This is a genomic window from Pseudomonas sp. D4002, assembly GCF_013385665.1.
Taxonomy (GTDB): Bacteria; Pseudomonadota; Gammaproteobacteria; order Pseudomonadales; family Pseudomonadaceae; genus Aquipseudomonas.
This window is the reverse complement of record NZ_JACAPN010000037.1, coordinates 1-55,565: the sequence shown is the minus strand read 5'-3', so window position 1 is coordinate 55,565 and position 55,565 is coordinate 1. Positions and strand designations below refer to the sequence as shown.

Sequence of the window (55,565 nt, the reverse complement as noted above, 5' to 3'; positions counted from 1 at the left end):
GCATGGACGCTGCTGTCGAACATATCAAGCAACTGGCGGCTGCCGCGCGCAACGCCGGGCGCCCGATCGTGCATGTGCGCCACCTGGGCACTGTCGGCGGGTTGTTTGACCCTCAGGGCGAGCGCGGTGAGTTCATTCCTGGCCTTGAGCCACAGGCCGACGAAACCATCATCGGCAAGCTGCTGCCCAGCGCCTTCCACGGCACCGGCCTGGAGAAACACCTGCAAGACCTCGGTTCCCTGGACCTGATCGTCTGCGGCTTCATGAGCCACTCCAGCGTCAGCACCACGGTGCGTGCGGCAAAAAACCTGGGCTTTCGCTGCACCCTGGTGGAAGACGCCTGCGCCACCCGCGACCTGCCTTACAAGGGCGGCATCCTCAGCGCCGACCACGTGCAGCAGACTGAAATGGCCATCATGGCTGACAACTTCGCCACCCTCGCCTTGACCAAAGATCTGATCTGATCGACCTTCGATGAGCGGGTAGCCGCCCGCTCATCCGCAAATACCTGTCATTTGCTGCAATTGCCTCTGTACCCGGAACAACCTGTGTATCTTCCGGTCGAAGGGCCGATACCCTGGAGGAAAGGTCGGAATGAAGATATCCGATGGTTTTGATGCTCGTCGCTTGCGCCCCAAGGGCCCGAGCAACTGGCGTCTGCGCATCGGCGCCGGCTTTGCCGCGCTGTTGGCGATAGGTGGCGTACTACTGGCAATTGCTGGCGGCGCTGGTTTGGTTGGACACTCACCGGCCCTGGGCGAGCTGAATGCCAGCCCTGGCGGTTCTGCAATACTCTTGGTCATCGGCCTGCTGGTGCTGTGGTTCGGCGTATGGCTGTGGCGCCGTTGCCGTCGGCGCATGCGCCAACCGCTGTCACTGAACATCGCTTCGCACCTGATGAAAAAGCACGACTGATGGCGCACAGATAGCGTTTGTTGCGCATCAAGCCGCCGCGATTAGGTAAACTGCCCGCCCTTCGCGGAGGCTGACATGCAAGACGACGATTTTTCCCTATTCAAGAACGAGCTGCGCGGCGTCAAGCCGATCAAGCATGATCGCGCCGACACCGGCAAACCCAAGACCGATCGCGCCCAGATCGCCAAGCTGCGCCAGGCCGCGACCGTGCGCACGGACGCCACCACCGTGGACGGCCTGTCGGATCAATTCGTTATCGATGTAGGTCCCGAAGACGAGTTGATGTGGGCCCGCGACGGCGTGCAGGAAAGCCAGATGCGCAAGCTCAAGGTCGGCCAGATCCCGTTCGAGGGCAGTCTCGACCTGCACGGCATGACCGTCGAAAAAGCCCGCGAAACCCTCTGGGCGTTCCTCGCCGAAGCCACCAAATTCGAAATCCGCTGCGTGCGCGTCACCCACGGCAAGGCCGTGCGCCTGGACGGCAAGCGGCCGATGATCAAAAGCCACGTCAACACCTGGTTGCGCCAGCACTCCCAGGTGCTGGGTTTTACCTCATGCCAGCCACGTCACGGCGGCGCTGGGGCGGTGTATGTGATGCTCAAGCGCACCATGATGGAAGGCCGCGACGAGTAACAAGTGCCATCGTCAGGCTTGCAGCGATGTGTTGGCCGCCGTACCCTTGCCCTTTGCGAAAATCCCACTAGGTAGTTTCATGTCCCTGGAACAGAATTACACCGCGATCCTCGGCCAGCTCGGCGAGGACGTTTCCCGCGAGGGCCTGCTCGACACGCCAAAACGTGCCGCCAAGGCCATGCAGTATCTCTGCCGCGGTTATGAACAGACCCTTGAAGAAGTCACCAATGGTGCCTTGTTCAGCTCTGACAACAGCGAAATGGTGCTGGTCAAGGACATCGAGTTGTACTCGCTGTGCGAACACCACCTGCTGCCGTTCATCGGCAAGGCTCACGTCGCGTATATCCCGAGCGGCAAAGTGCTGGGCCTGTCGAAGGTCGCGCGTATCGTCGATATGTATGCCCGCCGCCTGCAGATCCAGGAAAACCTCAGCCGCCAGATCGCCGATGCGGTCCAGCAGGTCACCGGCGCCCTGGGCGTTGCAGTGGTGATCGAGGCCAAGCACATGTGCATGATGATGCGCGGAGTGGAGAAGCAGAATTCGTCGATGATCACGTCGGTGATGCTGGGTGAGTTCCGCGAAAACGCGGCGACCCGCAGCGAGTTTCTCAGCCTGATCAAGTAATACGCGGCACCTGGAAAAACCGGCGTTCATCGCCGGTTTTTTTTCGCCTGTGAAAAATCAGGTAAGCTGCGCCCCCTTAAGTCTAGGGCAAGAGGTTTCAGCCATGTTCGTCAAAGCACTTCGAGTGGGCCTCGGCCACGTCATCATCGCCGGCGACTTCCTGACCCGTCCGCGCAAAAAGCAGCGCCCTGCCGAACAACAGGCGCAGGTGAACGCAGCGGCCAAGGACCTGACCCTGTATCAATTCCACGCCTGCCCGTTCTGCGTGAAGACCCGCCGCACCCTGCACCGCCTGAACGTGCCGGTGGCCTTGAAGGATGCGAAGAACAACGAGCAGGACCGCCAGACCCTGCTGGAGCAAGGCGGCAAGATCAAGGTGCCATGCCTGCGCATCGAAGAGAACGGCCAGACCACCTGGATGTACGACTCCAAGGTGATCATCGATTACCTCGACAAGCGATTTGCGGCGGTCTGACAAACAGCGAGGATCCAGTGTGGGAGCGGGCTTGCTCGCGAAGGCGGAGTATCAGTCGCAGATGTATTGGCTGACACTCAGCCTTCGCGAGCAAGCCCGCTCCCACATTAGCTTGGTATTGCCAATTCAAGATCCAGCAATGCTGAGCCCAGGCACTTACCATGGGCGTCCAGCGCCAGCGACCGCGTCACCCCGCCTCGCAGGATCCCCGGCAACACGAAGTTCAGTGCCTGCACATTGGGCAGTTCATAACGCCGCACCGGTGCGGCACCCGCCTCCAGCAACGGCGCAAAAAACGCCGCCACCACCTCAGCCGTGAGTTGCTCGCAGAGCAGCGGATAGTCCTCGGCCCGATACGCGATGATCGAGATGTTCGAGGTGTCGCCCTTGTCTCCCGTTCGGGAGTGGGCCAGGGTGTGCAGCTTCATGCTTCGATCCTCGGGTTGACCGCGTGACGAGGCAGCAGCAACGATGCCACCGCCACCACCTGGCGCAGGCTCTTGCTGGCGCCACCGCCGCCGGACGGGCCGTTGGTGTAGAGAGTTTCCACTTCATTGCCGACACGCACCGCCTCGCTGCGTTCTGCGCAGCGGGCGGCGATGCGCAGGCGCACTTCCCACGGTTCAACCGTGCTGCGCGGGCCGTGCAGGGAGTCGACGCCGATCAATTCGGCACGCACGTCCTGCATGCGCACGCCGGTCAACTCCAAGCGTTTCAGGACCACATCGCGAGCCAGTTGCGCACGAGCGACCGCGCCCGGGCCACCGTAGGAAATCTGCCCCTCACCGATCCAGCCGTCCAGATAACCGACGCTGACTTTCAACGCTTCGGGACGTGGCCGTCCGCTCGCGCCGTGGGCACGCACCCGGTCCACGGCTTCTTCGGTAAACGCCACCTGGGAAAAATCCGCGCACACGTCCGGTGTGAGGTAGGCCGCCGGGTCGTGCACTTCGTAGATCAATTGTTCGGTGCACGTGGCACGGCTGACCCGCCCACCGGAACCTGCGACCTTGGTGATCAAGGCCTCGCCGTCTGCGTCAATCTCGGCCAGTGGAAAGCCCAGGCGTGCCAGATCGTCCACGTCCTTGAAACCCGGATCGGCAAAGTAGCCACCGCTGACCTGCCCCGCACATTCCAGTAAATGCCCCACCAGCGTGCCGCGCCCCAGCCGTTGCCAATCATCCGCAGCCCAGCCGAATTCGAACATCTGCGGCGCCAGGAACAGCGAAGGGTCTGCGACCCGGCCGGTGATCACCACGTCGGCCTCGGCGCGCAAGGCGTCGATAATGCCGTCGGCGCCCAAATAGGCGTTCGCGGAAATCAATCGCTCGCCCAACGAGCCAAGGGTCTGACCGTTGTCGAGCAACTGCTCCGGCTGGGCACGCAAGGTCTCAAGCACGTCGTCGCCAACCACCGCCAGCACCTTGAGGTTAAGCCCCAGTTCACTGGCAATCCGCCGCACTTCAACCGCCGCCGCCACCGGATTGGCCGCGCCCATATTGGTGATTACCCGCAGGCGTCGGCGCCCTTCGGGCCGGCCGACAAAGGGCAGCACGCGGCGCATGCGCTCACTCAACAGCGGGTCGTAACCGCCTTGTGGATCGCTGATCCGCGCCTGTTGCGCCAGGGCGATGGTGCGTTCGGCCAGGCATTCGAAGACCAGGTAATCCAGGTCGCCCTGTTCGGCCAATTCCACCGCAGGTTCGATACGGTCGCCGGAGTAGCCGGCGCCGGAACCGATGCGCAAGGTTTTCATTTCAAATCACTCCCAGGAGCAAAGCCGTCAGAGTCATCAACACCGACGCGGCAAACAGAAAGGGGATGGTGAAGCGCTGGTGATCGGCCAATTCGATCTTGCACAGGCCCACCAACAGGAAGGTCGCCGGCGTCAACGGGCTGACCGGAAAGCCGGTGGTGTGCACGCCCAGCAACGAGGCCTGGGCCACTTGCAGCGGGTCGACGCCCAAGGCCTTGCCGACTTCGGCGATCACCGGCATCACGCCGAAGTAGTAGGAATCCGGGTCAAACAGCATGCTCAGCGGCATCGACAGGAAGCCCACCACCGCAGGGATCAACTTGCCGTGGCCCGCCGGAATCTGCGCCACCGCCACTTCGGCGATGGCCTTGAGCATGCCGGTGCCTTGCATGATGCCGGTGAACACACCGGCGGCGAGCAGGATGCTGGCCATGGTCAGGGCGGTTTTTGCGTGGGCGTCGATCCGCGCGCGCTGGGCGTCGACGTTCGGGTAGTTGATGCACAGCGCCACCACCGTGCCGAGCATGAACATCACCACCGGGTCGACCCAACCGGCGATCATCACCACCATCACCAGTACCGTCAGGACCAGGTTGACCCAGAACAGCCGCGGGCGACGCAGGGCAATGTCATCGTCGCTGAGCACCCGTTGCGGCACGGCGTCCACGCTGGAACCAGCGCCCAGGCCCAGGCGTTTTTCTTCCCGGTGGCCCAGCCACCAGGCGCAGGCGAATACAAAGACCAGGCCAACGATCTGCACCGGGATCAGCGGCTGGAACAAGTCCGCCACCGGCACGTGCAGCGCAGCCGAGGAACGCAGTACCGGGCCGGTCCACGGCAGGAAGTTGACCCCGGCCGCCATCGCCGCCACACACGCGAGGATGCGTTTATCAATTCCCAGCCGCGTGTACAGCGGCAGCATCGCCGGCACCGTCACCAGGAAGGTCACCGCGCCGGAGCCGTCGAGGTGCACCAGCAGGGCCAGGGTCGCGGTACCGACGACAATCCTTGTAGGACGCGTCCCTACCGTGCGCAGGATGCGATCAATGATTGGATCCAGCATGCCGGCATCGGTCATGATCCCGAAGAACAGGATCGCGAACACAAACATCCCCACCACGGGGGCGACGTTCTTGATGCCGGTGATGATGAAGGCGCTGGTTTGCAGGCCGAAACCGCCCAGCAGCGCGGCGATGATCGGCAAGGCGATCAGGGCCACCAGTGGCGACAGGCGTTTGCTCATGACGGCAGTGAGCAGGCACAGGATGGTGATGACACCCAGGGTAGCGAGCATGGGGTAGCTCCAGAACGGCGTTTTCGGCCGGTTATTGTTTTCCCTGGAGTATTGGAATCGCGTTAGGCTTTGTAAATTGGAATATTCGGCACTCCACATTCGAAAAAACAAAACGCTCGAGCAAAATAAAAATGAAAAATTCGATCCAGCATATCCAGGCGTTTCTCGCCGTTGCCCGCACGGGCAGTTTTACCAAGGCTGCCAACGAACTGCATTTGTCGCCCTCGGCGCTGACCGTGCAGGTGCAACAACTGGAGGAATGGCTGGGCGTCGCGCTGCTCGACCGCAGCCCGCGCCACGTCAGCATCACCGCCGCCGGGCTGGATGCACGCGGGCCGATGGAGAAATTGCTGCTGGACCTGGACAACATCGTCACCGGCTCCCGTGACCTGGCAGCGCTACGACGAGGCGTGGTGACCATCGCCGCCCTGCCCTCCGTGTGCGCCGGCGCGTTGCCTCCCGCCCTGCGCCTGTTTCGCGAGCGTTTTGCCGGGATCGAGGTCCGCTTGCATGACCTGGTTGCTCACCGCATTCATGCGCAAGTGCGTTCGGGCGAGGTGGATTTCGGTATTGGTGTGCGGGCGCGGCTGAGCCACGGGTTGGCGTTTGTGCCGGTGCTGAATGATCGGTTATGTGCGTTCGTGCCGCTGGATCATCCGCTGACTCGTTTTGCAAAGTTGAGCCTGGAGCAACTGGCCGACCAGCCGATCATCCTCACCGGCCGCGACAGCAGCGTGCGGGAACAGGTGGACGCGTTGTTCGATGAAACACGCCTGACGATGCTCGCGGGGATGGAGGCCAACTACATGTCGACCGTGTTGGCGTTGGTGCGGCAGGGCTTGGGGATCAGTGTGTTGCCGGAATCGGCGGCGGACAGTCTGGAGGGGTTGAAGCGGATTACCATTGATCATCCGGGGGTGAACCGGGAGATCGGGTTGATCAGTCGCAGTGGACAGCCGTTGAGCCCAGCGGCGCAGCGCTGTTTTGAGTTGCTCAGTGAAGAATTACCTGGCGCACCGCAAAACTAAATGTGGGAGCGGGCTTGCTCGCGAAGGCGGTGGGTCAGCCAATACATGTGCTGACTGGTACACCGCCTTCGCGAGCAAGCCCGCTCCCACATTTTTGACCGCATTTCAGCCCAGCATCGGCACATGCTTGGGATGGCTGGCCACGCGCTTCAACCACGCCTGCACGCCTGGATAGGCGCTCAGGTCAAAGCCACCTTCATCCGCCACATGGGTGTAGGCATACAGCGCCACGTCGGCAATCGAGAATTGGTCGCCCACCAGATACGGTGTCAATTGCAACTGGCGCTCCATCACCTTCAGGGCTTTATAACCGCCCTTGTGCAGCTTCTTATATTCCTCCAGGCGATCTTCCGGCAGCCCCAGGTAAAACTGGATAAACCGCGCCACCGCGATGTATGGCTCGTGGCTGTACTGCTCGAAAAACTGCCACTGCAGAACCTGGGTGCGCAGGCGCGGTTCGCTGGGCAGGAACTCGCTGCCATCGGCCAGGAAGTTGAGAATCGCATTGGACTCCCACAGGCAGGTGCCGTCTTCCAGCTCCAGCACCGGGATCTTGCCGTTGGGGTTCTTGGCCAGGAACTCCGCGGTCTGGGTGTCGCCCTTCAGGATGTCGACATCGATCCACTCATAGTCGATGCCCAACAGGCTGAGCATGAGTTTGACTTTGTAGCAGTTGCCCGATTTGTAATCGCCGTAGACCTTGTACATGGAGGCTCCCCTATGCCGCTTGCGCGTGCTGTGCTTGACGGACCACCGCAGCGAGACGCTTGAGACCTTCGTCCAAGCGCGCCGGGTCGATATGGCTGAAATTGAGCCGCAGGTGACCGTGATGATTGTCCGGCTCGGAAAAGAACGGTTCACCGGGCATGAACGCGATGTCCTGGTCGAGCGCAGGTGCCAACAAGGTGCGGGTATCGAGCGGCTGTTTCAAGGTCAGCCAGAAGAATAATCCGCCCTGGGGTATTTGCCAGTCGGCCAGGTCGCTGAAATGCCGCGCCAGTGCAGCCTGGAAAGCGTCGCGCCGGCCCCGGTAAAAGCTGCGCAACTCTACCAGGTGATGCTGGTATTTCTCGGTGCCGATCCATTGCATCGCCTGCCACTGGCCAACGCGGTTGGTATGCAGGTCGGCTGACTGCTTGAGTTTGAGCAGGTGCGGGAACAGGTCCGGACTGGCGATCAGGTAGCCGACCCGCAGGCCGGGCAACAAGGTCTTGGATACGGTGCCGGTGTAGATCCAGCTGGCCTTTTTCAGCCGGCTGACGATGGGTTGCGCGCTGCCGCCGTCGAAGGTCAGTTCGCGGTAGGGTTCGTCTTCGATCAGGGTTACGCCAAACTCGTCCAGCAACGCGGCGACGGCCTCGCGCTTGGCATCGCTGTAGCGCACCGCCGAAGGGTTCTGGAACGTCGGGATCAGGTAGACGAAGGACGGGCGATGCTGCTCAAGGCTGCTGCGCAAGGCTCTGAGGTCCGGACCGTCCGCCTCAAGCTGTACGGTCAGGCAATCGGCGCCGAACAATTGGAAAATCTGCAATGCCGCAAGGTAAGTCGGGCCTTCCAGGAGGATTTTGGTGCCCTTGTCGATGTACAGCTTGGCCGCCAGGTCCAGGGTTTGCTGGGAGCCGCTGACCACCATGACCTGGCGCGCATCGCAGGCAATACCCAGCACCCGCGCCTCGGCCGCCAGCAATTCACGCAACTGTGGCTCGCCTTCGCTCATACCGTATTGGCCGATATTCAGCGGCATGCCTTCCCAATCCAGCGTGGGCAGCATCACTTCGGCCGGCAGGCCACCGGCGAAGGACATCACCTGCGGCTTTTGCGCCGCCGCGAGGATTTCACGGATCAGGGAGCTTTTAAGACGCGAAACACGTTCTGAGAAGGCCATAAGGGTCACCGGTAGCAAAGCCTGGGGAAAATACGTCAAACTGCTTGACCGAAATTACGACGACTTGGGCAGATACGTCAATATGCTTGACCTTAAAAACCAGACCAGCCAGCAAACCGCCATGGAAGCCTTCTTCTTCGGCTACCAGGCGTTCACCGCCAAGGCTGACGAAATGCTGGAGCGCCGCGGCTTGAGCCGGGTGCATCAACGCATCGTGTTTTTTATCGCGCGCTACCCGGCCTTGAGCGTCAAGGAGCTGCTGGAACTGCTCGGCGTGAGCAAACAGGCGCTGAATATGCCGTTGCGCCAACTGCAGGAGATGCACCTGGTGGACAGCGTGGCGTCCGAGACCGACAAGCGTAAGCGCCTGCTGGAGTTGACCGAGGAAGGCCGGCGTTTCGAACAATCGCTGCGGCGCGAACAGGTAAAGCTGCTGCAACGGGCGTTTGCCGAGGCAGGCGAGACGGCGGTAGAAGGCTGGCTGGCGGTAAACAAGGCACTCAGTGGCCAATCCTGAATTGCCTTTCATCCCCTTTCGCACACAAAATAGAAAACATTATTTGCTTTATTTGTATACAAAAGCATAATTCGCTTCGTGCGAGTTCCTGACCTATTGGTCAACAAAACCCGCTGGTACCTCAAAGCGCTGCTGCCCACTCATGTGTCCGGCGCTGGAAATAACAATAAAACTCTTGAGGAGTACTTGCTGTGGAAAGCCGCAAATCCGAAGCCCCTACGCTCGACCTCTCGCCAACCCACAACGGTTGGCTGGAACGCCTGTTCAAACTCCGCTTGCATGGCACCACAGTGAAGACCGAGCTGATCGCTGGCCTCACGACCTTTATCACCATGGCCTACATCATCTTCGTCAACCCCAACATCATGGCCGACGCCGGCATCGATCACGGCGCGGCGTTTGTCGCCACCTGCATCGCCGCCGCGCTGGGTTGCCTGCTGATGGGCCTGTACGCCAACTGGCCAGTAGGCCTGGCGCCGGGCATGGGCCTGAACGCGTTTTTCACCTACACCGTGGTCGGGACCATGGGCTACAACTGGGAGACGGCACTGGGTGCGGTGTTTATCTCCGGTGTGTTGTTCATGATCCTGACGCTCTCACGCATTCGCGAGTGGCTGCTCAACAGCATTCCGGTGAGCCTGCGCCATGCCATGGGCGCCGGCGTCGGATTGTTTCTCGGGGTGATCGGCCTGAAAACCGCCGGCATCATCGTGCAAAGCCCGGCCACCCTGATCAAGCTCGGCTCCCTGCATGAACCCGCCCCATTGCTGGCGGCCATCTGCTTCCTGTTGATTGCGATCCTCAGCTACCACCGGGTATTCGGCGCGATCCTGATCAGCATCATCGCCGTGACCCTCGCCGGTTGGGGCCTGGGCCTGGTGGAGTACCACGGCATCCTGGCCACCCCGCCAAGCCTGGCGCCGACCTGGATGGCCATGGACGTGATGGGCGTGTTCAACGTCAGCATGATCAGCGTGGTGTTCGCCTTCCTGTTTGTGCACATGTTCGACACCGCCGGCACCTTGATGGGCGTGGCCCAGCGTGCAGGCCTGGTGAATGCCGACGGCAAGATCGAAAACCTCTCCCGCGCCCTGAAAGCCGACAGCGCCTCCAGCGTGTTCGGCGCCATGGTCGGCGTGCCGCCAGTCACCAGTTACGTGGAAAGCGCCGCCGGGGTTGCCGCTGGTGGCCGCACCGGGCTGACGGCGGTTACGGTTGGCGTGTTGTTTATCGCAGCGATGTTTTTTGCCCCGCTGGCTGGCATGATTCCGGCCTATGCCACCGCCGGCGCGTTGATCTATGTGGCGATGCTGATGATGAGCGGCATGGCCCATATCAATTGGGACGACGCCACCGACAGCATTCCGGCGATCGTCACGGCGATCATGATGCCCCTGACCTTCTCGGTGGCCGACGGCATCGCCCTGGGTTTCATCACCTACGTGGCGCTGAAGGCCGGCACGGGTAAACACAAGGAAATTTCCATCAGCCTGTGGGTGCTTTGCGCGATCTTCATCGCCAAGTTCGCGTTCCTGTAGGCCAACCCGCTTGACCCTGCCTCACCCCGTCGGGTGGGGCTTTTGTACGAATGGAGGAATGCAATGAGTCTGGAAACCTGGCTGCTGTTCAGCGGCGCTGCGCTGGTGGTGATCCTGATCCCCGGCCCCCTGTCCTTGTTGATGATCAGCAACAGCCTGAACTACGGCCTGCGCCGTTCGTACCCGGCCTTTCTCGGCGGGGTGATTGCTTCGATCTGCCTGCTGAGCGCCTCGGCGCTGGGTTTGGGTGCGTTGTTGCTGGCATCGGAACAGCTGTTCAGCGCCCTGAAGATCGTCGGCGCGCTGTACCTGTTCTACCTCGCCTGGCAGAGCTGGCAGCAATCCCGGCAACCGGCCCACGTCGCCGACGTACCGCAAGTGGCCGCCACCCCGCGTTTTCGTGCGCTGTTTGGCCGGGCCTTTGTGCTGGGCGCCAGCAACCCGAAGGACATCCTGTTTTTCGCCGCCTTCCTGCCGCAATTCCTCAGTGCCCAGCAGGCCTTTTTGCCGCAGTTGCTGATCATGATCGCCACCTGGACCGTGCTCGACCTGCTGTGCAAACTGGCCTACGGCCTCGGCGCCCATGGCGCCGCGCGCTACCTGCGCAGCGGCAGGGGCCAGAGCTGGTTCAACCGGATCAGCGCGGGCTTGTTCACAGGCGCCGGCGCTGCGTCGCTATTGAGCCGCTGAAGATCCAGCCCCGATCGCACTGAAGATCGGGGCCGCCTTTATGGTGCAATCAGCAGGCGAAAAAAAGCCCGCAGTGTGAGCGGGCGAAAAACCAACGAAGAGCTTTGGGGGTGTGAAGCGCGGTGACGACTCAGCTACCGCGATAGGTGGAGTAGCTGTAAGGCGAAATCAGCAAAGGCACGTGGTAGTGATCCTGTTCGGCGCTGATGCCGAAGCGCAGCACCACCACATCGAGAAATGCAGGTTCGGGCAGTTGCACACCGCGGGCGCGGTAGTAATCACCGGCGTTGAACTGCAACTGATAGACACCGCTGCGGTAGTCATCGCCTTGCAGCAGGGGTGCATCGCAGCGGCCGTCGCTGTTGGTCAGGGTGCTGGCGACCAGCTCAAGCTGTGCGCCCTCGACACGGTACAACTCAACCTTGATTGCGCTGCCAGGGCAGCCATGCGCGGCGTCCAATACGTGTGTGGTCAAACGTCCCATAGCGTCTGCGCGCCTCCCGAAGTCAGTAAAAAGTGAAAGACCGCACCTTTTCAGGTCACTGAAAAAGTCGGCGATGGCTGATTAAGACACTTTTCAAAAAAATTGTACACAATAAATTCAACAAGCCTTCTTTCCGTTGCTGACGCCGATACTGTAGGAGCGAGCTTGCTCGCGAAGATCGTTAACGATAACGCAGCGCTTCAGGGTTAACGAGGCGCTCTCAGGTTTTTCGCGAGCAAGCTCGCTCCTACAGTGAATGAGGTTTTTTTCAATTTAGCTGACCAGTCAGGCAGGTTTCTTGCAGTGCTATTCTGCAAAGACCCTGCGGAAAAAATGCAGAAATACAGGCTTACAAAGTGCACACTAAGTTGTATACAATCAGTCATCGTTGTGACGCCACCCAGTCTTTCCGCTGCCCGGCCGCCACACACACCGCTACCACGAACAAGAAGGAAGACTGCAGTGAGCGCTGACTACCCACGCGACCTGATCGGTTACGGCAGTAACCCTCCTCACCCACACTGGCCGGGCAAGGCCCGTATCGCCCTGTCGTTCGTACTCAACTACGAAGAAGGGGGTGAGCGCAACATCCTGCACGGCGACAAAGAGTCGGAAGCCTTCCTGTCCGAGATGGTCTCGGCGCAACCGCTGCAAGGCGAGCGCAACATGAGCATGGAGTCGCTGTACGAATACGGCAGCCGTGCCGGCGTGTGGCGCATCCTCAAGTTGTTCAAGGAATTCGATATCCCGCTGACCATCTTCGCCGTGGCCATGGCCGCCCAGCGCCACCCGGATGTGATCCGCGCGATGGTCGCCGCCGGCCACGAGATCTGCAGCCACGGCTACCGCTGGATCGACTACCAATACATGGATGAGGCCCAGGAACGCGAGCACATGCTCGAAGCGATCCGCATCCTCACCGAACTCACCGGCGAGCGCCCACTGGGCTGGTACACCGGGCGCACCGGCCCCAACACCCGGCGGCTGGTGATGGAGGAAGGCGGCTTCCTCTATGACTGCGACACCTATGACGACGACCTGCCCTACTGGGAACCCAACAACCCGACCGGCAAGCCGCACCTGGTGATCCCCTACACCCTGGACACCAATGACATGCGCTTCACCCAGGTCCAGGGTTTCAACAAGGGCGACGACTTTTTCGAATACCTGAAAGACGCCTTCGACGTGCTGTATGCCGAAGGCGCGGACGCACCGAAAATGCTCTCCATCGGCTTGCACTGCCGCCTGATCGGCCGCCCGGCACGCCTGGCCGCCCTCAAGCGGTTTATCGAATACGCCAAGGGCCATGACCAGGTGTGGTTCACCCGCCGCGTCGACATCGCCCGTCACTGGCATGACGTACACCCTTTCCAGGGAGCCGCCAAATGACCGCGTTCCAAACCCTGAAACCGTCGAGCCTGAGCCGCGACGAATTCGTCGCAGCCTTCGCCGACATCTACGAACATTCGCCATGGGTGGCCGAAAAGGCCTTCGACCTGGGCCAGGACGCTTCGATCGACGAGATCGAAACCCTGCACCAGCGCATGAGCGACATCCTGTTGAGCGCCGATCACACCAGTCAACTGGCCCTGATCAACGCTCACCCGGACCTGGCGGGCAAAGCGGCCGTCCAGGGCCAGTTGACCGAAGCCAGCACTAATGAACAGGCTGGCGCCGGTATTCACCAATGCTCGAGCGACGAGTTTTCGCGCTTCACCGAGCTGAACGATGGCTACAAGGCCAAGTTCAAGTTTCCCTTCATCATGGCGGTAAAAGGCAGCAACCGGCACCAGATCCTCGCCGCGTTTGAAACGCGCATTCACAACTCGGTGGAAGCCGAGTTCAAATGCGCGCTGGCCGAGATCAATAAAATCGCGTTGTTCCGATTACTGACCCTTTAGCAGACCTGGCCCGAGCGGTTCATGAACGCCCAGGGCCTGGCGAGCATCCCAAGCCACTTACTTTAAGGCAGACAAGAAGAATGAAAGCGCAACCCGTACCTTTCGAAAAGTTCGTCAACCTGGCCGACGCCCGCCTGGGCACCAAGATCATCTCTGTCACCGATGACTGGTTCGCCGACGCCAACCGCCTGTTCCAGCCGACCCCGGCCGTGTGGAAGGAGGGCGTTTTCGATGACAACGGCAAGTGGATGGACGGCTGGGAGTCGCGCCGCAAGCGCTTCGAAGGCTACGACAGCGCAGTTATCCGCCTGGGCATACCGGGTTCGATCAAAGGCGTGGACATCGACACTTCATTCTTCACCGGCAACTTCCCGCCATCGGCGTCCCTGGAAGCCTGCTTCCTCGCGAGCGGCGAGCCGGATGACAACACCCAATGGGTTGAAGTGCTGTCGGCTGTAGAGCTGCAAGGCAACAGCCATCACTTCCACGAGATCAACAACGACCAGGCCTTCAGCCACCTGCGTTTCAACATCTACCCGGATGGTGGCGTGGCCCGTCTGCGTGTGTACGGCATTCCGTTCCGCGACTGGTCGGCGGTGGGCGACAACGAACAGGTGGACCTGGCTGCTGCATTGAACGGCGGCCGTGCACTGGCCTGCTCCGATGAACACTTCGGGCGCATGAGCAACATCCTCAACCCGGGCCGTGGCATCAACATGGGCGATGGCTGGGAAACCGCACGTCGTCGTACGCCGGGCAATGACTGGGTGATCGTCGCACTGGGCCACCCGGGCGAGATCGAGAAGATCGTGGTCGACACCCTGCACTTCAAGGGCAACTACCCGGACACTTGCTCGATCCAGGGCGCATTCGTGAAGGGCGGCACCGACAGCCAGATCGAAACCCAATCGCTGTTCTGGCGCGAACTGCTGCCGGCGCAGAAACTGGAAATGCACGCTGAACACACGTTTGCCGAGCAGATCAAGGCGCTGGGCCCGATCACCCACATTCGTCTGAATGTGTTCCCGGATGGTGGTGTGAGCCGCCTGCGGGTTCTCGGTAAGGTCTCGAAGTAACACCCGATCGTTCCCACGCTCTGCGTGGGAATGCATACCGTGACGCTCTGCGTCACAAGAGCGGACGCAGAGCGTCCAGGGCGGCGTTCCCACGCAGAGCGTGGGAACGATCCATACACAAGATTAAGAAGACAGCCATGCGCACACTGATGATCGAACCCCTGACCAAAGAAGCCTTCGCCCCTTTCGGAGACGTTATCGAAACCGATGGCAGCGATCACTTCATGATCAACAACGGGTCGACCATGCGCTTTCATAAACTGGCGACGGTTGAAACCGCCACGCCAGAAGATAACGCGATCATCAGCATCTTCCGCGCCGACGCGCAGGACATGCCGCTGACAGTGTGCATGCTGGAACGACACCCGCTGGGCAGCCAGGCTTTCATCCCGCTGCTCGGCAACCCCTTTCTGATCGTGGTCGCGCCACTTGGCGATGAACCTGTATCGGGCTTGGTCCGCGCCTTCGTTACCAACGGCAGGCAGGGCATTAATTACCATCGCGGCGTCTGGCACCACCCGGTGCTGACGATCGAAAAGCGGGATGACTTCCTGGTGGTTGATCGCAGTGGCACAGGCAATAACTGCGATGAGCATTTTTTCAAAGAGGATGAGCGGTTGATCCTCGCCCCCCACCAATAAGAGAAGGTCTGATCACTCGACGACAGAGTGACAGGCGAGAGGTAAAGACTGTGGAAGCACATTTGATGGAATGGCTGAACCTGAGCGTGCGCTGGGTTCACATGATCACTGGCGTCGCCTGGATCGGCGCTTCGTTCTACTTCGTCTGGCTGGAAAACAACCTCAACCGCGTCAACCCCAAGGACGGCCTCGCCGGTGACTTGTGGGCGATCCACGGTGGCGGTATCTACCACCTGGAAAAATACAAACTGGCCCCGCCGACCATGCCGGACAACCTGCACTGGTTCAAATGGGAAGCCTACTTCACCTGGATGTCCGGCATCGCGCTGCTGTGCGTGGTGTTCTACGCCAACCCGACCTTGTACCTGCTGGCCCCGGGCAGCAGCCTCAGCGGTCCGGAAGGTGTGTTGCTGGGCCTCGGCTCGCTGTTGGCCGGCTGGTTCATCTACTCCTTTCTGTGCGACTCGGCACTGGGCAAGCGCCCCGCCCTGCTCGGCCTGATCCTGTTCGTGCTGTTGATTGCCGCCGCGTACGGCTTCAGCAAGGTGTTCAGCGGTCGTGGTGCGTACCTGCATGTGGGCGCCGTGATCGGCACCATCATGGTGGGCAACGTGTTCCGCATCATCATGCCGGCCCAGCGTGCGCTGGTGGCGGCCATCGCCGAAAACCGCACGCCCGACCCGGCACTGCCGGCCAAGGGTTTGCTGCGTTCGCGTCATAACAACTACTTCACCTTGCCGGTGCTGTTCATCATGATCAGCAACCACTTCCCGAGCACCTACGGCAGCCAATACAACTGGCTGATCCTGGCGGGCATCGCGGTAGCGGCCGTGTTGGTGCGTCACTACTTCAACACCCGTCACAACAGCCAGAAATATGCCTGGACCTTGCCGGTGGGCGCGCTGGCGATGATTTGCCTGGCCTACGTGACCGGCCCAAAACCGGTGGCGACTGCACCGGATGTGGCCAAGGCTCCTGCGGCCATCGAATACCAGCCGCTGCCGGAAACGGCGTTGGGTGGCGGGCTTAAACCGGCTGCTCCAGCGGCACCTGCACCGGCGCCTGCCGAAGCAGCACCGGCCCAGGCATCGATTGATTTTGACAAGGTCCACGGGGTGATCCAGGAGCGCTGCGCGGTGTGCCATTCGGCCAAACCGACAAGCCCGCTGTTCAGCACCGCACCGGCCGGGGTGATGTTTGATACGCCGCAGCAGATCCAGCAAATGGCCCCGCGCATCCAGGCACAGGCCGTGGCCAGCCAGATCATGCCGCTGGGCAATATCACCCAGATGACCCAGCAGGAACGGGACTTGATTGGCACCTGGATCACTCAGGGGGCGCGTACCAACTGACTGATTAACGCAGGACTAGTGTGGGAGCGGGCTTGCTCGCGAATGCGGTGTGTCATTCAACACTTCAGGTGACTGAACCACCGCGTTCGCGAGCAAGCCCGCTCCCACATGGGATCTGCGGTGTGCTTTGACGAATGAGTTCCACCCGGCAATTGAATGCCGAACAACACAACAATAAAAAGATCCGAGGTGTTGCATGTCCCAGCTAGAAACGCAGACTCCTGCCGCGCCCGCCATGGTGCGGCTGCCCCTCTTGCAACTGATTCTGGTAGGCCTGCAACACGTCTTGCTGATGTACGGTGGCGCCGTCGCCGTGCCTTTGATCATCGGCCAGGCCGCGGGCCTGAGCCGTGAAGAAATCGCCTTCCTGATCAACGCCGACCTGCTGGTGGCGGGCATCGCAACCATGGTCCAGTCCTTCGGCATCGGCCCGGTAGGCATTCGTATGCCGGTGATGATGGGCGCCAGTTTCGCCGCTGTCGGCAGCATGGTGGCCATGGCCGGCATGCCCGGCATCGGTCTGCAGGGGATCTTCGGTGCGACCATCGCCGCCGGTTTTTTCGGCATGGTGATCGCGCCGTTCATGTCCAAGGTCGTGCGCTTCTTTCCACCGCTGGTGACCGGTACCGTGATCACCGCCATTGGTCTTTCGCTGTTTCCCGTCGCGGTCAATTGGGCCGGCGGTGGCGCAGCGGCGTCCACGTTTGGCTCACCGATTTACCTAGCGATTGCCGCGCTGGTGCTGGCCACCATCCTGCTGATCAACCGTTTCATGCGCGGCTTCTGGGTGAATATCTCGGTGCTGATCGGCATGGCCCTCGGCTACGGGCTGTGCGGGATGATCGGCATGGTCGACCTCAGCGGCCTGGCGCGCGCCCCGTGGGTGCAAGTGGTGACGCCACTGCATTTCGGCATGCCCAAGTTCGAGTTGGCACCGATCCTGTCGATGTGCCTGGTGGTGGTGATCATCTTCGTCGAGTCCACCGGGATGTTCCTCGCCCTGGGCAAGATCACCGGCCAGGAAGTCACGCCGAAAATGCTCCGCCGTGGCCTGTTGTGTGACGCCGGCGCATCGTTTTTTGCCGGGTTCTTCAACACCTTCACCCACTCCTCGTTCGCGCAGAACATCGGCCTGGTGCAGATGACCGGCGTGCGCTGCCGTTCGGTGACGATCGTGGCCGGCGCGTTCCTGATTGTGCTGAGCCTGCTGCCCAAGGCCGCCTTTTTGGTAGCGTCGATTCCACCCGCAGTGCTGGGCGGCGCGGCGATTGCCATGTTCGGCATGGTGGCAGCCACCGGGATCAAGATCCTCCAGGAAGCCGACATTGCCGACCGCCGTAACCAATTGCTGGTGGCGGTGAGTATCGGCATGGGATTGATCCCGGTGGTACGTCCCGAATTCTTTGCACAGCTGCCGCTATGGATGAGCCCGATCACTCACAGCGGCATCGCCATGGCCACGATCAGCGCGCTGTCGCTGAACCTGTTATTCAACATCCTGGGTGGCGCCGAACGTGCTGCCCCAAGCGCTCACGCACACCCACATTGATTCCTGCGTCACAACAAAAACAATAACGATCAGGGAACACACCATGTACGCCATTCACCCGGGGCCGGCCACGCGCCGTGCCCCATTCTCGCCCCGCGCGCTCTTTAACGGCGCACTTGAGCACAGGCCTGGGAGTCAGTATTCTCGGCGCCCGCTCAAATCGACTCAAAAAAAAACAGCGAATGTAAAAGCTGACTGCAAGGCCAACTTATCCCGGCCCCACGTCCGCAGCCAACGTGTGCAAAAACTCTCCGAATTCGACTGTGTTCATCACAGCCGACGGGGATTTTTTGGCTTTTTAAACACCTTGGCGCAGCTCTTGCTAAAAGCATCAAAGCTGACCGAACAGACGATTTTTGCGGCAAGCCAAAAGACGCCACACCAGAGCGTCCGCTTAGAAAAAAAACCAGAAACCTTTACCTCGGGAGCAACCGAATGAAACGTACCGTGAACAGCCTGATGCTGGCAGGATCCCTGCTGGCCGGGGGCCAGGCCATGGCCGGTGATCTGCTGCAGTGGCAGAACAACAGCCTGACTTATCTGTGGGGCAAGAACTTCACTGTTAACCCGCAGATCCAGCAAACCGTGACCTTCGAACACGCCGATGCGTGGAAGTACGGCGACAACTTCTTCTTCCTCGACCGCATCTTTTACAACGGCAAGGAAGACGGCAATGTCGGCCCGAGTACTTACTACGGTGAGTTCAGCCCACGCTTGTCGTTCGGCAAGATTTTCGACAAGGACTTGTCGTTCGGTCCGATCAAGGACGTGTTGCTGGCGTTCACTTACGAGTTCGGCGAAGGCGACAACGAGTCGTACTTGCTCGGCCCGGGCTTCGACCTTGCAATCCCTGGTTTCGACTACTTCCAGCTGAACTTCTACCAGCGCCAGACCGAAGGCAATCGCCCGGGTGACGGCGTATGGCAGATCACACCGGTGTGGTCGTACACGATCCCGGTGGGCAACTCCAATGTGCTGATCGACGGCTTCATGGACTGGGTGGTGGATAACGACAAGAACGCCCGCGGCACTTACCACGCCAACCTGCACTTCAACCCGCAGATCAAATATGACCTGGGCAAGGCGTTGCATTGGGGCGAGAAGCAGTTGTATGTCGGTATCGAATACGACTACTGGAAGAACAAGTACGGGATCCAGGACAGCGGCGCGTTCGAGACCAACCAGGACACTGCGAGCCTGTTGGTGAAGTACCACTTCTAACCACACCGCCTATCCCCTGTGGAATCGGGTTTATGTGGGAGCGGGCTTGCTCGCGAATACGGTGGGTCAGTCAATACATCTGGCGACTGACACACCGCATTCGCGAGCAAGCCCGCTCCCACACAAGCCCGCTCCCACATTCAGTCCGGTGTCAGGCCTAGAAACCGCTGCAACTCTTCGCGCTTGGCCAGCGCATCCCGCCTTCCCAATTCGATCAATTCGCTGCAATACCCCGCCTCGAACAGCAGGTAGCTGAGCACACCCGCGCCACTGGTTTTGGTCGCCCCCGGCCCGCGCAGAAACAGGCGCAATGCCGCCGGCAATTCCTGGCGGTGACGTGCCGCGATTTCGTCGATTGGCTGACTGGGAGCGATCACCAATACTTCCACTGGCGCCAAACCTTGTATCGCCGCGTTGGCCGGCAACACGTGGCTGAACTGGTTCAGGCGCTCGAGCAATTCGATATCGCTTTCCAGGCTATCGATGAACGTGCTGTTGAGCATGTGCCCGCCGATCTGCGCCAACGTCGGCTCCTGGCCGGTGAAGGTGCGCGCCGGGTTCGATGGATCGTTGCCACGCGGGTTGCCACTGACCCCCACCACCAGCACGCGGCTGGCGCCCAGGTGCAACGCAGGACTGATCGGCGCCGACTGGCGCACCGCCCCGTCACCAAAATATTCCTGGCCGAGTTTGACCGGCGCAAACAGCAACGGAATCGCCGAGCTGGCCAGCAAATGTTCAACGGTCAATTGGGTGGGAATGCCGATGCGCCGATGCCGCAACCAGGCATCGATGGTGCCGCCGCCCTGATAGAAGGTCACGGCTTGCCCGGACTCGTACCCGAACGCGGTCACCGCCACAGCATGAAGGTGTTTCTCGCGGATCGACTGCGCGATGCCTTCCAGGTGCAGTTTGTCGCGCAACAAGTCCCGCAGCGGCGAACTGTTGAGCAGCGCCACTGGCACCTGCGCCCCCATCCCCAGCAGGCTGTGGATAAGGAATCGACTGGCCTGGCTGATCACCCCGGGCCAGTCGCTGCGCAGCACCAGGTGGCTGCGAAAGCCCTGCCAGAAGGCGGTCAGGCGCTGGATGGCGGCGGTAAAGTCCATGGCGCCACTGGCCAGGCTCACTGCATTGATCGCCCCGGCCGAGGTGCCGACGATCACCGGAAACGGATTGGCCGCGCCCGGCGGCAACAGCTCGGCTATCGCCGCCAGTACCCCCACCTGATAGGCGGCCCGCGCCCCGCCGCCGGAAAGAATCAAGCCTGTGACCGGTTCAGCTGGGCGCATTGCATCACTCCATGGTGCTTGGGGACTTCAGATCAACGGCGGCGTTTTTCATACAGTTTAGGTTCACCTGGCGGCCGGCTCTTGAAGCGGCGGTGCGTCCACAGGTATTGCTCGGGGCATTCGCGCACGGAGGCTTCGACCCACTGGTTGATGCGCAGGCAATCGATCTCGTCGGTTTCACCGGGGAAGTCGGTCAGCGGCGGATGGATCACCAGGCGATAACCGCTGCCGTCGGCCAGGCGTTCCTGGGTGAACGGCACCACCAGTGCCTTGCCCAGGCGGGCGAACTTGCTGGTGGCGGTCACGGTGGCGGCCTGAATGCCGAACAATGGCACGAAGATACTTTGCTTGGCGCCGTAGTCCTGGTCCGGTGCGTACCAGATCGCACGACCGGCCCGCAGCAGCTTGAGCATGCCGCGCACGTCTTCGCGCTCTACGGCCAGGGAGTCGAGGTTGTGCCGCTCGCGGCCACGGCGCTGGACGAAATCGAACAAGGGGTTGCCGTGCTCGCGGTACATGCCGTCGATGGTGTGCTTCTGCCCGAGCAAGGCGGCGCCGATTTCCAGGGTGGTGAAATGCAGGGCCATGAGGATCACGCCCTTGCCTTCCAGTTGCGCCTGCTTGAGGTGCTCCAGCCCTTCGACATGGGCCAGGCGCGCCAGGCGCGGCTTGGACCACCACCAGCTCATGGCCATCTCGAAGAACGCGATGCCGGTGGAGGCAAAGTTTTCCTTGAGCAAATGTTTACGCTCTTTAGCGGACTTTTCCGGGAAGCACAGTTCCAGGTTTCGTGCGGCGATACGTCGACGTTCACCGGCCACCCGGTACATTCCCGCCCCCAAGGCACGGCCAATCCCCAGTAAAGCCCGGTACGGCAACTGCACAATCAGCCACAGCAAACCCAGCCCCAGCCATAACAGCCAGAAGCGCGGATGAAAAAATACAGCTCGAAAACGCGGGCGATCCATTCAAGATTCCGGTAAAGACAACGGCCGCGCATTCTACAACGGTTCGACCCGGCTTGCGGCTAGCGGATGTTCTCGTTATAAGTCTCGACACTTTTCGTGACAAGCCGCTTTGCCGACCATGAGCCAAACCGAACCGCTAGACCAAGATCCCGTGTTCCAGTTGAAAGGCAGCATGCTCGCCATTACCGTGCTGGAACTGGCCCGCAACGACCTTGATGCCCTGGACCGCCAGCTCGCCGCCAAGGTCGCCCTGGCGCCGAACTTCTTCAACAATGCACCGCTGGTGCTGGCCCTGGACAAGCTCCCGGCCGGCCAGGGCGCGGTCGACCTGCCCGGGCTGATGCGTGTGTGCCGCCAGCATGGCCTGCGCACCCTGGCGATCCGTGCCAGCCGGATCGAAGACATTGCTGCGGCAATCGCTATTGAACTGCCAGTACTGCCGCCGTCGGGTGCCCGCGAGCGTCCGCTCGACCCGTTGGTCGGCGAAGAGAAGAAAAAACCGGAGAAACCGCCGGAGCCGACGATCAAGCCGACAAAGATCATCACCTCTCCCGTACGGGGCGGGCAGCAGATTTACGCCCAGGGTGGCGACCTTGTCGTCATCGCCCCGGTCAGCCCGGGGGCGGAACTTCTCGCCGATGGAAACATCCATGTATACGGCCCCATGCGTGGTCGTGCCCTGGCCGGCATAAAAGGTGACACCAAGGCCCGTATTTTTTGCCAGCAGTTGACCGCTGAGCTAGTGTCCATCGCAGGCCAGTACAAGGTTTCGGAAGATTTGCGCCGCGATCCGCTGTGGGGGGCCGGGGTACAAGTCAGCCTGTCGGGCGATGTGTTGAACATCGTTCGTCTTTAACGGATACTGCCGCATTTTCCAAGCATCTCTGGACTCTGATAGCACAGCGAAAACGGCAAAACTTGTGTAGGAATAATTTTAAGGTGGGGTTTGCCCAGGCAAACCGTGCTTTCTCCTACAAGAGCTGCCCGCCTGCAGCGAGTGACAAGAGATGTTTTTCAGGGACTAAAAAGTCCTTTTTCCTTAGGGGTGAAACACCTTGGCCAAGATTCTCGTGGTTACATCCGGCAAGGGTGGTGTGGGTAAGACCACCACCAGCGCCGCTATCGGTACCGGCCTCGCTCTGCGCGGCCACAAGACAGTTATCGTCGACTTCGACGTCGGCTTGCGTAACCTCGACCTGATCATGGGCTGTGAACGCCGCGTGGTTTACGACTTCGTCAACGTCGTCAATGGCGAAGCCAACCTGCAACAGGCACTGATCAAGGACAAGCGCCTTGAGAACCTGTATGTACTGGCCGCCAGCCAGACCCGCGACAAAGACGCGCTGACCAAGGAAGGCGTGGGCAAGGTCCTCGCCGAACTGAAGGAAACCTTCGAATACGTGGTGTGCGATTCCCCGGCGGGTATCGAGACCGGTGCTCACCTGGCGATGTACTTCGCCGACGAAGCCATCGTCGTGACCAACCCTGAAGTCTCCTCGGTACGTGACTCGGACCGCATGCTCGGCCTGCTGGCCAGCAAGTCCCAGCGCGCCGAGAAAGGTGAAGATCCGATCAAGGAACACCTGCTGCTGACCCGCTACAACCCTGAGCGCGTCAGCAATGGCGAAATGCTCGGCGTTGAAGACGTGAAGGAAATCCTCGCCGTGACCCTGCTGGGTGTGATCCCGGAATCCCAGGCCGTCCTGAAGGCATCCAACCAAGGTGTGCCGGTGATTCTTGACGACCAGAGCGACGCCGGCCAGGCGTACAGCGATGCGGTAGATCGCTTGCTGGGCAAGACCGTGGAACATCGCTTCCTCGATGTTAAGAAGAAGGGATTCTTCGAGCGTATCTTTGGAGGCAACTAAACAATGAAATTTCTCGACTTCTTTCGCGCCAACAAAAAGCCAAGTACCGCGTCGGTAGCGAAAGAGCGTCTACAGATCATCGTGGCGCACGAACGCGGCCAACGCAGCACCCCGGATTACCTGCCAGCCCTGCAGAAGGAACTGGTGGAAGTGATCCGCAAGTACGTCAACATCGGTAACGATGACGTGCATGTCGCCCTGGAAAATGACGGCAGCTGCTCGATTCTGGAACTCAATATCACCCTGCCTGATCGTTGATCGAAAAGGCGGTCGCCACGGCGGCTCGGTTACCTGGCTCCCCTCACGGGGCCGGGTGAGCGAGCCGCCGTTGGCGTTTGTTACGAGGCTGTTTTAATGCCGTTGTCCAATGTCCATATCCTTCATCAGGACGCTGCTGTCCTGGTGGTGAACAAGCCTACCCTGCTGCTCTCGGTGCCCGGTCGCGCCGACGACAACAAGGACTGCCTGATCACCCGCCTGCAGGAAAACGGCTACCCCGAAGCCCGCATCGTCCATCGCCTGGACTGGGAAACGTCCGGGATCATCCTGCTGGCCCGTGACGCGGATACCCACCGTGAACTGTCCCGTCAGTTTCACGACCGGGAAACCGAAAAGGCCTACACCGCACTCTGTTGGGGCCAACCGGAACTGGACAGCGGCAGCATCGACTTGCCCTTGCGCTACGACCCGCCGACCAAGCCACGGCACGTGGTGGACCACGAGTTCGGCAAGAACGCGCTGACCTTCTGGAAAGTCCTGGAGCGTTGCGGCGACTGGTGCCGGGTTGAGCTGACACCGATCACCGGCCGCTCCCATCAACTGCGCGTGCATATGCTGTCCATCGGGCATCCGTTGCTGGGCGATGGCTTGTATGCCCACGAACAGGCCTTGGCTGCCTGGCCACGTCTGTGCCTGCACGCCAGCATGCTGAGCTTCACCCATCCCCAGAGCGGCGAGCGTCTGCGCTTCGAGTGCCCCGCGCCGTTTTAAGCTGTAAACGCAATTAAAATGTGGGAGCGGGCTTGCTCGCGAATGCGGTGGATCAGTTAGCTCATTCGGCGACTGACACACCGCATTCGCGAGCAAGCCCGCTCCCACATTTGTTCTGTGCACTTATCCCGTCGGACGGTAAACTCGCGCCATTGCTGTCTGGAGCTACTTATGCGCGAAGAGTTGAACCAAGGCCTGATCGACTTCCTCAAGGCCTCCCCTACCCCGTTCCATGCCACCGCCGCCCTTGCACAGCGCCTGGAAGCGGCCGGTTTCCAGCGTCTTGACGAGCGCGAGACCTGGACCACCGAGGCCAACGGGCGCTACTACGTGACCCGCAACGACTCCTCGATCATCGCCTTCAAGCTCGGCCGCCACTCGCCCCTGCAAGGCGGCATCCGCCTGGTCGGCGCCCACACCGACAGCCCGTGCCTGCGGGTCAAGCCACAGCCTGAACTGCAACGCCAGGGCTTCTGGCAACTGGGTGTGGAAGTGTACGGCGGCGCGCTGCTGGCGCCGTGGTTCGACCGCGATCTGTCCCTGGCCGGCCGCGTCACTTTCCGCCGCGACGGCAAGGTCGAAAGCCAGCTGATCGACTTCAAGCTGCCCATCGCGATCATCCCCAACCTGGCCATTCACCTGAACCGTGAAGCCAACCAGGGTTGGGCGATCAATGCCCAGACCGAACTGCCGCCGATCCTTGCGCAGTTCGCCGGTGACGAGCGCGTAGACTTCCGCGCAGTGCTGACCGAGCAACTGGCTCGTGAACACGGGTTGAACGCCGATGTGGTGCTCGACTATGAGCTGAGCTTCTACGACACCCAGAGCGCGGCCGTGATCGGCCTCAATGGCGACTTTATCGCCGGTGCCCGCCTCGACAACCTGCTGTCGTGCTACGCCGGCCTGCAAGCCCTGCTCACCGCCGAAACCGATGAAACCTGCGTGCTGGTCTGCAACGACCACGAAGAAGTCGGCTCGTGCTCCGCCTGCGGTGCCGACGGCCCGATGCTGGAGCAGACCCTGCGTCGCCTGCTGCCCGAGGGTGATGAGTTCGTACGCACTATCCAGAAGTCGCTGCTGGTGTCTGCCGATAACGCCCACGGCGTGCACCCCAACTACGCCGAGAAGCACGACGCCAACCACGGCCCGAAACTCAATGCCGGCCCGGTGATCAAGGTCAACAGCAACCAGCGCTACGCCACCAACAGCGAAACCGCCGGGTTCTTCCGCCACCTGTGCATGGCCGAAGAAGTGCCGGTGCAAAGCTTTGTGGTTCGCAGCGACATGGGTTGCGGCTCGACCATCGGCCCGATCACCGCCAGCCACCTGGGCGTGCGCACCGTGGATATCGGCTTGCCGACGTTTGCGATGCACTCGATTCGCGAGCTGTGCGGCAGCCACGACCTGGCGCACCTGGTGAAGGTGTTGAGTGCGTTTTACGCGAGTCGTGATTTGCCGTAATTGCAGGATGAACACAAATCAAATGTGGGAGCGGGCTTGCTCGCGAATGCAGAGGGTCAGTCAATACATCGGGTGACTGATCCACCGCTTTCGCGAGCAAGCCCGCTCCCACATTTTGATCTTCATTGTTTGATAGGTCGGGCTCAGTTCAACACTTCACTCAGCGGAATGAAGTTGACCCGGTCACCGATCTCCAGCGTCGTCCCCTCCAGCACTTCTACCAAACCTTCGGCCCACGCCGCGCTACGCAGCACACCCGAGCTCTGGTTGCGGTAGATGATCGCCTTGCCCTGCTCCAGCCGCCCGCGCAAATACTCGCGGCGATTCCCCGGCTTGGGCCAGACAAATCCCACGGGCACTTCAATGCGCAGCGGCTGCACGTCTTCCACGCCCTGGCGGCGCAACAGGTAAGGCCGCGCCAGCAAGGCAAAGGTCACCAGCGTCGACGCAGGATTGCCCGGCAAACCGATCACCGGTACACCACGGAAATGCCCGAACGTCAGCGGCTTGCCCGGCTTGATCGCCAGCTTCCACAGCGCCAGCTCCCCTTCTTCCCGCAGCGCAATCCCGAGAAAATCCGCCTCCCCCACCGACACACCGCCGGTGGACAGAATCAGGTCTACCGAGCCCAATGCGCCCAGGCGTTCGCGGGTTTGTTCCAGGTCATCCGGCAGGATCCCGGCGTCCACCACTTCGCAGCCCAGGCGCTCCAGCCAGCTGCACAGCACCCGGCGATTACTGTTGTAGATCTGCCCGGGCCCCAGCGGCAGGCCCGGCTCGATCAACTCGTCGCCGGTGGACAGCACAGCCACGCGGGCGCGTCGTACCACCTCCAGCCGATCACGACCCAGCGAAGCCGCCAGGCCCAACTCGATCGGGCCCAGGCGTGTACCTGCTGGCAACACCCACTCGCCCACCGTGGCTTCCTGGCCTTGGGGACGGATGTTTTGATCCACCTGCAACGCTTCGATGAAGCTCACCCGCTGATCGGCATGGACCACGGCGTTTTCCTGCATCTCGACGCAGTCCGCGCCCTCCGGTACCGGGGCTCCGGTGAAGATCCGCGCGCAGGTACCGGCAGCCAAGGGCTCGGGTGCCGTGCCCGCAAAAATGCGCTGGCTGACTACCAGTGGCTCACCGGTCCAGTCCGCCAGGCGCAGGGCGTATCCGTCCATGGCGCTGTTGGGCCAGGGCGGCAAGTCCAGCGTGGAGATCAACGCCTGGGCCAGCACCCGACCATCACACTCGGCCAGCGGCAACGTTTCCGGCTCGCGGATCGGCGCTGCCTCGGCCATCGCCAGCAATTGTTCGAGAGCGTCTTCCACCGGCATCAACGCGCCGGTCTTGCCCGGCTTACCCACGGGATTCACAGGGCTCGGCCTGCTTCAAATGCGGGACGAAGTTGCACGGGCGGTGACGGTTATCCAGTTGCTCGGCGAGAATCCCGTCCCAACCGGTGCGCACCGCGTTGGTGGAGCCCGGCAGGCAGCACACCAGTGTGCCGTTGGCCAGGCCGGCCAGGGCACGGGATTGCACGGTGGAGGTGCCGATATCGGCCACGGAGATTTGTCGGAACAGTTCGCCGAAACCATCCACCTGTTTATCCAGCAGGCAGCTCACCGCTTCCGGGGTGCTGTCGCGGCCGGTGAAGCCGGTGCCGCCGGTGATCAACACCACCTGCACCACGTCTTCGGCAATCCAGTGCGCCACTTGCGCACGGATTTTGTACAGATCATCTTTAAGCAAAACTCGCTCGGCCAGCAGGTGACCGGCGGCGGTCAGGCGGTCGACGAAGACCTGGCCCGAGGTGTCGGTTTCCAGGGTGCGGGTGTCGCTGACCGTCAATACAGCGATATTCAGGGGTACAAAGGGCGCATCAGCCTTGGCTTTCATGGCTCGGTCCGGTTGTCGAAGGAACAGCCCGATGTTATATCACAGCCCCCCATTTCACTGCCCGCAGGAGCCGTCATGCCAAGCCATTCTTCCCCACTGCCCTGCTCGATCCTTTTGCTGGCCGGCGGTCGTGGCCAGCGCATGGGCGGCCTCGACAAGGGCCTGCTGGACTGGCACGGGCAGCCGCTGATCGCGCACCTGCATCGCCTGGTGCGGCCGTTGACCGACGACCTGATCATCTCCTGCAATCGCAACCAGGCGCAGTACGCGGCCTACGCCGACCGATTGGTCGGCGATGACAGCCCCGACTTTCCCGGGCCACTGGCCGGCATTCGCGCAGGACTGGCGGTGGCGCAGCATGGGCATCTGCTGGTATTGCCGTGCGATGTGCCGCAGATCGATGCACGATTGCTCGCCGACCTGCGCAGCACGGCGCAGCAAAACCCGTTGCTGCCGGTGATGGTGCGCCACGGCGATTTCTGGGAACCGCTGCTCTGCGTGATCCCCACTTCGCTGCGCGAGCCCTTCGAACGGGCCTGGGCAGCCGGCGAGCGCAGCCCGCGCCAGATCATGCAGGCGCTGGAGGCCAAGGCCCTGGATTGCCCCGCCGACGATCCGCGCCTGGCCAACCTCAATACACCGGAGTTGTTGCACCGCCCGCCCAGCGTGTCAGAATGAGCGTCGAACAAGGAACTTTGCCGACGTTACACACGTCACAAGGTCAGTACTCAACAAAGCATTCTCTCGGAGACAAACTCATGACTCAACGGACCATCGCCGCTCTCATGCTTGCACTGGGCCTCGCTACCCTTGCCGGTTGCGCCTCGCCGACAGTGATCACCCTGAATGACGGTCGCGAAATCCAGGCCGTCGACACTCCTAAATTCGACAAGTCCACCGGCTTCTACGAATTCGAACAGCTGGATGGCAAGCGCACCCAGATCAACAAGGATCAGGTTCGCACCGTTAAAGACCTGTAAGTCTTAACGCCAGATACAAAAAAGCCCGCGTAATGCGGGCTTTTTCGTTGCTGGGGTTTACCAGTCCAGGCTGATCTCGCTGCGAAAGTCGCGCTCAAGGCCGGTGACCGGGTCGATGAAACGCACCCCCTGGGCCAGCAGCTTGAGCGGGTTGGCGTAGTCGTCCTCGGCATCCTTGATAACGTCGGGGTAGAACGGATCGTTGCAGATACTCGCGCCCAGGGCCGTCATGTGCACCCGCAACTGATGCTTCTTGCCGGTCACCGGAAACAGGCCATAGCGCCACAGGTCGCCATTCTTTTCCCGCACCTCGACCGCCGTCTCGGTGTTGCTCGCCCCCGCGCCTTCCTGCATGCGAAAGAACGGCTCGCCATCCACCAGCCGGCTTTTGTGCACCAGCGGAAAGGTCAGCCCAGGCAATGCAGGGGCAATGGCTTCGTAGAACTTGTCGATCTTGCGCGTGGGAAACAGCTGTTGATACGCCGAGCGCGTCTGGGGGTTGGCCGAAAACAACACCAGCCCTGCGGTATGCCGATCAATGCGATGCAGCGGCACCAGCGCCGGGTTGTCGAGGCGACGGATCAGGCGTCGCAACAGGGTCTGCTCGACGTACTCACCGGCAGGCGTGACCGGCAGGAAATGCGGCTTGTCGGCTACCACCAGGTGTTCATCGGCGTACAGGATCGTCTCCTGCACCGGGATTACTTTCTCGTTCGGTACTTCGCGAAAGTAGTAGATGCACAGGCCTTCGCGGTAGGCGAGGTCCTGATTGATGGGGGTGCCATTGATGTCCAGCACCCTGCCCCGGGCGATGCGGTCCAGCCATTGCTCACGGCTGATGGCCTGGAAGTGCTCACACAGGCAATCCAGCACGGTGGCCCAGGCGCCTGGCGGCAGGTACAAGGTGCTGGCTTGTTGCTGGGCAGCGGAAAAAACGGACATGGCAGGCTCAAGACGTGGACATACAGGCGCGCATTATCCCGCATGCAGCCGGATCAGGCCCAGCACAGATTCAGGCCTTGGCCAATTCCGCGCGCAACACCGGTGACGCACTGGCCGCCTCGGTGAATTCCTTGAGCCAGCGCAGCACATCCACCGCTTCCCAGCGGCCCGGGTCGTAAAGCGCATACAGCAAGCCCTGGTAACCCACCACATCCAGCTGCTTGTGATAACCCGCGCGCTGGAACAGCGCCTCGATCTCGGCAAAGCAGGTGTTGAAATGCACTTTGTTAAACGGCGTCTTGCCTTCCGTGACCAGGCCATCGAGGCGCAGCTCGTTCACCGCGTCGCGCACGACGTCGGCGGACATGCGATTGACGCTGCTTTTCAGTTGTTCAACATTCACCACGGGCGTTCCCTCTCATTCAATCGCTGTACAAACATACAGTAACCGAATAATCGGGAACTCGCCATCGCCGAGTGCTAGCTAAGAAAGTTCACTACCTGCGCTTCGTCGAACGGCCACTCCAGCTCCGCGCCCGTGTCCACCCGGCGCAGCACCGGAATCCGCAGGCCGTAGGCCTCGAACAAGGCTTCGGAATCGGCGATATCCACCAACTCCACCAGCAGGCCGTGTTCGACCAACGGCATGATTTCGGCTTCGGCAAACTCACACAGATGGCAGCCCAGGGTGCCGAACAACTGACATTCAGGAAGCATGGCAAAGGGTCCGAGAAGAATCAGGTGCCTATTCTAACAGCGTCGGGACACTGCAAAAGCCTGACCCAGATCAGCATGGCGTATAACTGATTCAGCGACTCTCGCGACTTTTTTCCCGTAATACCTGCAATGGAGCTGCATGTGTTTGCCAACCTGCTGATTATCCTGGCCTCCTCCCTGGTGGTGATTGCGCTGTTTCGTCGCCTGCAACTGCCGCCGGTGCTGGGCTATCTGTGTGTTGGCCTGGCCGTGGGCCCCACCGCCCTCGACTGGGTCAATGACAGCGAAGAGTTGCCAGACCTTGCCGAACTGGGTGTGGTGTTCCTGCTGTTTTCCCTGGGCCTGGAGTTTTCTCTCAACAAAATGCTCAGCCTGCGCCGGGTGGTGTTTGGCTTGGGCAGCCTGCAGGTACTGTGCTGCGGGTTGCTGCTGGGCGGTTTGCTGGCACTGTTCGGCCTGTCGCCGACCACCGCGCTGTTGCTCGGTGCTGGACTGGCACTGTCGTCCACCGCCATCGTCAGCAAGGAGCTGACCAGCCTCGGCGAAATCTTCAGCAGCCATGGCCAGAATGCGATTGGGGTATTGCTGTTCCAGGATGTAGTGGCCGTATTGCTGCTGACCCTCGTGCCAGTGTTCGCCGGTAACAGCGAGCAAGCCTGGTACTGGGCATTGCCACTGACCCTGGGCAAAACCGTGGTGCTGTTCCTTGGCCTGCTGTTGGCCAGCCGCTGGTTGCTGCCGCGTTTGTTCCGTGAGGTGGCGGCGTCCCATTCGGCCGAATTGTTCGTGCTGCTGGCACTGGTGATCGTACTGCTCACCGCCTGGCTGACCCACTTGCTGGGCCTGTCCCCGGCACTCGGTGCGTTTCTCGCCGGCATGCTGCTGGGGGAAAGCCATTACCGCCATCAGATCGAAGCCGATATCCGACCGTTTCGCGACATCCTGCTGGGACTGTTTTTTGTCAGCATCGGCATGCTGATCGACCTGCAACTGTTCGTCAGTCATAGCCTGTTGATTCTCGGCCTGACCCTCACGCTGATGTTGATCAAAGGCTGTGTGGTCGCGCTATTGGTGCAACTGCGCGGCAGCGACGGTGAAACCGCCTGGCGCAGCGGCCTGGCGCTGGCCCAGGGCGGCGAGTTCTGTTTCGCCTTGATGGCGCAAATGCAGCAAAGCCGCCTGCTGCCCGCCGACATCAGCGGCCTGCTGCTGGCTGCCACCTTCTGCTCGATGCTATTGACTCCGCTGTTGCTCAGGGCTGCACCCGCGATTGCCCTGCGCCTGCACCGCAAGCCCAACCAGCAAGTACAGCTTGAAGAGATTACGGCCCTGAATGCCGAGCTGCGCGACCACGCGGTGATCTGCGGCTACGGCCGGGTTGGCCAGTCCATCGGGCGCTTCCTGCACCGTGAACAACAGGCGTTCATTGCCCTTGATGACGACCCGGAGCGAGTCCAGGAAGCGTCTACCGAAGACAGCGCCGTGCATTACGGCGACTGCCGCCGTGGCGCCCTGCTCAGCGCGGTCGGCCTGGAACGTGCGCGCCTGGTGGTGATCGCGGTGGACAACAGCGACGTCGCCCTGGCCGTGCTCAACGAAGCGCGGCGGATCAACCTGACCGTGCCGATCCTGGTACGCACCCGCGACGACAGTCAGCTGGCCGAACTGAAAGCCGCCGGCGCCACTGAAGTGGTGCCCGAGTTGCTGGAGTCGAGCCTGATGCTCGCCTCCCATGCGTTGATCCTGCTGGGGTTGTCGGAGCAGCAGGTGCAAGGCCGTGTCGATGAAGTGCGCCAGAGCCGGTACCGGCTGTTACATGGCTGCAACCAGAACGAAGGGGACGCGCCCCTCAATCCTGACTGACCGCGCCAATCTTGTGGATCGACAAATCCGCGCCGTAATACTCCTCTTCCTGACTCAAGCGCAGCCCGTAAACGCGCTTGATCACCCCATACACCAGGAAGCCGCCGGCCAGGGCTACCACTACCCCCAGCGCGGTGCCGATCAACTGGCTGATCAGGCTCACGCCGCCCAGGCCGCCCAGGGCGGTCTGGCCGAAGATCCCGCAGGCAATCCCGCCCCACACGCCGCACAGCCCGTGCAACGGCCATACACCCAGCACATCGTCGATTTTCCAGCGATCCTGGGCGGCAATGAAGAACCAGACGAACAAGCCGCCCGCCACCACGCCGGTCACCAACGCGCCCACCGGGTGCATCAGGTCGGAACCGGCACAGATCGCCACCAACCCGGCCAATGGACCGTTGTGCAAGAAGCCTGGGTCGTTACGGCCGATCACCAATGCCGCTACCGTGCCACCGACCATCGCCATCAACGAATTGACCGCCACCAGCCCGCTGACCCCGGACAGGGTTTGCGCACTCATGACGTTGAAGCCGAACCAGCCGACGATCAAGATCCACGAGCCCAACGCGAGGAATGGAATGCTCGACGGCGCGAACGCCACCAGGCGCCCTTCCCGATAACGCCCCTGCCTTGGCCCCAGCAACAGCACCGCCGCCAGCGCCAGCCAGCCGCCCATGGCGTGCACCACGACGCTGCCGGCAAAGTCATGGAAGCTGGCGCCGAAGGTGGCCAGCAACCAGGCTTGCAGGCCGTAGTTGCCGTTCCACACCATGCCTTCGAAAAACGGGTAGATGAAGGCTACGATCAACGCAGTGGCACACAGTTGCGGAACAAACCGTGCACGCTCGGCGATTCCCCCGGAAATGATCGCCGGGATCGCCGCCGCGAAGGTCAGCAGGAAGAAGAACTTCACCAGGCCGTAGCCGTGGTCGGCGCTGATCACCGCCGCCGGTTGCATGAAGGTCACGCCGTAGGAGATCCAATAGCCTATAAAGAAATAGGCCAGTGTGGAAATCGCGAAGTCGCTGAGGATTTTCGACAGGGCATTGACCTGGTTCTTCTGGCGCACCGTGCCGACTTCCAGGAAGGCAAAGCCGGCGTGCATGGCCAGGACCATGACCGCACCAATCAGAATGAACAGCGTGTTGGAGCTGTGGACGAGGGTGTCCACCGCGCTTTGCAAATTTTCCATGGAGGATGGCAGGCCTGCACATGCAGGAAAAAGCACCAAAGCAGTTCATGATTTTCATGATGCGCACTAAATTGGCACCAGCGGTCCGACCCTCGTTTCAGGCCGTGAACCGCTTTGGCGCAGCGATCATTGAAAAAGGCAGAATCCGACAGGGTTTTTCCGCGAGTTTTAGTTATTTAGGGTAAGGTTTTTCAGGGTTTGAGCCCCAACCGCCCGGATTCAGCGCAAGGCCCCGGGCCCGCGCACCAAGGCAAAGCAAAAGCTGTACCAGACAATTGCAGTGAACCTTCACCGACACCGGTGACTCGAAACCAGAAGTAAACAGACCAGCCACTCACGGAGATAACCATGGCCAGAAAAACGGCAAAGACTGCTCAAGAAATACTGATGGCGGATTTTCAAACCCTGGTCAGCGATACCGAGAAGCTGCTGGACGACACGGCGATCCTCGCCGGTGACCAGGCTGACGAGCTGCGCAGCAAGATTCACGAAAGCCTGCTCAAGGCCCGTGAAACCCTGCAACTGACCGAAGACTCCCTGCGCGAACGCGGTCAGGCGGCGGTCACGGCCACTGAAGACTATGTGCAGGCCAACCCCTGGCAGTCCGTCGGCATTGCGGCCGGCGTGGGCTTTTTGATCGGCCTGCTGGCTACAAGGCGCTAATCATGTCTATCGGCGAATCCGGCTCGTCCACGGGCCCAAGTTCTACTTCACGGCGCCTGGGCGCGGCTGTCCTGGGTTTGCTGCACAGCCATGTCGAGCTGTTCGGCATCGAGTTGCAGGAGCAGAAAGCCCGCACCGTCAGCCTGTTGCTGTTCGCCGGCCTGGCGCTGGTGTTTGCCTTGCTGTTGCTGGTGGGTTTGTCGGCGCTGGTGATGATTCTGGTGTGGGATACCTACCGCCTGACCGGGATTATCAGCCTGTGTGTGTTCTACATACTGGCCGCAGCATTCTGCGGGTTGCGCCTGAAGGCGGCGGTGTTCGATGAATCCACGCCGTTCCACGCCACCCTCGAAGAGCTGGCCAACGACCGGGAGCGCCTGCTGCCATGAGCATGACTGAATTGCCGCAAAACACTTCCCGGCGAGAAATGCGCAAGGCGTTGATCCGCCTGCGCATGGAAATGCACCGCCAGGAAATCCGTCACGAGTCCCAGCAACTGATGCTGCCGCTGCAAAAGGTCCGCAACATGGGCCAGAGCTGGCAGGACGGTTTTGGCATCAAGCACGCGCCGCTGTGGGGCGTGGGCGTGGTGACGCTGCTGGGGTTTCTCACCGGCAAAGGCGCCAAGGGTGGCGGAATCGGCACCATGACCCGCCTGGTGCGGCTGGGTGCCGGCCTGATCCCGCTGATCAAACTGGCCATGCAAGGTGCTTCGCGCAAAAGTTGAGCGTGCTGGCTGCATTCTTGCAAACAGATCAGGCCCGGCCCTCTCCATTGAGGGCCGGGCCTTTTTTTATTTCCGGTCTTTTAAGGAGGCCCCGTGATCGACGGGCAACCGCTCGCCTGCTTCCAGCCATTCATCGACACCGCCACCGGCCGCATCGCCGGCGTAGAAGCCCTGGGCCGCCTACGCCAGGCGAATGGCCAACTACGCTCGGTGGGTCCGCTGTTCGCCGACCCGCGCACGCCCTCGGTGGCCTTGCGCCGCCTGGACCGGCAGATCCGTGACAATGCCCTGAGCCGCCTGCATGAAGCCCCGCAGGAGTGGTTCCTCAGCCTGAATATCTCGCCACGCTGGATCACCCGCCTGCGCCCGGGCCAGGCACTGCCGAGCCTGAAGCAATTGCAACTGCATAACGTCGACCCGCGCCGCATCGTGTTCGAGATCACTGAACTGGGCGGCGATATCCTGCGCCTGGCCGAAGTCGTCGAGCGCTACCGCGAGGCCGGCGCGCGGATTGCCATTGATGACTTCGGCGCCGGCTATTCGCAGCTGGACCGGGTGCTGGCCTTGCAGCCGGACATTCTCAAGCTGGACATGCGCCTGTTCCAGGCCGCGGCCCGCGGTGGCCCGAGCGGTGAGGTGGTACGGGCACTGGCGCAAATGGCGGAAAAAACCGGCTGCTGGATCATCGCCGAAGGGGTGGAAACCGAGGGCCAACTGAATTTCGCCCTGGAATGCGGTTCGCGTTATGTCCAGGGCTACCTGTTCGCCCAGGCCCAACTGGACTGGTTCGACACCGACGCATTCGTGCCGCGCTTCGCCCAGTTGCGCACCGGCTATGTCCAACAGAAGCTCGCCGAACGTGGCCGGATCATGCAACTGCGCCAGCAACTGGCGGAGCTGATGCAGATCCTGCAAACCTGGGCCCACACCCGCGCACCGCTGAGCCACCTGCCGCAATTGCCGGCGTTTCCCTGGCTGCTGCGTTTTTACCAGTGCGACCGGCATGGCACGCAACTGACACCCAACTTCGAATGGCACCAGGGCGCCTGGCAAGCCGACAGCCGCTACCTGGGCCACAACTGGTCATGGCGTCCGTATTTTTATCATCTGCTGGCCGAGGGTTGGGAGGAGCGGCGGCTGACCCTGTCCTCAACCTATCGCGATGCCACGACCAACCAGTACTGCCTGACTGCCGGACAATTCTTTGATAATGGTCAGCGCTTGCTGTTAATCGATATCGACGCCGCCGGCCTGTAGTTTTTCGCTTGCGAAGGCCTGGCTGAACCGGGAAGCTGGGAGCCGTCATTCACCGCACGGAGAGTACCCGCCTTGGATTGGCCCACCCTGCTTACCCGCGAACGCCTTGGAAAACCCCTGCACAGCCCGGAAGAACTGGGGCGCAGTCCGTTTCACAAAGACCATGACCGCATCATCTTTTCCGGTGCGTTTCGCCGCCTGGGCCGCAAGACGCAAGTGCACCCGGTGACCAGCAACGATCACATCCACACCCGGCTGACCCACTCCCTGGAAGTCAGTTGCGTGGGACGATCCCTGGGCATGCGCGTAGGCGAGACCATCCGCAGTGCCCTGCCCGACTGGTGCGACCCGAGCGACCTGGGCATGGTGGTGCAGTCAGCCTGCCTGGCCCATGACATCGGCAACCCACCCTTCGGCCATTCCGGCGAGGACGCGATCCGGCACTGGTTCCAGCAAGCTTCGGGCCGTGGCTGGCTGGATGACATGAGCAGCGCCGAACGCAATGACTTCCTCAATTTCGAAGGCAATGCCCAGGGCTTCCGGGTACTCACGCAACTGGAATACCACCAGTTTGATGGTGGCACCCGCCTGACCTACGCCACCTTGGGCACCTACCTGAAATACCCCTGGACCGCCCGCCACGCCGACTCCCTGGGCTACAAGAAACACAAGTTCGGCTGCTACCAGAGCGAACTGCCGATCCTGGAGCAGATCGCCCAGAAGCTCGGCTTGCCGCAGTTGGAAGAACAACGCTGGGCCCGGCACCCGCTGGTGTACCTGATGGAGGCGGCTGACGATATCTGCTACGCGTTGATCGACCTCGAGGACGGCCTGGAAATGGAGCTGCTGGAATACGCCGAGGTCGAGTCACTGCTGCTGGACCTGGTGGGCGACGACTTGCCGCAAACCTATCGGCAACTCGGCCCGCTGGATTCCCGGCGACGCAAGCTGGCGATCCTGCGAGGCAAGGCCATCGAACACCTGACCAACGCCGCGGCCCGGGCGTTCGTCGAACAACAGGACGCGCTGCTGGCCGGCACCCTGCCGGGGGACCTGGTGGAACATATGCACGGCCCGGCCAAGCGCTGCGTGCTGGATGCCAAGGACATGGCCCGCAAGAAGATCTTCCAGGACAAGCGCAAGACCCTGCATGAGATCGGCGCCTACACCACCCTGGAAATCCTCTTGAATGCCTTCTGCGGCGCGGCCCTGGAACAACATGGCGGTCGCACCCCGTCGTTCAAGAACCGACGCATCCTCGACCTGTTGGGCAATAGCGCCCCGGATCCCTCCTGGTCATTGCACGCGTCCTTCCTGCGCATGATCGACTTTATCGCCGGCATGACTGACAGCTACGCCAGCGAGATGGCCCGCGAGATGACCGGCCGCTCCAGCCCGCAATAAATCGGAGCCCTGGCTGATGGCCAGGGCGACTTTTCAAAGAATCGCCCTACGCACGGAACAGAGCGGCCTGATCGAAGTTCTTCCCCGCCGCGATGAATAATCGCGCGCCCTGACCGCAGTCTTTCGACCTGCTCCTGCGCCCGATAGCTGGCGGGCCCATTAACTTCTTACTACACGCCCTGGTGGAGCGTCTTCAGGGCTCTTGTCCATTCCATGGAAAAAACCATGCTCGAACAACTTCGCATCCTGTTGGTGGAGGATCACCCCTTTCAATTGCTGGCCACCCAATGCCTGCTACGAAACTATGGCTACCACGACCTGGCACTGGCCGAGAATGCAGAACAGGCAATGCGGCTGATGACACAAACCGACGTGCCATTCGATATTCTGCTCTGTGATCAATGTTTGCCCGACTTGCCTGGGCTGGAGTTGATTGAAATTGCCAACCGCAGAGGCTTTATAAGGTCCGCGATATTGCTCAGCGGCCTGCCCGTCAATGAACTGGAACACCTGATGGCCCAGGCATCCCGACGCAACTTTCCATTACTTGGCTATTTGTCGAAGCCGTTAAGCCACCTTGAGCTGAATGAACTCATACGCCAATCACGCCTTACTCGCTCAACAGAAAAGTAGGAAGTTAAACACCCGGGCAATCCGAAAACGCCTCTTTATAACGCTGCCCTCTCACGACCAGTTACTTTTAAATTCCACCCACGCAAAACTCTTACACCCAAACAACAAACACCTCACAGAGCGTAATCCCTTGCTTTTTTTGATGTAGGATTATTCTTGTTTTACGTTTGTTCCACATCAAGTTCATCCTCCTTCATTGCCATGTGAGCTAATGTGCCGACTTTATTTGCGCCTGTATGGAATTTGATCATGAACTCAGTTTTTATTATTGACGACCACCCCGTCATCCGACTTGCCATTCGGATGTTGTTAGAACACGAAGGCTATAAAGTAGTGGGAGAAGCCGATAACGGTTGTGATGCGATACAAATGGTCAAGGAGTGTCAGCCTGACCTGATTATCCTTGATATCGGCATTCCGAAACTCGATGGCCTGGAAGTGCTGTGCCGGTTCAACGCAATGAGTACGCCGACCAAGACGTTGATACTCACTGCCCAGACCCCCAAGCTCTTTGCTACCCGGTGCATGCGCTCCGGCGCGGATGGCTATGTGTGCAAGGAAGGTGACTTGAGCGAACTGCTCAGTGCCATCAGGGCGGTCTTGTCAGGTTACAACTACTTCCCGAGCCAGGCTCTTAACGGCAGCACTAACGAAACGGATAACAATGAAGAGCTTGAACTGTTCAAAGTCGTCAACGATCGCGAACTCATGGTATTACAACTTTTTGCCCAAGGCCGGACAAACAAGGAAATCGCCAAGGGCATGTTTCTCAGCAACAAAACCGTCAGCACTTACAAAAAAAGGCTCATGCAAAAACTGAAAGCCAAATCCTTGGTAGAACTTATCGAGATGGCAAAACGTAACGCGCTAGTGTGAGAAATCGGATGCCCAGGCGATTAAAGGACTATCTAATCATATTGAGTATCGGGGTGTGCCTCAGCACTTCCGTGCCTGCCGAACAAACTGTTCCCGAGCAATATGCCCTGCTGGGGCGTGCCGGTGCCGTTCAACTGGACACCCCCCTGAACAAGACACAACGCCAGTGGCTGCAGAACAAACGGGAACTGATACTGGGCACCTCTGCACCCGACTATCCGCCCTTCGACATCACCTCCAGCGGGCGTGATTATGAAGGGCTGACTGCCGATTACGCCGGGCTGCTGGCCAGGACACTGGCGATACCGCTCACCGTGTTGCGCTACTCCTCCCGTGAAGCCGCGATCCAGGCGCTGGCAAACGGCGAAATCGATTTTCTGGGGTCTGCCAACGGTTTTGAAGCGGCGAATCCCGACATCGTGCTGTCACTGCCCTACGCAGTGGATCAGCCGGTACTGGTGACCCGTGAAGGTGAGAACCGCGACCTTGGCGACGGCCTGGCCGGCCTGCGCCTGAGTCTTGTCTACCATTACCTGCCCATGGACGAAGTGCAGGCGCTGTACCCCAAGGCGACCATCCACGCCTACCCGTCCTATCAAAATGCCTTGAATGCCGTGGCATTCGACCAGGCTGACGTATTCCTGGGCGACACCATTTCCACTCACTACATGATCAACAAGGGCTACCTGAAAAATATCCGCATGGCCAACTTCGGCAAGCACGAGGCCCACGGGTTCAGCTTCGCCTTGCGCAAGGATCAACCCATTCTCCTGAGTATCATCGACTCAGTGCTCGATGGCGTATCAACCTATGAACGTGACAGCATCGCCAAGCGCTGGAGTGCGGGCAGCGACATTCTGCTGACCGACCGCAAGCTGCAACTGAGCCTGCGCGAAGAGCGCTGGCTCAAGGACAACCCCGTGGTGAAGGTGGTGGTCAATGAAACCCTCGCCCCCCTGACGTTCTTCGATACCGACGGCAAGTTCCGGGGCGTCACCGCCGACGTGCTGGAGCTGATCCGCCTGCGAACCGGCCTGCGCTTCGAGATTCAACACGTGCGTGACGTCGCCAACATGATGCAACTGGTGCAGACCGGCGCAGCCGACATCATCGGCGCAATTACCCCCAGTACCGGGCGCGAGTCCCAGTTGAACTTCAGCCGCCCCTACCTGGAAAACTCCTACGTATTACTGACCCGTAAAGAGCCGGGCGCGCCCACAAGCCTTCGAGAACTGGCCGGCAAGCGCCTGGCGATTACCCAGGGCAATCAGCTGGAAAAATTCCTGCAGCAGGCATTTGCCCAGATAAACCTGGTGGAAACCGGGGATACCTTCAAGGCATCGGAATTGCTGGCACAGGGGCAAGTCGACGGCGCAGTGAACCCTTTGGTGATCGCCAACTACCTGCTTTCTTCTCCGGCATTCCAGGACAAACTGCAGATCAGTTCCAGCATCGGCACGTTGCCTGCGACGTTTGCCCTGGCGACGTCCCGACACGCCACGGAGCTGAGTTCGATCCTGGACAAGGCACTGCTGAGTATCGCCCCGGATGAGATGGCCGCGATCAACAGCCGCTGGCGCGGCTACAACGCAGCGTCCGATGGCTACTGGCGCAATTACCATCGCCTGATTGCCCAGATCATCATCGGCACCGGGCTACTGCTGTTGATTTCCCTGGCCTGGAACGGCTACCTGCAGCGCCAGATCAAGCACCGAAAACTGGCCGAGCGCGCCCTTAACGACCAGTTCGAGTTCATGCGGGCGCTGGTCAATGAAACGCCCCATCCGATCTACGTACGCGACCACAACGGCTATCTGCAGACCTGCAACGACAGCTACCTGCAGACGTTCGACATCAAGCGTGAAGACGTCATCGGCAAAAGCATCACGCAGATGAGCATGGCCCTTGAGACGGAGGCGGCGCAGTACCATGCCGACTACCAGCGGGTAGTGGCCGAGGGTAAACCGTTGATCCTTGATCGCACCCTGTACGTGCACGGGAAAAAACTCACGATCTACCACTGGATCCTCCCCTACCGCGACTCCGTGGGCGAGGTCCAGGGCATCATTGGCGGCTGGATCGATATCAGCGAACGGCGCCAGTTGTTCGACGAACTGCGCGCCGCCAAGGAACGCGCCGACGAGGCCAATCGCGCGAAAAGCACGTTCCTGGCCACCATGAGCCACGAAATCCGCACGCCGATGAACGCCGTCATTGGCATGCTGGAATTGACACTCAAGCGCGCCGATCAGGGTCATCTTGATCGCCCTGCGATCGAGGTCGCCTACAACTCGGCCAAGGACCTGCTGGAGTTGATCGGCGACATTCTGGACATTGCACGTATCGAATCCGGTCGGTTGAGCCTGGCCCCGGAGCGGGTCAACCTGCGCGAAGTCATCGAGTCGGTGGTCCGCGTGTTCGATGGCCTGGCGCGCCAGAAAACCCTGAGCCTGGTGCTGGAGTTCACCCCCGATGTCGAGGATACCGACGTACTGATCGACCCTCTGCGGTTCAAGCAGGTGCTCTCGAACCTGGTGAGCAATGCGATCAAGTTCACTGAACGCGGGCAGGTGAAGATCAAGGTGCAGCTGAAGGCGACCGGGCAACCTCAACAGATCGAGATGAAACTGGTAGTGGAGGACACCGGCATCGGGATCAATCGCGAAGACCAGCTACGCCTGTTCGAGCCCTTCGCCCAGGCCGACAACTCCGGGCACCTGGCCAGGAGCGGCGCCGGCCTGGGCCTGGTGATCTGTCGCAGCCTGTGCGCCATGATGGGCGGGCAATTGAGCCTGAGCAGCGTGCCCATGGTAGGCACCCAGGTCCACGTCAGCCTGAAGATGACCAGCCTGCCGCCGGTCAAGGCCGTAGACAAGCTCGAACCGGCCGCAGCCACGCCGGCGCCAGTACTCAACGTGCTGGTGGTGGATGACCATCCGGCCAACCGCTTGCTGATGTGCCAGCAACTGGGTTTCCTGGGGCATCAGTTCACCGCGGCCCATCATGGTGCTGCGGGGTTCCAGGCCTGGCGCCAGGAACACTTCGACCTGGTCATTGCCGACTGCAATATGCCGATCATGAACGGCTACGAATTGAGTCACTCCATTCGCGAGTATGAGGAGCGCGAACAGAAAACCCCGTGCGTGATACTCGGCTTCACCGCCAACGCGCAGCCCGAGGAGAAACAACGCTGCTTTGACGCCGGCATGAATGACTGCCTGTTCAAACCCATCAGTCTTACTGCGCTGGAACAGCACCTGGCGCAGGTCGATCCGCTGCCCACCCGCAACGTGTTTACCCTGCAAAGCCTGGACGCGATGACGGGCGGTGACCCACAGTTGAGCCGGCGTTTGCTCGAGGAGTTGCTCAGCAGCAGCCGGAATGATCGGGTCGAGCTGATGGCCATGCTGGCACGGCAAGCCGCGCCCGGCGACCTGATCGACCAGGCCCACAAGATCAAGGGCGCCGCCCGGATCATCCAGGCCGATACCTTGTCCGGACAATGCGAAGCGTTGGAGCAGGCGTGTGGCGAACGCGAGACACCACACGTTATCGAGGCGGGCATCAAGGCAATAGAGAAATCCATGCTTGAGCTGGAGAGGATGCTGCAGATGCAACTGGACGTGCTGGACTGTCGATAGCCTGCAGGAGCGAACCTGCTCGCTCCTGCAGGAGACTCACCCCATCAACAATCGGTCAACCGCAGGAAAATCGCCGCCAACTGCTCGATGCCGGCCTGATCCTGCGGGGTAAACCGCGACAGCGATGGGCTGTCCAGGTCGAGCACACCAATCAAGCGCCCGTCCTTGACCAACGGGACGACCAACTCGCTGTTGGACGCACTGTCACAGGCGATATGCCCCGGGAATGCATGCACGTCTTCCACCCGCTGGGTTTGCCGCGAGGCCGCTGCCGCGCCGCACACACCGCGACCAAACGGAATGCGCACACAGGCGATCTGCCCCTGGAACGGCCCGAGCACCAGCTCTTCATTGCGGTTGAGGTAGAAGCCTGCCCAGTTCAAATCATCCAGCTGGTTGAACAGGAACGCAGAAAACTGCGCGGCATTGGCAATGAAATCCCGCTCATCCGCCAACAGCGATTCCAGCTGCGCATGCAGCATGGCGTAGCCATCGAGGCCGGTTCCAGCCTGTTGCAAATCAATCATGGTTGACGCTCCAACAACTTGAGGCCCACCCAGTAGCGGGCGAACTGATAGGCACAACGGCCGTTGCGATTACCGCGCCCGGTGGCCCAGCGCACGGCGAGGATGTCCAACTCTTCATCGCGTTGCCACTGCAGACCGGCCTTACTCGCCAACTCACCGATCCAGTGCTCGACCACATCCAGGAAGTGCTCCTGATTGAACGGGTAAAACGACAGCCACAAACCGAAACGGTCAGACAGGGCAATCTTGTCCTCCACCGCTTCGTTGGGATGCAGCTCGCCGTCTATGGTCTTCCAGTTCTCGTTATCGCTCTGGTTCTCGGGCACCAGGTGACGACGGTTGGAGGTGGCATACAACAGGACGTTTTCCGGCGCCTGCTCCAGGGAGCCGTCGAGTACGCTCTTGAGCACACGATAATCGCTCTCGCCGGCTTCGAAAGACAGGTCATCGCAGAACAACACAAAGCGTTGTGGCAATTTGATCAGTTGCTCGACCACCCGCGGCAAGTCCGCCAGGTGATCGCGCTCGATCTCGATCAGGCGCAGCCCGGCCTTGGCGTGCTGGGCCAGCAAGGCGCGCACCATGGACGATTTACCGGTGCCGCGCGAGCCCCAGAGCAGCGCATGGTTGGCCGGCAGGCCGTCGAGAAACTGTTGGGTGTTACGGGCCAATTGTTCGCGCTGTTTATCCACGCCGATCAGGTCGGACAGGCGCATATCCAGGCTGACTTCCAGTGGCAATAAAAAGCCGCTGCGACCTTCACGCTGCCAACGGGCAGCCAGGCAATGGTTCCAGTCAACGGCTTCGCGCGGGGCAGGCAACAAGGGCTCCAGGCGAGCCAATACCGCGTCGGCACGCTCAAGAAAGGCATTCAATCGAGAATCCACGACTATTCCTCTGGCAAGTTCTTGTAAAAGATGGCGTATTGGCAACCCTGAGGCAGACCGTGCAGGGCTGCACCGAATAAAATCGATTCATGCCGGGCAAGTTTGAGCCTGTGGATGTTCAGCTATGCTTGCCGGGCGAAAGGAAACGTAAAGTGGTACAGCACCCGATGGATATCAAGTTCGCCCACCGCTTGTCTTATAAACAAGCCAGACTGACAGTGCTGGTCGGATTCGTCTTGGGAACCTTGCTCAGCCTGATACAGATTGGGATTGATTATGCCAGCGAAGACGCTTCCATCAACCGGGAAATACGTGCGCTGATTGAAATCAGCCATAACCCGGCTTCGCGCATCGCCTACAACATCGACGCCGAGCTGGCCCAGGAACTGACGCTGGGCCTGCTGCACTCCCCCGCCATCACCCATGCACAACTGATCGACAACAACGGTTTGGTGCTGGCCGATGTCCATCGCCCGCGCAAGGAAAGCACCTACCGGCCCATCAGCGACTTCCTGTTTGGCGCCAACCGCCAATTCGAAGATCGGCTCTACCTCGCCCACATGCCCAACGATTCCCTCGGTGTACTGCGTCTTGACGTAGACACCTACGCGTTCGGCAGCCGCTTCCTGCACCGCGCCGAGATCACCCTGCTCAACGGCTTCGCCCGCAGCCTGATCCTCACCGGCATTCTGTTGGCGCTTTTCTACGTGATGCTGACCAAGCCGCTGGTGCGCATTATCCGCGAGCTGAGCTCACGCAAGCACGAGCGCCTGGACTGCCCGCCGGGGCACGAGCACGACGAGATCGGCGTACTGGTCAACGTCGCCAACCAACAGTTTGAAAACATGGAGACTGAAATCCAGCAACGCCGGCATGCTGAAAATCGCCTGACCGAATACCTCGGCCAACTGGAAGACATCGTCTCCGCCCGCACCACCGAGCTCAAGGCGATCAATCATCGGCTGACGCTCTCGAACGACGAGCTGGAAGCGGCGAAGATGACGGCCCTGGGCATGGCCCAGGCACGGGCGGCGTTCCTGGCCAACATGAGCCATGAAATCCGTACACCGCTGAACGGCCTGCTGGGGATGATCGCCCTCTCCCTCGACAGCCCGCTGAACGCCGAGCAACGCCAGCAACTGTCGATCGCCCATGACTCCGGCAAAGTACTGGTGGAGCTACTCAACGATATCCTCGACCTGTCGAAGTTCGACGCCGGCCAACTGGAACTGGAAAGCATCCCGTTCGACCTCGGTTCACTGGTGGAAGACACCGCCAACCTGCTCTCGCAAAACGCCGCGCCCAGCGTGGAGCTGACGTGCCTGATCGACCCGCAGTTTCCCGCCCAGGTGCTGGGCGACCCGACGCGGGTACGGCAGATTGTCAGCAATTTGCTGTCCAACGCCCTGAAGTTCACGCGTTTCGGCCGGGTGGATGTACGCCTCAGTGCCCAGGCCGGCCGGGTCAGGATCGAGGTGTGCGACACCGGTATCGGGATCGCCCAGGATGCCCAGGTCAAGATTTTCCAGCCGTTCACCCAAGCCGGTGCGGGCATCACCCGCCAGTTCGGCGGGACAGGCCTGGGCCTGGCGCTGACCCACAACCTGTGCGAAGCCATGAAGGGCCGCCTGAGCATCAGCTCGGAAGCTGGCTTTGGCAGCCAGTTCTGTGCCGACCTGCCCTTGCCGACCCACTTGCCGGCGGTGCGCCTGGCGCCTTTGGCTGGAGATGTAATCGCCATCACCAGCACCAGCAGCGGGCTGGCAGAACTCCTCACCAGCCTGCTGCCGAGTTGGGGCCTGGCTCCGCGCTGTTATTCCATCGACGATGACTTGAGCGGGCAGAATCCCGACCTGCTGATCACCGACTGCCCCGAATGCCTGTTCCGCCTGCGCCCGATGATCACCGCCCCGATCCTGGTGGTAACCGCCTACGGCAACTTCATGCCCAGCGAAGAAGTCGCGGCCCTGGCCCCCTTGCAGCAACAGGCCCGCCCCCTGAGCCGCACCGCGCTGTACCAGGTCCTGCAACGCAACTTGCGCACCGATCCGGACCTGGTCCTGGACCTGATCCAGCTGGAAACCGGCCCCCTCGCCCACCGGGCGCGCATCCTGCTGGTGGAGGACAACCCGGTCAATCAACTGGTGGCCAAGGGCATGCTCGGCAAGCTCGGGTGCGAGGTAATCGTCGCCGCCCACGGTGGTGAAGCCCTCAAGCTGCTGGAAGAGCAAGGCTTCGACATGGTGTTGATGGACTGCAATATGCCGGTGATGGATGGCTATGAGGCCAGTCGGCAGATCCGCCGCAGCGGGCGCTGGCCGGACTTGCCGATCGTCGCCTTGACGGCCAACGCCATGTCCGAGGAACGCGAGCGCTGCCGGGCTGCGGGCATGAACGATTACCTGGCCAAGCCGTTTCGCCGGGAAGAACTCAAGGCCTTGCTCGATCTGTGGGTGCCGACTACGACAAGTCTTTGATCTGGCGCAACAGCTGATCCAGACCGTCACGCAAGGCATCGGCCTGGTTCAGATCAACGCCGCTGTCACACAACAGGCGGGCCTTCAGCGGCTGCACCCGGTCGCGCAGGTGCCGGCCTTCATCGGTCAGGCTCAGGTGCACTTCACGCTCATCCAGCGCACTGCGCTGACGCCGCACCAGGGCAAGCTGCTCCAGGCGCTTGAGCAGTGGCGTCAGCGTGCCGGAATCCAGCAGCAGGCGCTCGCCCAGGGCCTTGACCGTAGGCTGCGACACCGCTGCAGCCTGCCATTCCCACAGCACCAGCATCACCAGGTATTGCGGATAGGTCAGGCCCAACTGATCGAGCATCGGCTTGTAGGCCCGGGTGACCGCGCGGGAGGCGGCGTAGAGCTTGAAGCACAGTTGGTCGTCGAGGGCCAGGGACAGGTCGGTCATTTGAGCAGGGCTTCGATCTCTTGGGTCAGGTCCTGGGGCTTGGTGGTCGGGGCGAAGCGCTTGACCACCTGGCCGTCGCGACCGATCAGGAACTTGGTGAAGTTCCACTTGATGCCCTTGGAGCCCAGCAATCCCGGGGCCTGCTTTTTAAGCTGTACGAACAATGGGTGGGCATCGCTGCCGTTGACGTCAATCTTCTTGAACAGCGGGAAACTGACACCAAAGTTCAGCTCGCAAAACTCCGAAATGGCGCCTTCGTTGCCCGGCTCCTGCTTGCCGAACTGGTTGCAGGGAAAGCCCAATACCACCAGGCCCTGGTCCTTGTAATGCTGCCAGAGTTCTTCAAGCCCCTTGTATTGCGGGGTGAAGCCGCACTTGCTGGCAGTGTTGACCACCAGAATCGCCTTGCCGGCGAAATCGGCCAAGGTCTTTTGCTCACCCTTGATGGTGGTGCAAGGGATGCTCAGCAGGTTGTCGCTCATGGCAGTGCCTCTACAAAGATAAGAAGGACTGAACGATAGTAGGCAATTCAATTGTGTGCAATTTAATTGGCGGGACTTATGCCTTGATATAACGGCCCCTGCGGGCACGAAGCCCGCAGGAGCCTGACGGCTCAGCGCGGTACCAGGTCCAGGCACACCGAGTTGATGCAGTAACGCAAACCGGTCGGTGGCGGTCCGTCCGGGAACACATGGCCCAGGTGCGCATCGCACTTGGCGCAGGTGACTTCGGTGCGGATCATGCCGTGGCTGACGTCCCGGATCTCGACCATGGCCTGCTCGGCGATCGGCTCGTAGAAGCTGGGCCAGCCGCAGCCGGAGTCAAACTTGGCCCTGGAATCGAACAGCGGCTCATTGCAGCAGATGCAGTGGTAGACGCCGTCGGTCTTGGTGCCGTTGTACTTGCCGCTGAACGGTCGCTCGGTGCCTTTGAGGCGGCACACGTTGTACTGCTCCGGGTCGAGCATGGCTTTCCATTCTTCAACGGTTTTCTGCAACTTTTCCATCGGTACACCTCGGCAACTGAAAAAGCCTGATCTGTGTCTTTTCCATGGATCAGGCGGCACGTATGATTGCGCCTCTTCAAAGCGCCAGTCTGGCACCCGCGTTACCGGCATTCAAACGTATTTATGGGTCAGGCCAACGCAGGATTCTCAGCACGGTACTCTTCACACCGTCTGGATCGTTCATTTTCAGGATCACATCGCCATGCAGGTCAGCAAATCGAACAAGCTCGCCAACGTCTGCTACGACATTCGCGGCCCGGTGCTCAAGCACGCCAAACGCCTGGAAGAGGAAGGCCATCGCATCCTCAAGCTGAACATTGGCAACCCGGCACCCTTTGGTTTCGAAGCGCCGGACGAAATCCTCCAGGACGTGATCCGCAACCTGCCTACCGCACAAGGCTACAGCGACTCCAAAGGCCTGTTCAGCGCGCGCAAGGCCGTCATGCAGTACTACCAGCAGAAGCAGGTTGAAGGTGTCGGCATCGAAGACATCTACCTGGGCAACGGCGTGTCCGAGCTGATCGTCATGTCCATGCAGGCCCTGCTCAACAACGGCGACGAAGTGCTGGTTCCGGCTCCCGACTACCCGCTGTGGACCGCCGCCGTAACCCTGGCCGGTGGCCATCCGGTGCATTACCTGTGTGACGAAGGTGCCGACTGGTTCCCGGACCTGGCCGACATCAAGGCCAAGATCACCCCGAACACCAAGGCCCTGGTGATCATCAACCCGAACAACCCCACCGGCGCCGTCTACTCCAGGGAAGTGTTGCTGGGCATGCTCGAACTCGCGCGCCAGCACAACCTGGTGGTGTTTTCCGATGAGATCTACGACAAGATCCTCTACGACGACGCCGTGCACATCTGCACCGCCTCCCTGGCGCCGGACCTGTTGTGCCTGACCTTCAACGGGCTGTCTAAATCCTACCGGGTGGCGGGCTTCCGTTCCGGCTGGATCGCCATTTCCGGCCCCAAGCACAATGCCCAGAGCTACATCGAGGGCATCGACATGCTGGCCAACATGCGCCTGTGTGCCAACGTGCCGAGCCAGCACGCCATCCAGACCGCACTGGGCGGCTACCAGAGCATCAACGACCTGGTGCTGCCACAAGGCCGCCTGCTGGAGCAGCGCAACCGCACCTGGGAACTGCTGAACGCGATTCCCGGCGTCAGTTGCGTCAAGCCGATGGGGGCGCTGTATGCGTTCCCGCGGATCGACCCGAAAGTGTGCCCGATCCTCAACGACGAGAAGTTCGTGCTCGACCTGCTGCTGTCGGAAAAGCTGCTGGTGGTCCAGGGTACGGCGTTCAACTGGCCGTGGCCGGATCACTTCCGGGTGGTCACCCTGCCGCGGGTGGATGACCTGGAGATGGCCATTGGTCGCATCGGCAACTTCCTGAAGTCCTATCGCCAGTAATGGGCATTGCGCTGTACGGCCCCCCCGTGGTCGTACAGCGATTATCTGGCAACACTTCTCTGCCCCGCGTGGGCGGTATCGCCTTTTACACCTGCCGGCTCCACCCTTGCTCGGGCATCACCCTATAATTACAGGGCTGCAAGGTAATGGGGCGAGGCTGCCGAGCCACACCAGGCCTCGGAAATTCCCTTCAAGGCTCTACATTCAGGCTGTAGGACACAGTTTGAAATAGTCCCCCGGTTGAATAGCCCCATGCCGCACCTTATATACCCCGCAGTACGCGACATATTAAGCATGAGGAGAATTCTACAACCATGATGCGCATTCTGCTGTTCTTGGCCACTAACCTGGCGGTCGTGCTGATTGCCAGCATCACGCTGAGCCTTTTCGGCTTCAATGGGATCATGGCGGCCAACGGGGTTGATCTGAACCTCAATCAGCTGCTGATCTTCTGTGCGGTCTTTGGTTTTGCCGGGTCGATTTTCTCGCTGTTCATCTCCAAGTGGATGGCGAAGATGAGCACCAGCACCCAGATCATTACCCAGCCACGCACCCGTCATGAGCAATGGCTGCTGCAGACCGTCGAGCAACTGTCCCGCGAAGCCGGGATCAAGATGCCTGAAGTCGGGATCTTCCCGGCCTATGAAGCGAACGCCTTTGCTACCGGCTGGAACAAGAACGACGCCCTTGTGGCCGTCAGCCAGGGCTTGCTGGAGCGGTTCTCGCCCGACGAAATCAAGGCGGTGCTGGCCCACGAGATCGGCCACGTGGCCAACGGTGACATGGTCACCCTGGCGCTGGTCCAGGGCGTGGTGAACACCTTCGTGATGTTCTTCGCGCGGATCATCGGCAACTTCGTCGACAAGGTGATCTTCAAGAACGAACAGGGCCAGGGCATGGCCTACTACGTGGCGACCATCTTCGCCGAACTGGTACTGGGCTTCCTCGCCAGCTCGATCGTGATGTGGTTCTCGCGCAAACGGGAATTCCGCGCAGACGAAGCCGGCGCACGCCTGGCCGGTACCGGCGCGATGATCAGCGCCCTGCAGCACCTGCGCTCCGAACAGGGCTTGCCGGTGCACATGCCGAACACCCTGACCGCCTTTGGCATCAACGGTGGCATCAAGCAGGGCATGGCTCGCCTGTTCATGAGCCACCCGCCACTGGAAGAGCGAATTGACGCACTGCGTCGTCGCGGCTGATAGAGACAAGAAGAAGGGGCGATTCAATCGCCCCTTTTTTGTGGGCGCTCTTCAGCGCCTGGCCAACCGGTACACCCGCTCGTCCAGGCGCGTGACGCCGTCCTGAACAAACTTCCAGCTGTCCCCCAGTATGTCCTGCTCCTGAAGCACATCCAGGCTCCACCGGCCGCCCAGGAGCAATTGCACTTCCTCATCGCTCACCGCGAACGGCGGGCCGGCCTTCTGCGATTGTTCATAGTCGAGGGTGATCAACAGGCCATGACTGCCTCCCGCCAGAATCCCATTCAAGTGCGCCGCATACTGCTCGCGCATCAACGGTGGCAGGGCAATCAGCGCCGCCCGGTCGTAAAGCGCTGTGCAACCAACCACGGCCCCGGCATCCAGGGCGAAGAAATCCCCGCACCACAGCTCGATGGAACCCGCCTGGAAAACTTTGAAAGCGCCGCGCTGGCTGACCTGCGGCATCAGCTCCTGCTCGCTGAAAAACTCTTCAACGGCCTTTTCCGACAACTCGACCCCGATCACCCGATGCCCGATGCTCGCCAGCCACACCAGGTCCAGGCTCTTGCCGCACAACGGCACCAGCACCTGCGCCCCGTTCGCCACGCCCAGACCGGGCCAGTGGCGCAGCAGGTAAGGATTCACCTCGGGCAAGTGGAAACCCGTCTGATTGCGCGCCCAACGCTCATGCCAAAATCCAGGTTCCATGATTTATCCTAAAAATTGATCAAATAGCGCTAAAACTTATATTAGATTTAGATCAATGATCTGATTGAAGATGGTCCCATCTTAACCCTCAGGACCCTACTCATGCTGCCCAGCCTGTTTATCTCCCACGGTTCGCCCATGCTTGCCCTGCAACCCGGTGCCAGTGGCCCGGCACTCAAGCGCCTGGCAGCCGAGCTGCCACGCCCCAAGGCCATTGTGGTGGTCTCGGCGCACTGGGAAAGCCAGGGGCTGCTCGTGACTGGCAGCGCCGCACCAGAGACCTGGCACGACTTTGGCGGCTTCCCACGGGAACTGTTCGCGGTGCAGTACCCGGCACCCGGTGACCCGCAGTTGGCCGCCCAAATCGTGCAGTTGCTCAAGGCTGACGGCCTGGAAGCGCGCATTGATGATCAGCGCCCCTTCGACCACGGCACTTGGGTGCCCCTGTCGCTGATGTACCCGGCGGCCGATATCCCGGTGGTGCAGGTATCGCTGCCAAGCCGCATGGGCCCTGCCCTGCAAACCCGTGTCGGCCACGCACTGGCGAGCCTGCGGGAACAGGGCGTGCTGCTGATCGGCTCCGGCAGCATTACCCACAACCTCGGCGAACTGGACTGGCATGCCGGGCCGGAGAGCATCGAGCCTTGGGCGCGGGATTTTCGCGATTGGATGGTCAGCAAACTGGCAGCCAACGATGAAGCCGCGCTGCACGACTATCGTCGCCAGGCACCTCATGCCGTGCGCAGCCACCCCAGCGACGAGCATTTGCTGCCGCTGTATTTCGCCCGGGGCGCCGGCGGTGAATTCAGCGCAGCCCACCAAGGCTTTACCATGGGTGCGCTGGGCATGGACATCTACCGTTTCGCCTGATTGCAGGCAAAAAAAATCCCCGAACCAGTCGGGGATTTTTTATGTTCGATCAATCAGCCCAAGGGCGGATCAATCTTCGCGGTAGCGACGCAGCTTCAACTGCTTACCGGCAACGCGGGTGTCCTTCAGCTTGGTCAGGAGTTTCTCCAGGCCATCTTCCGGCAGCTCCACCAGGGAGAAGCTGTCACGCACCTGGATGCGACCGATCGCTTCACGTGCCAGGCCACCCTCGTTGAGGATAGCGCCCAGCAGGTTCTTGGCAGCGATGCCATCACGCGCGCCCAGCGCGGTACGGCAGCGAGCACGGCCTTCAGCCAATGGAACCGGAGCACGACGCTCACGATCACCACGGTCCGGACGGTCGCCAGTACGCTCTGGACGATCACCGCGCGGAGCGTTGTTCGGCACCAGTGGACGTTCTTTCTCGATGGCAGCCAGGGTCAGGGCCTGACCGTTGGTCGCCTTGCGCAGCAGGGCTGCAGCCAGGGCACGCGGGGTGCAACCGATATCGGCAGTCAGGCGGTCCAGCAGGTCGCCGTGGGTCGATTCAGCATCAGCCACCAGTGGCGACAGGCTGTTGGTCAGTTTCTTGATGCGCGCATCGAGAACGGCCTGGGCATCCGGCAGGCGGACTTCGGCAACTTTCTGACCGGTTACACGCTCGATCACTTGCAGCATGCGGCGCTCACGTGGAGTCACCAGCAACAATGCACGACCTTCGCGACCAGCACGGCCGGTACGGCCGATACGGTGAACGTAGGACTCTGGATCGTAAGGCATGTCAACGTTGAACACGTGGGTGATACGTGGAACGTCGAGGCCACGGGCAGCAACGTCGGTCGCCACAACGATGTCCAGACGGCCATCCTTGAGGGAGTCGATCACGCGCTCACGCTGGTTCTGGGCAATGTCACCGTTCAGCGCAGCGGCTTTGTAGCCTTTGGCTTCCAGGGCGCTGGCCAGGTCCAGGGTCGCTTGCTTGGTGCGCACGAACATGATCAGGGCGTCGAAGTCTTCGACTTCCAGCAGGCTCAATACAGCCGAGGTCTTCTGGTCAGCGTGAACCAACAGGTGAGCCTGTTCGATCGCGGTAACGGTCTGAGTCTTGGTCTGGATCTTCACGTGTTGCGGATCGCGCAGATGGCGTTCGGCAATGGCACGGATCGACTGTGGCAGGGTAGCCGAGAACAGTACGGTCTGACGGGTTGCTGGCAGTGCCTTGAAGATGACTTCCAGGTCGTCCATGAAGCCCAGCTTGAGCATTTCGTCAGCTTCGTCCAGAACCAGGTGGTTCACGGTCGACAGCACTTTTTCGTCGCGACGCAGGTGGTCGCACAGACGGCCCGGAGTGGCGACAACGATCTGTGCGCCGTTACGGATTGCTTTCAGTTGTGGGCCCATAGGCGCGCCGCCGTAAACGGCCACAACGGTAACGCCCGGCATTTGCTTGGCGTAGGTTTCGAAAGCGGTTGCTACTTGCAGCGCCAACTCACGGGTTGGCGCCAGGATCAGGGCTTGCGGCTCGCGCTTGGCAGGATCGATGCAGTGCAGGATTGGCAGGGCGAACGCGGCGGTTTTACCGGTACCGGTTTGCGCTTGGCCAATCATGTCTTGGCCGGCCATGATGATCGGGATCGATTGCTGCTGAATAGCCGAAGGTTCTTCGTAGCCAGTCGCGATGACGGCAGCAAGAATGTTCGGGTTAAGATTAAAAGCGGCGAAGCCGCCGGTTTCCTGGGTCATGGGTCTGCCTCTAAGTGCATCCGCAAAGACCCATGCTCCAAAGCTGCGCATGCCGTGTTGAGACTCAAGAGTCGCCCTGGCTGCTTTGTCGGCGGGGATTTGCGAAAACGAATGAATGAAAAAGATTCGTCAAGGAAGAGTCCGCTGTGCGGACGTGCAGCCGAAGCTGACTTCGGGGAATTGCGCTACCTAAACGCGGCCCGGTTAAAGGCCGGCGCGCACTATACCGGAAATCGCTGAAAAAGGGAGCTTTTTTTATCGCAAACCGCAGGTAAACGCCTCTGCATCAAAGGCTTTGCGCATCCAGGCAGCAGGGTCTATTTTTCAAAGGCCCGGCCCTGTTGGTCATGACGCTTAAACGGTTCACCCTTAACAGCGGGCCCTTCGGTCCGAAACCTCCCTTTGCGCCCGAGGGCACACCCCATGAACCAAGCCAGCAGCAGCCGCGTCAGCCGTGAACAGCAGGGTCATATCCTGTTGCTGGGCCTGGATCGCGTGGCCAAGCGCAATGCGTTCGACCTGGAATTGCTCAATGATTTGAGCCTGGCGTATGGCGAATTTGATCGCAATGAGGAAGCGCGGGTGGCCATTGTCTTCGGGCATGGCGATCACTTTACCGCCGGATTGGACCTGGCCAATGTGGGGCCCACGATGGCACAAGGCTGGCAACCGCCGTTGGGTGGTTGTGATCCGTGGGGCGTTTTCGCGGGGCCCCGGGTCAGTAAGCCGGTGATTGTTGCGGCTCAGGGGTACTGCCTGACCATTGGTATCGAGTTGATGTTGGCGGCGGATATCAATCTGTGTGCCAGCAATACCCGGTTTGCGCAGATGGAAGTGCAGCGCGGGATTTTTCCTTTTGGGGGCGCGACGTTGCGCTTTCATCAGATCGCGGGGTGGGGGAATGCCATGCGCTGGTTGCTCACGGGGGATGAGTTTGATGCCCATGAAGCGCTGCGGTTGGGGTTGGTGCAGGAGGTGATGGCCAGCGAGGATTTGTTGCCCCGGGCGGTGGCGCTGGCAAACCGCATTGCCCAGCAGGCGCCGCTGGGGGTGCAGGCCACGCTGATGTCGGCGCGCCAGGCACGGATCGAGGGGGAGACCGCGGCGGCGGCCGGGTTGCCCGTTTTGGTGGAGAAACTGCTGAATAGTGAGGATGCCAAGGAAGGTGTACGGGCGATGGTCGAGAAGCGGCCTGGGGTTTTTAAAGGCTGTTGATTGTGGAGGGGGCTTGGGGCGGGGTACATATCCGTTATTTAGGTAACGGCCACTATTGGTTCCGCTCTTACAGCGGCTCACTTTTGAACAGCGCAAAAGTAAGCAAAACGCTCTTGCCCCACCACTCGGC

General features: G+C 60.9%; 59 protein-coding genes (1 of these 59 running past the window's edge). 38 read left to right on the top strand and 21 right to left on the bottom strand.

Translation table 11 applies throughout. The features are described 5' to 3' along the window. The 5 genes from HX824_RS24515 to HX824_RS24495 all read left to right on the top strand — a co-directional run. Positions 1-464: the 3' portion of a cysteine hydrolase family protein gene (locus tag HX824_RS24515; RefSeq protein ID WP_003213131.1), read on the top strand. 127 nt of this gene lie to the left of the window's left edge; 464 of the gene's 591 nt are visible here — the last part of the coding sequence; its start codon lies off the left edge, out of view; the stop codon is at positions 462-464. A 130-nt stretch (positions 465-594) separates the two neighbouring features. Further along, positions 595-915: a hypothetical protein gene (locus HX824_RS24510; protein WP_003213133.1), complete on the top strand. Its 321-nt coding sequence runs from the start codon at positions 595-597 to the stop codon at positions 913-915. A gap of 75 nt (positions 916-990) precedes the next feature. Next, a complete protein-coding gene (locus tag HX824_RS24505) occupies positions 991-1,548 on the top strand; it encodes a Smr/MutS family protein (RefSeq protein ID WP_003213135.1) in 558 nt (185 codons plus the stop codon). 79 nt (positions 1,549-1,627) lie between these two features. Then, on the top strand, positions 1,628-2,173 hold the full coding sequence (gene folE, locus HX824_RS24500; RefSeq protein ID WP_003204506.1) for a GTP cyclohydrolase I FolE: 546 nt from the start codon (positions 1,628-1,630) through the stop codon (positions 2,171-2,173). A gap of 103 nt (positions 2,174-2,276) precedes the next feature. After that, positions 2,277-2,648, top strand: coding sequence for a glutathione S-transferase N-terminal domain-containing protein (locus HX824_RS24495; RefSeq protein WP_063031984.1), 372 nt, complete (start codon positions 2,277-2,279; stop codon positions 2,646-2,648). Positions 2,649-2,755: 107 nt separating this feature from the next. Here the strand turns inward: HX824_RS24495 and HX824_RS24490 are convergent, their stop codons facing one another. From HX824_RS24490 to HX824_RS24480, 3 genes are read right to left on the bottom strand one after another with little or no spacing between them, the layout of a single operon-like run. Beyond that, positions 2,756-3,076, bottom strand: a complete 321-nt coding sequence (locus HX824_RS24490) for a hypothetical protein (protein WP_003213139.1) — start codon at positions 3,074-3,076, stop codon at positions 2,756-2,758. Continuing rightward, complete coding sequence (locus HX824_RS24485; protein ID WP_008432202.1) at positions 3,073-4,404, bottom strand: acyclic terpene utilization AtuA family protein; 1,332 nt, start codon at positions 4,402-4,404, stop codon at positions 3,073-3,075. Before HX824_RS24485 ends, HX824_RS24490 begins: the two co-directional genes overlap by 4 nt. Before the next feature lies 1 nt (position 4,405). Continuing rightward, positions 4,406-5,698, bottom strand: a complete 1,293-nt coding sequence (locus tag HX824_RS24480) for a CitMHS family transporter (protein WP_003213142.1) — start codon at positions 5,696-5,698, stop codon at positions 4,406-4,408. A 131-nt stretch (positions 5,699-5,829) separates the two neighbouring features. Between HX824_RS24480 and HX824_RS24475 the strand changes: the two genes are divergently transcribed. Next, on the top strand, positions 5,830-6,726 hold the full coding sequence (locus tag HX824_RS24475) for a LysR family transcriptional regulator (RefSeq protein ID WP_003213144.1): 897 nt from the start codon (positions 5,830-5,832) through the stop codon (positions 6,724-6,726). A gap of 105 nt (positions 6,727-6,831) precedes the next feature. On the opposite strand, the gene HX824_RS24470 is transcribed toward HX824_RS24475, so the two are convergent. Further along, the gene (locus HX824_RS24470) at positions 6,832-7,434 is read right to left on the bottom strand and encodes a glutathione S-transferase family protein (RefSeq protein WP_008432197.1); all 603 of its coding nucleotides are present in this window, start codon (positions 7,432-7,434) and stop codon (positions 6,832-6,834) included. A 10-nt stretch (positions 7,435-7,444) separates the two neighbouring features. Beyond that, positions 7,445-8,611, bottom strand: a complete 1,167-nt coding sequence (locus HX824_RS24465) for a PLP-dependent aminotransferase family protein (RefSeq protein WP_003212839.1) — start codon at positions 8,609-8,611, stop codon at positions 7,445-7,447. Between the two features lie 82 nt (positions 8,612-8,693). On the opposite strand from HX824_RS24465, the gene HX824_RS24460 reads away from it, so the two are divergent. The 3 genes from HX824_RS24460 (at position 8,694) to HX824_RS24450 (ending at position 11,356) form a co-directional block, all read left to right on the top strand. Continuing rightward, entirely contained in the window at positions 8,694-9,128 is a 435-nt protein-coding gene (locus HX824_RS24460) for a MarR family winged helix-turn-helix transcriptional regulator (RefSeq protein WP_003212841.1), read from the top strand. Positions 9,129-9,319: 191 nt separating this feature from the next. Next, on the top strand, positions 9,320-10,666 hold the full coding sequence (locus tag HX824_RS24455) for an NCS2 family permease (protein WP_003212843.1): 1,347 nt from the start codon (positions 9,320-9,322) through the stop codon (positions 10,664-10,666). Between the two features lie 63 nt (positions 10,667-10,729). Further along, the gene (locus HX824_RS24450) at positions 10,730-11,356 is read left to right on the top strand and encodes a LysE family translocator (RefSeq protein WP_008432192.1); all 627 of its coding nucleotides are present in this window, start codon (positions 10,730-10,732) and stop codon (positions 11,354-11,356) included. Between the two features lie 130 nt (positions 11,357-11,486). Here the strand turns inward: HX824_RS24450 and uraH are convergent, their stop codons facing one another. Beyond that, on the bottom strand, positions 11,487-11,840 hold the full coding sequence (uraH, locus tag HX824_RS24445) for a hydroxyisourate hydrolase (RefSeq protein ID WP_134326010.1): 354 nt from the start codon (positions 11,838-11,840) through the stop codon (positions 11,487-11,489). 462 nt (positions 11,841-12,302) lie between these two features. On the opposite strand from uraH, the gene puuE reads away from it, so the two are divergent. The 8 genes from puuE to HX824_RS24405 all read left to right on the top strand — a co-directional run bounded on the left by puuE (position 12,303) and on the right by HX824_RS24405 (position 19,580). Further along, positions 12,303-13,229 (top strand): allantoinase PuuE, encoded by a 927-nt coding sequence (puuE, locus tag HX824_RS24440; RefSeq protein WP_008432189.1) that lies wholly within the window; start codon positions 12,303-12,305, stop codon positions 13,227-13,229. Further along, entirely contained in the window at positions 13,226-13,741 is a 516-nt protein-coding gene (gene uraD / locus HX824_RS24435) for a 2-oxo-4-hydroxy-4-carboxy-5-ureidoimidazoline decarboxylase (RefSeq protein ID WP_008432188.1), read from the top strand. Before puuE ends, uraD begins: the two co-directional genes overlap by 4 nt. Positions 13,742-13,821: 80 nt before the next feature. Then, on the top strand, positions 13,822-14,817 hold the full coding sequence (gene alc, locus HX824_RS24430; protein ID WP_177055225.1) for an allantoicase: 996 nt from the start codon (positions 13,822-13,824) through the stop codon (positions 14,815-14,817). Positions 14,818-14,954: 137 nt separating this feature from the next. Next, complete coding sequence (locus HX824_RS24425; RefSeq protein ID WP_003209110.1) at positions 14,955-15,458, top strand: ureidoglycolate lyase; 504 nt, start codon at positions 14,955-14,957, stop codon at positions 15,456-15,458. A 50-nt stretch (positions 15,459-15,508) separates the two neighbouring features. Further along, positions 15,509-16,810: a urate hydroxylase PuuD gene (locus tag HX824_RS24420; RefSeq protein ID WP_087694785.1), complete on the top strand. Its 1,302-nt coding sequence runs from the start codon at positions 15,509-15,511 to the stop codon at positions 16,808-16,810. 196 nt (positions 16,811-17,006) lie between these two features. Then, positions 17,007-18,359 (top strand): nucleobase:cation symporter-2 family protein, encoded by a 1,353-nt coding sequence (locus HX824_RS24415; RefSeq protein WP_087694784.1) that lies wholly within the window; start codon positions 17,007-17,009, stop codon positions 18,357-18,359. A gap of 43 nt (positions 18,360-18,402) precedes the next feature. Beyond that, entirely contained in the window at positions 18,403-18,798 is a 396-nt protein-coding gene (locus HX824_RS24410; protein ID WP_134326009.1) for a hypothetical protein, read from the top strand. After that, the gene (locus HX824_RS24405; RefSeq protein WP_003209104.1) at positions 18,795-19,580 is read left to right on the top strand and encodes an outer membrane protein OmpK; all 786 of its coding nucleotides are present in this window, start codon (positions 18,795-18,797) and stop codon (positions 19,578-19,580) included. Before HX824_RS24410 ends, HX824_RS24405 begins: the two co-directional genes overlap by 4 nt. Positions 19,581-19,720: 140 nt before the next feature. On the opposite strand, the gene HX824_RS24400 is transcribed toward HX824_RS24405, so the two are convergent. Beyond that, positions 19,721-20,872 carry a patatin-like phospholipase family protein gene (locus HX824_RS24400; protein ID WP_087694783.1) on the bottom strand — a complete coding sequence of 384 codons (1,152 nt, stop codon included), beginning with the start codon at positions 20,870-20,872 and terminating at the stop codon, positions 19,721-19,723. A 32-nt stretch (positions 20,873-20,904) separates the two neighbouring features. After that, entirely contained in the window at positions 20,905-21,840 is a 936-nt protein-coding gene (locus HX824_RS24395; RefSeq protein WP_003209101.1) for a lipid A biosynthesis lauroyl acyltransferase, read from the bottom strand. Positions 21,841-21,958: 118 nt separating this feature from the next. On the opposite strand from HX824_RS24395, the gene minC reads away from it, so the two are divergent. The 5 genes from minC (at position 21,959) to HX824_RS24370 (ending at position 26,159) form a co-directional block, all read left to right on the top strand. Next, positions 21,959-22,696: a septum site-determining protein MinC gene (gene minC, locus HX824_RS24390; RefSeq protein ID WP_003209099.1), complete on the top strand. Its 738-nt coding sequence runs from the start codon at positions 21,959-21,961 to the stop codon at positions 22,694-22,696. 199 nt (positions 22,697-22,895) lie between these two features. Further along, positions 22,896-23,708 carry a septum site-determining protein MinD gene (gene minD / locus HX824_RS24385; RefSeq protein ID WP_003209098.1) on the top strand — a complete coding sequence of 271 codons (813 nt, stop codon included), beginning with the start codon at positions 22,896-22,898 and terminating at the stop codon, positions 23,706-23,708. A gap of 3 nt (positions 23,709-23,711) precedes the next feature. Continuing rightward, positions 23,712-23,966 carry a cell division topological specificity factor MinE gene (minE, locus tag HX824_RS24380; protein WP_003175252.1) on the top strand — a complete coding sequence of 85 codons (255 nt, stop codon included), beginning with the start codon at positions 23,712-23,714 and terminating at the stop codon, positions 23,964-23,966. 96 nt (positions 23,967-24,062) lie between these two features. After that, positions 24,063-24,698: an RluA family pseudouridine synthase gene (locus HX824_RS24375; RefSeq protein ID WP_008432172.1), complete on the top strand. Its 636-nt coding sequence runs from the start codon at positions 24,063-24,065 to the stop codon at positions 24,696-24,698. A 171-nt stretch (positions 24,699-24,869) separates the two neighbouring features. Then, entirely contained in the window at positions 24,870-26,159 is a 1,290-nt protein-coding gene (locus tag HX824_RS24370) for a M18 family aminopeptidase (protein WP_003209095.1), read from the top strand. A gap of 143 nt (positions 26,160-26,302) precedes the next feature. Here HX824_RS24370 and glp read toward each other — a convergent pair whose 3' ends face one another. Continuing rightward, positions 26,303-27,529: a gephyrin-like molybdotransferase Glp gene (glp, locus tag HX824_RS24365; protein ID WP_177055223.1), complete on the bottom strand. Its 1,227-nt coding sequence runs from the start codon at positions 27,527-27,529 to the stop codon at positions 26,303-26,305. Continuing rightward, positions 27,513-28,052, bottom strand: coding sequence for a molybdenum cofactor biosynthesis protein B (moaB, locus tag HX824_RS24360; RefSeq protein ID WP_003209092.1), 540 nt, complete (start codon positions 28,050-28,052; stop codon positions 27,513-27,515). Before moaB ends, glp begins: the two co-directional genes overlap by 17 nt. A 75-nt stretch (positions 28,053-28,127) precedes the next feature. On the opposite strand from moaB, the gene mobA reads away from it, so the two are divergent. Further along, positions 28,128-28,730: a molybdenum cofactor guanylyltransferase MobA gene (gene mobA / locus HX824_RS24355; protein ID WP_177055221.1), complete on the top strand. Its 603-nt coding sequence runs from the start codon at positions 28,128-28,130 to the stop codon at positions 28,728-28,730. A gap of 80 nt (positions 28,731-28,810) precedes the next feature. Beyond that, positions 28,811-29,032, top strand: a complete 222-nt coding sequence (locus HX824_RS24350) for a YgdI/YgdR family lipoprotein (protein ID WP_003209090.1) — start codon at positions 28,811-28,813, stop codon at positions 29,030-29,032. Positions 29,033-29,089: 57 nt separating this feature from the next. Here the strand turns inward: HX824_RS24350 and HX824_RS24345 are convergent, their stop codons facing one another. From HX824_RS24345 to HX824_RS24335, 3 genes are all read right to left on the bottom strand, one after another. After that, positions 29,090-29,974 carry a pseudouridine synthase gene (locus HX824_RS24345; RefSeq protein ID WP_177055219.1) on the bottom strand — a complete coding sequence of 295 codons (885 nt, stop codon included), beginning with the start codon at positions 29,972-29,974 and terminating at the stop codon, positions 29,090-29,092. 70 nt (positions 29,975-30,044) lie between these two features. Continuing rightward, complete coding sequence (locus HX824_RS24340; protein WP_003209087.1) at positions 30,045-30,380, bottom strand: hypothetical protein; 336 nt, start codon at positions 30,378-30,380, stop codon at positions 30,045-30,047. Positions 30,381-30,454: 74 nt separating this feature from the next. After that, the gene (locus tag HX824_RS24335) at positions 30,455-30,691 is read right to left on the bottom strand and encodes a glutaredoxin family protein (protein ID WP_177022164.1); all 237 of its coding nucleotides are present in this window, start codon (positions 30,689-30,691) and stop codon (positions 30,455-30,457) included. Between the two features lie 141 nt (positions 30,692-30,832). On the opposite strand from HX824_RS24335, the gene HX824_RS24330 reads away from it, so the two are divergent. Continuing rightward, on the top strand, positions 30,833-32,554 hold the full coding sequence (locus HX824_RS24330) for a monovalent cation:proton antiporter-2 (CPA2) family protein (protein WP_102368451.1): 1,722 nt from the start codon (positions 30,833-30,835) through the stop codon (positions 32,552-32,554). Here the strand turns inward: HX824_RS24330 and HX824_RS24325 are convergent. Further along, the gene (locus HX824_RS24325; RefSeq protein WP_177047129.1) at positions 32,541-33,749 is read right to left on the bottom strand and encodes an ammonium transporter; all 1,209 of its coding nucleotides are present in this window, start codon (positions 33,747-33,749) and stop codon (positions 32,541-32,543) included. The two genes, HX824_RS24330 and HX824_RS24325, sit on opposite strands and share 14 nt — an antisense overlap. Positions 33,750-34,097: 348 nt before the next feature. Between HX824_RS24325 and HX824_RS24320 the strand changes: the two genes are divergently transcribed. From HX824_RS24320 to HX824_RS24285, 8 genes are all read left to right on the top strand, one after another. Further along, positions 34,098-34,412 (top strand): YqjD family protein, encoded by a 315-nt coding sequence (locus tag HX824_RS24320; protein ID WP_003209080.1) that lies wholly within the window; start codon positions 34,098-34,100, stop codon positions 34,410-34,412. A gap of 2 nt (positions 34,413-34,414) precedes the next feature. Beyond that, positions 34,415-34,801 (top strand): phage holin family protein, encoded by a 387-nt coding sequence (locus HX824_RS24315; RefSeq protein ID WP_003209078.1) that lies wholly within the window; start codon positions 34,415-34,417, stop codon positions 34,799-34,801. Then, positions 34,798-35,139, top strand: coding sequence for a hypothetical protein (locus HX824_RS24310; RefSeq protein WP_008432159.1), 342 nt, complete (start codon positions 34,798-34,800; stop codon positions 35,137-35,139). The genes HX824_RS24315 and HX824_RS24310 overlap by 4 nt, the downstream gene beginning before the upstream one ends. 93 nt (positions 35,140-35,232) lie before the next feature. After that, a complete protein-coding gene (locus HX824_RS24305) occupies positions 35,233-36,396 on the top strand; it encodes an EAL domain-containing protein (protein WP_177055217.1) in 1,164 nt (387 codons plus the stop codon). 72 nt (positions 36,397-36,468) lie between these two features. Next, positions 36,469-37,800, top strand: coding sequence for a deoxyguanosinetriphosphate triphosphohydrolase (locus tag HX824_RS24300; protein WP_003209075.1), 1,332 nt, complete (start codon positions 36,469-36,471; stop codon positions 37,798-37,800). Between the two features lie 225 nt (positions 37,801-38,025). After that, a complete protein-coding gene (locus tag HX824_RS24295) occupies positions 38,026-38,433 on the top strand; it encodes a response regulator (RefSeq protein WP_003209073.1) in 408 nt (135 codons plus the stop codon). A 249-nt stretch (positions 38,434-38,682) separates the two neighbouring features. Continuing rightward, a complete protein-coding gene (locus HX824_RS24290; protein WP_003209072.1) occupies positions 38,683-39,309 on the top strand; it encodes a response regulator transcription factor in 627 nt (208 codons plus the stop codon). Between the two features lie 8 nt (positions 39,310-39,317). Then, positions 39,318-42,950: a transporter substrate-binding domain-containing protein gene (locus HX824_RS24285; protein WP_177055215.1), complete on the top strand. Its 3,633-nt coding sequence runs from the start codon at positions 39,318-39,320 to the stop codon at positions 42,948-42,950. A 44-nt stretch (positions 42,951-42,994) separates the two neighbouring features. Here HX824_RS24285 and HX824_RS24280 read toward each other — a convergent pair whose 3' ends face one another. Beyond that, positions 42,995-43,477, bottom strand: a complete 483-nt coding sequence (locus HX824_RS24280; protein ID WP_003209067.1) for a GAF domain-containing protein — start codon at positions 43,475-43,477, stop codon at positions 42,995-42,997. After that, the gene (locus tag HX824_RS24275) at positions 43,474-44,364 is read right to left on the bottom strand and encodes an ATP-binding protein (protein WP_003209065.1); all 891 of its coding nucleotides are present in this window, start codon (positions 44,362-44,364) and stop codon (positions 43,474-43,476) included. Before HX824_RS24275 ends, HX824_RS24280 begins: the two co-directional genes overlap by 4 nt. A 167-nt stretch (positions 44,365-44,531) precedes the next feature. Between HX824_RS24275 and HX824_RS24270 the strand changes: the two genes are divergently transcribed. Beyond that, complete coding sequence (locus HX824_RS24270; RefSeq protein ID WP_003209064.1) at positions 44,532-46,841, top strand: response regulator; 2,310 nt, start codon at positions 44,532-44,534, stop codon at positions 46,839-46,841. Here the strand turns inward: HX824_RS24270 and HX824_RS24265 are convergent. The 3 genes from HX824_RS24265 to msrB form a co-directional block, all read right to left on the bottom strand. Next, the gene (locus HX824_RS24265; RefSeq protein ID WP_003209062.1) at positions 46,825-47,277 is read right to left on the bottom strand and encodes a MarR family winged helix-turn-helix transcriptional regulator; all 453 of its coding nucleotides are present in this window, start codon (positions 47,275-47,277) and stop codon (positions 46,825-46,827) included. The genes HX824_RS24270 and HX824_RS24265 overlap by 17 nt on opposite strands. Then, positions 47,274-47,759 carry a glutathione peroxidase gene (locus HX824_RS24260; protein WP_003209061.1) on the bottom strand — a complete coding sequence of 162 codons (486 nt, stop codon included), beginning with the start codon at positions 47,757-47,759 and terminating at the stop codon, positions 47,274-47,276. The genes HX824_RS24265 and HX824_RS24260 overlap by 4 nt, the downstream gene beginning before the upstream one ends. 131 nt (positions 47,760-47,890) lie before the next feature. Beyond that, positions 47,891-48,283 (bottom strand): peptide-methionine (R)-S-oxide reductase MsrB, encoded by a 393-nt coding sequence (gene msrB / locus HX824_RS24255; RefSeq protein WP_003209059.1) that lies wholly within the window; start codon positions 48,281-48,283, stop codon positions 47,891-47,893. 202 nt (positions 48,284-48,485) lie between these two features. On the opposite strand from msrB, the gene HX824_RS24250 reads away from it, so the two are divergent. Together HX824_RS24250 and htpX are read left to right on the top strand one after the other, a co-directional pair. Next, positions 48,486-49,697, top strand: coding sequence for a pyridoxal phosphate-dependent aminotransferase (locus tag HX824_RS24250; protein ID WP_003209058.1), 1,212 nt, complete (start codon positions 48,486-48,488; stop codon positions 49,695-49,697). A gap of 314 nt (positions 49,698-50,011) precedes the next feature. After that, complete coding sequence (htpX, locus tag HX824_RS24245; RefSeq protein ID WP_003209055.1) at positions 50,012-50,899, top strand: protease HtpX; 888 nt, start codon at positions 50,012-50,014, stop codon at positions 50,897-50,899. Between the two features lie 51 nt (positions 50,900-50,950). Here the strand turns inward: htpX and HX824_RS24240 are convergent, their stop codons facing one another. Beyond that, positions 50,951-51,607, bottom strand: a complete 657-nt coding sequence (locus tag HX824_RS24240; protein ID WP_177055213.1) for a thiopurine S-methyltransferase — start codon at positions 51,605-51,607, stop codon at positions 50,951-50,953. 102 nt (positions 51,608-51,709) lie between these two features. On the opposite strand from HX824_RS24240, the gene HX824_RS24235 reads away from it, so the two are divergent. Beyond that, positions 51,710-52,477: a class III extradiol ring-cleavage dioxygenase gene (locus HX824_RS24235; RefSeq protein ID WP_003209052.1), complete on the top strand. Its 768-nt coding sequence runs from the start codon at positions 51,710-51,712 to the stop codon at positions 52,475-52,477. Positions 52,478-52,546: 69 nt separating this feature from the next. Here the strand turns inward: HX824_RS24235 and HX824_RS24230 are convergent, their stop codons facing one another. Further along, positions 52,547-54,220, bottom strand: a complete 1,674-nt coding sequence (locus HX824_RS24230; RefSeq protein WP_003209050.1) for a DEAD/DEAH box helicase — start codon at positions 54,218-54,220, stop codon at positions 52,547-52,549. A 423-nt stretch (positions 54,221-54,643) separates the two neighbouring features. Between HX824_RS24230 and HX824_RS24225 the strand changes: the two genes are divergently transcribed. Then, entirely contained in the window at positions 54,644-55,435 is a 792-nt protein-coding gene (locus HX824_RS24225) for a crotonase/enoyl-CoA hydratase family protein (protein WP_177055211.1), read from the top strand. Positions 55,436-55,565: the final 130 nt, after the last annotated feature.

Bases quoted from the DNA above. Each gene is read 5' to 3' on its own strand.
- HX824_RS24510 (WP_003213133.1), top strand. From the start codon at position 595: ATGAAGATATCCGATGGTTTTGATGCTCGTCGCTTGCGCCCCAAGGGC.
- HX824_RS24505 (WP_003213135.1), top strand. From the start codon at position 991: ATGCAAGACGACGATTTTTCCCTATTCAAGAACGAGCTGCGCGGCGTC.
- folE (WP_003204506.1), top strand. From the start codon at position 1,628: ATGTCCCTGGAACAGAATTACACCGCGATCCTCGGCCAGCTCGGCGAG.
- HX824_RS24495 (WP_063031984.1), top strand. From the start codon at position 2,277: ATGTTCGTCAAAGCACTTCGAGTGGGCCTCGGCCACGTCATCATCGCC.
- HX824_RS24490 (WP_003213139.1), bottom strand. From the start codon at position 3,076: ATGAAGCTGCACACCCTGGCCCACTCCCGAACGGGAGACAAGGGCGAC.
- HX824_RS24485 (WP_008432202.1), bottom strand. From the start codon at position 4,404: ATGAAAACCTTGCGCATCGGTTCCGGCGCCGGCTACTCCGGCGACCGT.
- HX824_RS24480 (WP_003213142.1), bottom strand. From the start codon at position 5,698: ATGCTCGCTACCCTGGGTGTCATCACCATCCTGTGCCTGCTCACTGCC.
- HX824_RS24475 (WP_003213144.1), top strand. From the start codon at position 5,830: ATGAAAAATTCGATCCAGCATATCCAGGCGTTTCTCGCCGTTGCCCGC.
- HX824_RS24470 (WP_008432197.1), bottom strand. From the start codon at position 7,434: ATGTACAAGGTCTACGGCGATTACAAATCGGGCAACTGCTACAAAGTC.
- HX824_RS24465 (WP_003212839.1), bottom strand. From the start codon at position 8,611: ATGGCCTTCTCAGAACGTGTTTCGCGTCTTAAAAGCTCCCTGATCCGT.
- HX824_RS24460 (WP_003212841.1), top strand. From the start codon at position 8,694: ATGCTTGACCTTAAAAACCAGACCAGCCAGCAAACCGCCATGGAAGCC.
- HX824_RS24450 (WP_008432192.1), top strand. From the start codon at position 10,730: ATGAGTCTGGAAACCTGGCTGCTGTTCAGCGGCGCTGCGCTGGTGGTG.
- uraH (WP_134326010.1), bottom strand. From the start codon at position 11,840: ATGGGACGTTTGACCACACACGTATTGGACGCCGCGCATGGCTGCCCT.
- uraD (WP_008432188.1), top strand. From the start codon at position 13,226: ATGACCGCGTTCCAAACCCTGAAACCGTCGAGCCTGAGCCGCGACGAA.
- alc (WP_177055225.1), top strand. From the start codon at position 13,822: ATGAAAGCGCAACCCGTACCTTTCGAAAAGTTCGTCAACCTGGCCGAC.
- HX824_RS24425 (WP_003209110.1), top strand. From the start codon at position 14,955: ATGCGCACACTGATGATCGAACCCCTGACCAAAGAAGCCTTCGCCCCT.
- HX824_RS24415 (WP_087694784.1), top strand. From the start codon at position 17,007: ATGTCCCAGCTAGAAACGCAGACTCCTGCCGCGCCCGCCATGGTGCGG.
- HX824_RS24410 (WP_134326009.1), top strand. From the start codon at position 18,403: ATGTACGCCATTCACCCGGGGCCGGCCACGCGCCGTGCCCCATTCTCG.
- HX824_RS24405 (WP_003209104.1), top strand. From the start codon at position 18,795: ATGAAACGTACCGTGAACAGCCTGATGCTGGCAGGATCCCTGCTGGCC.
- HX824_RS24400 (WP_087694783.1), bottom strand. From the start codon at position 20,872: ATGCGCCCAGCTGAACCGGTCACAGGCTTGATTCTTTCCGGCGGCGGG.
- HX824_RS24395 (WP_003209101.1), bottom strand. From the start codon at position 21,840: ATGGATCGCCCGCGTTTTCGAGCTGTATTTTTTCATCCGCGCTTCTGG.
- minC (WP_003209099.1), top strand. From the start codon at position 21,959: ATGAGCCAAACCGAACCGCTAGACCAAGATCCCGTGTTCCAGTTGAAA.
- minE (WP_003175252.1), top strand. From the start codon at position 23,712: ATGAAATTTCTCGACTTCTTTCGCGCCAACAAAAAGCCAAGTACCGCG.
- HX824_RS24375 (WP_008432172.1), top strand. From the start codon at position 24,063: ATGCCGTTGTCCAATGTCCATATCCTTCATCAGGACGCTGCTGTCCTG.
- HX824_RS24370 (WP_003209095.1), top strand. From the start codon at position 24,870: ATGCGCGAAGAGTTGAACCAAGGCCTGATCGACTTCCTCAAGGCCTCC.
- moaB (WP_003209092.1), bottom strand. From the start codon at position 28,052: ATGAAAGCCAAGGCTGATGCGCCCTTTGTACCCCTGAATATCGCTGTA.
- mobA (WP_177055221.1), top strand. From the start codon at position 28,128: ATGCCAAGCCATTCTTCCCCACTGCCCTGCTCGATCCTTTTGCTGGCC.
- HX824_RS24350 (WP_003209090.1), top strand. From the start codon at position 28,811: ATGACTCAACGGACCATCGCCGCTCTCATGCTTGCACTGGGCCTCGCT.
- HX824_RS24345 (WP_177055219.1), bottom strand. From the start codon at position 29,974: ATGTCCGTTTTTTCCGCTGCCCAGCAACAAGCCAGCACCTTGTACCTG.
- HX824_RS24335 (WP_177022164.1), bottom strand. From the start codon at position 30,691: ATGCTTCCTGAATGTCAGTTGTTCGGCACCCTGGGCTGCCATCTGTGT.
- HX824_RS24325 (WP_177047129.1), bottom strand. From the start codon at position 33,749: ATGGAAAATTTGCAAAGCGCGGTGGACACCCTCGTCCACAGCTCCAAC.
- HX824_RS24320 (WP_003209080.1), top strand. From the start codon at position 34,098: ATGGCCAGAAAAACGGCAAAGACTGCTCAAGAAATACTGATGGCGGAT.
- HX824_RS24315 (WP_003209078.1), top strand. From the start codon at position 34,415: ATGTCTATCGGCGAATCCGGCTCGTCCACGGGCCCAAGTTCTACTTCA.
- HX824_RS24310 (WP_008432159.1), top strand. From the start codon at position 34,798: ATGAGCATGACTGAATTGCCGCAAAACACTTCCCGGCGAGAAATGCGC.
- HX824_RS24295 (WP_003209073.1), top strand. From the start codon at position 38,026: ATGCTCGAACAACTTCGCATCCTGTTGGTGGAGGATCACCCCTTTCAA.
- HX824_RS24290 (WP_003209072.1), top strand. From the start codon at position 38,683: ATGAACTCAGTTTTTATTATTGACGACCACCCCGTCATCCGACTTGCC.
- HX824_RS24285 (WP_177055215.1), top strand. From the start codon at position 39,318: ATGCCCAGGCGATTAAAGGACTATCTAATCATATTGAGTATCGGGGTG.
- HX824_RS24280 (WP_003209067.1), bottom strand. From the start codon at position 43,477: ATGATTGATTTGCAACAGGCTGGAACCGGCCTCGATGGCTACGCCATG.
- HX824_RS24270 (WP_003209064.1), top strand. From the start codon at position 44,532: ATGGATATCAAGTTCGCCCACCGCTTGTCTTATAAACAAGCCAGACTG.
- HX824_RS24265 (WP_003209062.1), bottom strand. From the start codon at position 47,277: ATGACCGACCTGTCCCTGGCCCTCGACGACCAACTGTGCTTCAAGCTC.
- HX824_RS24260 (WP_003209061.1), bottom strand. From the start codon at position 47,759: ATGAGCGACAACCTGCTGAGCATCCCTTGCACCACCATCAAGGGTGAG.
- msrB (WP_003209059.1), bottom strand. From the start codon at position 48,283: ATGGAAAAGTTGCAGAAAACCGTTGAAGAATGGAAAGCCATGCTCGAC.
- HX824_RS24250 (WP_003209058.1), top strand. From the start codon at position 48,486: ATGCAGGTCAGCAAATCGAACAAGCTCGCCAACGTCTGCTACGACATT.
- htpX (WP_003209055.1), top strand. From the start codon at position 50,012: ATGATGCGCATTCTGCTGTTCTTGGCCACTAACCTGGCGGTCGTGCTG.
- HX824_RS24240 (WP_177055213.1), bottom strand. From the start codon at position 51,607: ATGGAACCTGGATTTTGGCATGAGCGTTGGGCGCGCAATCAGACGGGT.
- HX824_RS24235 (WP_003209052.1), top strand. From the start codon at position 51,710: ATGCTGCCCAGCCTGTTTATCTCCCACGGTTCGCCCATGCTTGCCCTG.
- HX824_RS24230 (WP_003209050.1), bottom strand. From the start codon at position 54,220: ATGACCCAGGAAACCGGCGGCTTCGCCGCTTTTAATCTTAACCCGAAC.
- HX824_RS24225 (WP_177055211.1), top strand. From the start codon at position 54,644: ATGAACCAAGCCAGCAGCAGCCGCGTCAGCCGTGAACAGCAGGGTCAT.